Origin of the sequence: Sphaerospermopsis sp. LEGE 08334 (assembly GCF_015207205.1) — a bacterium.
Classification (GTDB): Bacteria; Cyanobacteriota; Cyanobacteriia; order Cyanobacteriales; family Nostocaceae; genus Sphaerospermopsis.
This window is the reverse complement of record NZ_JADEXH010000005.1, coordinates 1-55,976: the sequence shown is the minus strand read 5'-3', so window position 1 is coordinate 55,976 and position 55,976 is coordinate 1. Positions and strand designations below refer to the sequence as shown.

The 55,976-nt window shown below is 36.8% G+C and carries 69 protein-coding genes and 1 tRNA gene (1 of these 70 running past the window's edge); 47 read left to right on the top strand and 23 right to left on the bottom strand.

Features of this window, described 5'->3' with window-relative positions; translation table 11 throughout:
- The 8 genes from IQ237_RS04200 to proC all read left to right on the top strand — a co-directional run.
- Positions 1-959 carry the 3' portion of an NAD(P)-dependent oxidoreductase gene (locus IQ237_RS04200; RefSeq protein ID WP_194052676.1) on the top strand. Its footprint begins 52 nt before the window's first position, so the window shows 959 of its 1,011 coding nt (coding positions 53-1,011); its start codon lies beyond the left edge, outside the window; its stop codon occupies positions 957-959.
- A gap of 228 nt (positions 960-1,187) precedes the next feature.
- The gene (locus tag IQ237_RS04195) at positions 1,188-2,024 is read left to right on the top strand and encodes a class I SAM-dependent methyltransferase (RefSeq protein ID WP_194052674.1); all 837 of its coding nucleotides are present in this window, start codon (positions 1,188-1,190) and stop codon (positions 2,022-2,024) included.
- Between the two features lie 55 nt (positions 2,025-2,079).
- A complete protein-coding gene (locus IQ237_RS04190) occupies positions 2,080-3,090 on the top strand; it encodes an NAD(P)-dependent oxidoreductase (protein ID WP_194052672.1) in 1,011 nt (336 codons plus the stop codon).
- A 15-nt stretch (positions 3,091-3,105) separates the two neighbouring features.
- Positions 3,106-3,864, top strand: coding sequence for a bifunctional 2-polyprenyl-6-hydroxyphenol methylase/3-demethylubiquinol 3-O-methyltransferase UbiG (locus tag IQ237_RS04185; RefSeq protein ID WP_194052671.1), 759 nt, complete (start codon positions 3,106-3,108; stop codon positions 3,862-3,864).
- A gap of 490 nt (positions 3,865-4,354) precedes the next feature.
- Entirely contained in the window at positions 4,355-4,633 is a 279-nt protein-coding gene (pipX, locus tag IQ237_RS04180; RefSeq protein WP_096565540.1) for a transcriptional coactivator PipX, read from the top strand.
- Positions 4,630-5,334, top strand: coding sequence for a YggS family pyridoxal phosphate-dependent enzyme (locus IQ237_RS04175; protein WP_194052670.1), 705 nt, complete (start codon positions 4,630-4,632; stop codon positions 5,332-5,334). The genes pipX and IQ237_RS04175 overlap by 4 nt, the downstream gene beginning before the upstream one ends.
- A 310-nt stretch (positions 5,335-5,644) precedes the next feature.
- On the top strand, positions 5,645-6,241 hold the full coding sequence (locus IQ237_RS04170) for a cell division protein SepF (RefSeq protein ID WP_194052668.1): 597 nt from the start codon (positions 5,645-5,647) through the stop codon (positions 6,239-6,241).
- A 67-nt stretch (positions 6,242-6,308) separates the two neighbouring features.
- A complete protein-coding gene (proC, locus tag IQ237_RS04165) occupies positions 6,309-7,124 on the top strand; it encodes a pyrroline-5-carboxylate reductase (RefSeq protein ID WP_194052666.1) in 816 nt (271 codons plus the stop codon).
- Positions 7,125-7,194: 70 nt separating this feature from the next.
- On the opposite strand, the gene IQ237_RS04160 is transcribed toward proC, so the two are convergent.
- The 5 genes from IQ237_RS04160 to IQ237_RS04140 all read right to left on the bottom strand — a co-directional run bounded on the left by IQ237_RS04160 (position 7,195) and on the right by IQ237_RS04140 (position 10,170).
- A complete protein-coding gene (locus IQ237_RS04160) occupies positions 7,195-7,458 on the bottom strand; it encodes a type II toxin-antitoxin system RelE/ParE family toxin (RefSeq protein WP_194052664.1) in 264 nt (87 codons plus the stop codon).
- Entirely contained in the window at positions 7,451-7,729 is a 279-nt protein-coding gene (locus IQ237_RS04155) for a hypothetical protein (protein WP_194052661.1), read from the bottom strand. The genes IQ237_RS04160 and IQ237_RS04155 overlap by 8 nt, the downstream gene beginning before the upstream one ends.
- Positions 7,730-7,809: 80 nt before the next feature.
- Complete coding sequence (locus IQ237_RS04150) at positions 7,810-8,469, bottom strand: Shedu anti-phage system protein SduA domain-containing protein (protein ID WP_194052659.1); 660 nt, start codon at positions 8,467-8,469, stop codon at positions 7,810-7,812.
- Positions 8,469-8,717 (bottom strand): hypothetical protein, encoded by a 249-nt coding sequence (locus IQ237_RS04145; RefSeq protein WP_194052657.1) that lies wholly within the window; start codon positions 8,715-8,717, stop codon positions 8,469-8,471. The genes IQ237_RS04150 and IQ237_RS04145 overlap by 1 nt, the downstream gene beginning before the upstream one ends.
- 43 nt (positions 8,718-8,760) lie before the next feature.
- Positions 8,761-10,170: a pentapeptide repeat-containing protein gene (locus tag IQ237_RS04140; protein ID WP_194052655.1), complete on the bottom strand. Its 1,410-nt coding sequence runs from the start codon at positions 10,168-10,170 to the stop codon at positions 8,761-8,763.
- A 150-nt stretch (positions 10,171-10,320) separates the two neighbouring features.
- Here IQ237_RS04140 and IQ237_RS04135 point away from each other — a divergent pair, with 150 nt between their 5' ends.
- From IQ237_RS04135 to IQ237_RS04125, 3 genes are read left to right on the top strand one after another with little or no spacing between them, the layout of a single operon-like run.
- Complete coding sequence (locus IQ237_RS04135; RefSeq protein WP_194052645.1) at positions 10,321-10,512, top strand: type II toxin-antitoxin system HicA family toxin; 192 nt, start codon at positions 10,321-10,323, stop codon at positions 10,510-10,512.
- Positions 10,512-10,727 (top strand): type II toxin-antitoxin system HicB family antitoxin, encoded by a 216-nt coding sequence (locus IQ237_RS04130; protein WP_187039334.1) that lies wholly within the window; start codon positions 10,512-10,514, stop codon positions 10,725-10,727. The genes IQ237_RS04135 and IQ237_RS04130 overlap by 1 nt, the downstream gene beginning before the upstream one ends.
- A gap of 24 nt (positions 10,728-10,751) precedes the next feature.
- A complete protein-coding gene (locus IQ237_RS04125; protein ID WP_194052643.1) occupies positions 10,752-11,372 on the top strand; it encodes a type I restriction endonuclease subunit R in 621 nt (206 codons plus the stop codon).
- A gap of 36 nt (positions 11,373-11,408) precedes the next feature.
- Here IQ237_RS04125 and IQ237_RS04120 read toward each other — a convergent pair whose 3' ends face one another.
- Entirely contained in the window at positions 11,409-11,759 is a 351-nt protein-coding gene (locus IQ237_RS04120) for a DUF5615 family PIN-like protein (protein WP_194052641.1), read from the bottom strand.
- On the bottom strand, positions 11,753-12,091 hold the full coding sequence (locus IQ237_RS04115; protein WP_194052639.1) for a DUF433 domain-containing protein: 339 nt from the start codon (positions 12,089-12,091) through the stop codon (positions 11,753-11,755). Before IQ237_RS04115 ends, IQ237_RS04120 begins: the two co-directional genes overlap by 7 nt.
- A gap of 146 nt (positions 12,092-12,237) precedes the next feature.
- Here IQ237_RS04115 and IQ237_RS04110 point away from each other — a divergent pair, with 146 nt between their 5' ends.
- The gene (locus IQ237_RS04110) at positions 12,238-14,910 is read left to right on the top strand and encodes an RNA helicase (RefSeq protein WP_194052637.1); all 2,673 of its coding nucleotides are present in this window, start codon (positions 12,238-12,240) and stop codon (positions 14,908-14,910) included.
- Between the two features lie 491 nt (positions 14,911-15,401).
- Positions 15,402-15,662, top strand: coding sequence for a hypothetical protein (locus IQ237_RS04105; RefSeq protein WP_194052635.1), 261 nt, complete (start codon positions 15,402-15,404; stop codon positions 15,660-15,662).
- A gap of 378 nt (positions 15,663-16,040) precedes the next feature.
- Here the strand turns inward: IQ237_RS04105 and IQ237_RS04100 are convergent, their stop codons facing one another.
- Entirely contained in the window at positions 16,041-18,176 is a 2,136-nt protein-coding gene (locus IQ237_RS04100; protein WP_194052633.1) for a serine/threonine-protein kinase, read from the bottom strand.
- A 157-nt stretch (positions 18,177-18,333) separates the two neighbouring features.
- Positions 18,334-20,052, bottom strand: coding sequence for a serine/threonine-protein kinase (locus IQ237_RS04095; protein WP_194052624.1), 1,719 nt, complete (start codon positions 20,050-20,052; stop codon positions 18,334-18,336).
- A 175-nt stretch (positions 20,053-20,227) separates the two neighbouring features.
- Here IQ237_RS04095 and IQ237_RS04090 point away from each other — a divergent pair, with 175 nt between their 5' ends.
- Positions 20,228-21,724: a phenylacetate--CoA ligase family protein gene (locus tag IQ237_RS04090; protein ID WP_194052621.1), complete on the top strand. Its 1,497-nt coding sequence runs from the start codon at positions 20,228-20,230 to the stop codon at positions 21,722-21,724.
- Between the two features lie 167 nt (positions 21,725-21,891).
- On the top strand, positions 21,892-22,980 hold the full coding sequence (locus IQ237_RS04085; RefSeq protein ID WP_194052619.1) for a nitronate monooxygenase family protein: 1,089 nt from the start codon (positions 21,892-21,894) through the stop codon (positions 22,978-22,980).
- A gap of 97 nt (positions 22,981-23,077) precedes the next feature.
- On the opposite strand, the gene IQ237_RS04080 is transcribed toward IQ237_RS04085, so the two are convergent.
- Positions 23,078-23,809, bottom strand: coding sequence for a diacylglycerol/polyprenol kinase family protein (locus IQ237_RS04080; protein WP_194052617.1), 732 nt, complete (start codon positions 23,807-23,809; stop codon positions 23,078-23,080).
- A 95-nt stretch (positions 23,810-23,904) separates the two neighbouring features.
- On the opposite strand from IQ237_RS04080, the gene yidD reads away from it, so the two are divergent.
- Both yidD and IQ237_RS04070 read left to right on the top strand, forming a co-directional pair.
- On the top strand, positions 23,905-24,150 hold the full coding sequence (gene yidD, locus IQ237_RS04075; RefSeq protein ID WP_194052615.1) for a membrane protein insertion efficiency factor YidD: 246 nt from the start codon (positions 23,905-23,907) through the stop codon (positions 24,148-24,150).
- Between the two features lie 202 nt (positions 24,151-24,352).
- Positions 24,353-25,048 (top strand): M15 family metallopeptidase, encoded by a 696-nt coding sequence (locus tag IQ237_RS04070; protein ID WP_194052613.1) that lies wholly within the window; start codon positions 24,353-24,355, stop codon positions 25,046-25,048.
- A gap of 105 nt (positions 25,049-25,153) precedes the next feature.
- Here IQ237_RS04070 and glgA read toward each other — a convergent pair whose 3' ends face one another.
- Positions 25,154-26,635 carry a glycogen synthase GlgA gene (glgA, locus tag IQ237_RS04065; protein ID WP_194052605.1) on the bottom strand — a complete coding sequence of 494 codons (1,482 nt, stop codon included), beginning with the start codon at positions 26,633-26,635 and terminating at the stop codon, positions 25,154-25,156.
- A 754-nt stretch (positions 26,636-27,389) separates the two neighbouring features.
- Between glgA and IQ237_RS04060 the strand changes: the two genes are divergently transcribed.
- On the top strand, positions 27,390-27,644 hold the full coding sequence (locus tag IQ237_RS04060) for a hypothetical protein (protein ID WP_194052603.1): 255 nt from the start codon (positions 27,390-27,392) through the stop codon (positions 27,642-27,644).
- A 155-nt stretch (positions 27,645-27,799) separates the two neighbouring features.
- Positions 27,800-28,051: a hypothetical protein gene (locus IQ237_RS04055; RefSeq protein ID WP_194052600.1), complete on the top strand. Its 252-nt coding sequence runs from the start codon at positions 27,800-27,802 to the stop codon at positions 28,049-28,051.
- Positions 28,052-28,103: 52 nt separating this feature from the next.
- Here IQ237_RS04055 and IQ237_RS04050 read toward each other — a convergent pair whose 3' ends face one another.
- Positions 28,104-29,486 carry a cytochrome P450 gene (locus IQ237_RS04050; protein WP_194052598.1) on the bottom strand — a complete coding sequence of 461 codons (1,383 nt, stop codon included), beginning with the start codon at positions 29,484-29,486 and terminating at the stop codon, positions 28,104-28,106.
- Positions 29,487-30,052: 566 nt separating this feature from the next.
- On the opposite strand from IQ237_RS04050, the gene IQ237_RS04045 reads away from it, so the two are divergent.
- The 3 genes from IQ237_RS04045 to IQ237_RS04035 all read left to right on the top strand — a co-directional run bounded on the left by IQ237_RS04045 (position 30,053) and on the right by IQ237_RS04035 (position 34,345).
- Positions 30,053-32,263: a phosphoketolase gene (locus IQ237_RS04045; protein WP_194052596.1), complete on the top strand. Its 2,211-nt coding sequence runs from the start codon at positions 30,053-30,055 to the stop codon at positions 32,261-32,263.
- 196 nt (positions 32,264-32,459) lie between these two features.
- On the top strand, positions 32,460-33,650 hold the full coding sequence (locus tag IQ237_RS04040) for an ATP-binding protein (protein WP_194052594.1): 1,191 nt from the start codon (positions 32,460-32,462) through the stop codon (positions 33,648-33,650).
- Entirely contained in the window at positions 33,647-34,345 is a 699-nt protein-coding gene (locus tag IQ237_RS04035; protein WP_194052592.1) for a DUF4276 family protein, read from the top strand. Before IQ237_RS04040 ends, IQ237_RS04035 begins: the two co-directional genes overlap by 4 nt.
- A 138-nt stretch (positions 34,346-34,483) precedes the next feature.
- On the opposite strand, the gene IQ237_RS04030 is transcribed toward IQ237_RS04035, so the two are convergent.
- Positions 34,484-34,636, bottom strand: a complete 153-nt coding sequence (locus IQ237_RS04030; RefSeq protein ID WP_194052590.1) for a hypothetical protein — start codon at positions 34,634-34,636, stop codon at positions 34,484-34,486.
- Positions 34,637-34,709: 73 nt separating this feature from the next.
- Between IQ237_RS04030 and IQ237_RS04025 the strand changes: the two genes are divergently transcribed.
- From IQ237_RS04025 to IQ237_RS03985, 9 genes are all read left to right on the top strand, one after another.
- The gene (locus tag IQ237_RS04025) at positions 34,710-35,024 is read left to right on the top strand and encodes a ribbon-helix-helix domain-containing protein (RefSeq protein ID WP_194052850.1); all 315 of its coding nucleotides are present in this window, start codon (positions 34,710-34,712) and stop codon (positions 35,022-35,024) included.
- Positions 35,025-35,386: 362 nt separating this feature from the next.
- Positions 35,387-35,596 (top strand): hypothetical protein, encoded by a 210-nt coding sequence (locus IQ237_RS04020; RefSeq protein ID WP_194052588.1) that lies wholly within the window; start codon positions 35,387-35,389, stop codon positions 35,594-35,596.
- Positions 35,597-35,600: 4 nt separating this feature from the next.
- On the top strand, positions 35,601-35,843 hold the full coding sequence (locus tag IQ237_RS04015) for a type II toxin-antitoxin system ParD family antitoxin (protein ID WP_194052586.1): 243 nt from the start codon (positions 35,601-35,603) through the stop codon (positions 35,841-35,843).
- Between the two features lie 60 nt (positions 35,844-35,903).
- A complete protein-coding gene (locus IQ237_RS04010) occupies positions 35,904-36,224 on the top strand; it encodes a DUF4258 domain-containing protein (RefSeq protein ID WP_309225639.1) in 321 nt (106 codons plus the stop codon).
- Position 36,225: 1 nt separating this feature from the next.
- Positions 36,226-36,435 (top strand): YgiT-type zinc finger protein, encoded by a 210-nt coding sequence (locus IQ237_RS04005; protein ID WP_096565597.1) that lies wholly within the window; start codon positions 36,226-36,228, stop codon positions 36,433-36,435.
- A gap of 141 nt (positions 36,436-36,576) precedes the next feature.
- On the top strand, positions 36,577-36,819 hold the full coding sequence (locus tag IQ237_RS04000; RefSeq protein WP_194052584.1) for a hypothetical protein: 243 nt from the start codon (positions 36,577-36,579) through the stop codon (positions 36,817-36,819).
- On the top strand, positions 36,816-37,226 hold the full coding sequence (locus IQ237_RS03995) for a PIN domain-containing protein (protein ID WP_194052582.1): 411 nt from the start codon (positions 36,816-36,818) through the stop codon (positions 37,224-37,226). Before IQ237_RS04000 ends, IQ237_RS03995 begins: the two co-directional genes overlap by 4 nt.
- 206 nt (positions 37,227-37,432) lie before the next feature.
- Positions 37,433-37,570, top strand: a complete 138-nt coding sequence (locus IQ237_RS03990; protein WP_193944497.1) for a hypothetical protein — start codon at positions 37,433-37,435, stop codon at positions 37,568-37,570.
- Between the two features lie 125 nt (positions 37,571-37,695).
- Positions 37,696-38,724 (top strand): GUN4 domain-containing protein, encoded by a 1,029-nt coding sequence (locus IQ237_RS03985; RefSeq protein WP_194052580.1) that lies wholly within the window; start codon positions 37,696-37,698, stop codon positions 38,722-38,724.
- A gap of 83 nt (positions 38,725-38,807) precedes the next feature.
- Here IQ237_RS03985 and IQ237_RS26090 read toward each other — a convergent pair whose 3' ends face one another.
- Positions 38,808-39,851, bottom strand: a complete 1,044-nt coding sequence (locus IQ237_RS26090; RefSeq protein ID WP_228019646.1) for a DUF2281 domain-containing protein — start codon at positions 39,849-39,851, stop codon at positions 38,808-38,810.
- A gap of 211 nt (positions 39,852-40,062) precedes the next feature.
- Here IQ237_RS26090 and IQ237_RS03975 point away from each other — a divergent pair, with 211 nt between their 5' ends.
- The 7 genes from IQ237_RS03975 to IQ237_RS03945 all read left to right on the top strand — a co-directional run bounded on the left by IQ237_RS03975 (position 40,063) and on the right by IQ237_RS03945 (position 42,041).
- A complete protein-coding gene (locus IQ237_RS03975) occupies positions 40,063-40,323 on the top strand; it encodes a type II toxin-antitoxin system ParD family antitoxin (RefSeq protein ID WP_194052577.1) in 261 nt (86 codons plus the stop codon).
- Positions 40,324-40,336: 13 nt separating this feature from the next.
- The gene (locus IQ237_RS03970) at positions 40,337-40,555 is read left to right on the top strand and encodes a hypothetical protein (protein WP_194052575.1); all 219 of its coding nucleotides are present in this window, start codon (positions 40,337-40,339) and stop codon (positions 40,553-40,555) included.
- Positions 40,552-40,812 carry a type II toxin-antitoxin system RelE/ParE family toxin gene (locus IQ237_RS03965; protein WP_194052573.1) on the top strand — a complete coding sequence of 87 codons (261 nt, stop codon included), beginning with the start codon at positions 40,552-40,554 and terminating at the stop codon, positions 40,810-40,812. Before IQ237_RS03970 ends, IQ237_RS03965 begins: the two co-directional genes overlap by 4 nt.
- Positions 40,813-40,826: 14 nt before the next feature.
- A complete protein-coding gene (locus IQ237_RS03960; protein ID WP_194052571.1) occupies positions 40,827-41,045 on the top strand; it encodes a type II toxin-antitoxin system HicB family antitoxin in 219 nt (72 codons plus the stop codon).
- On the top strand, positions 41,046-41,264 hold the full coding sequence (locus tag IQ237_RS03955) for a type II toxin-antitoxin system HicA family toxin (RefSeq protein ID WP_194052569.1): 219 nt from the start codon (positions 41,046-41,048) through the stop codon (positions 41,262-41,264).
- A 124-nt stretch (positions 41,265-41,388) separates the two neighbouring features.
- Complete coding sequence (locus tag IQ237_RS03950; protein ID WP_194052567.1) at positions 41,389-41,643, top strand: hypothetical protein; 255 nt, start codon at positions 41,389-41,391, stop codon at positions 41,641-41,643.
- A complete protein-coding gene (locus IQ237_RS03945) occupies positions 41,640-42,041 on the top strand; it encodes a type II toxin-antitoxin system VapC family toxin (protein WP_194052565.1) in 402 nt (133 codons plus the stop codon). Before IQ237_RS03950 ends, IQ237_RS03945 begins: the two co-directional genes overlap by 4 nt.
- On the opposite strand, the gene IQ237_RS26985 is transcribed toward IQ237_RS03945, so the two are convergent.
- Positions 41,977-42,213 (bottom strand): PIN domain-containing protein, encoded by a 237-nt coding sequence (locus tag IQ237_RS26985; RefSeq protein ID WP_194052564.1) that lies wholly within the window; start codon positions 42,211-42,213, stop codon positions 41,977-41,979. The genes IQ237_RS03945 and IQ237_RS26985 overlap by 65 nt on opposite strands.
- Before the next feature lie 479 nt (positions 42,214-42,692).
- Between IQ237_RS26985 and IQ237_RS03935 the strand changes: the two genes are divergently transcribed.
- The 5 genes from IQ237_RS03935 (at position 42,693) to IQ237_RS03920 (ending at position 44,994) form a co-directional block, all read left to right on the top strand.
- Positions 42,693-43,286 (top strand): Uma2 family endonuclease, encoded by a 594-nt coding sequence (locus IQ237_RS03935; RefSeq protein ID WP_194052554.1) that lies wholly within the window; start codon positions 42,693-42,695, stop codon positions 43,284-43,286.
- Positions 43,287-43,528: 242 nt separating this feature from the next.
- The gene (locus IQ237_RS26620; RefSeq protein ID WP_255512618.1) at positions 43,529-43,660 is read left to right on the top strand and encodes a hypothetical protein; all 132 of its coding nucleotides are present in this window, start codon (positions 43,529-43,531) and stop codon (positions 43,658-43,660) included.
- A gap of 153 nt (positions 43,661-43,813) precedes the next feature.
- Entirely contained in the window at positions 43,814-43,957 is a 144-nt protein-coding gene (locus IQ237_RS03930; RefSeq protein WP_194052552.1) for a hypothetical protein, read from the top strand.
- Between the two features lie 13 nt (positions 43,958-43,970).
- Positions 43,971-44,276: a PIN domain-containing protein gene (locus IQ237_RS03925; RefSeq protein ID WP_194052550.1), complete on the top strand. Its 306-nt coding sequence runs from the start codon at positions 43,971-43,973 to the stop codon at positions 44,274-44,276.
- Positions 44,277-44,400: 124 nt separating this feature from the next.
- On the top strand, positions 44,401-44,994 hold the full coding sequence (locus tag IQ237_RS03920; protein WP_194052541.1) for a Uma2 family endonuclease: 594 nt from the start codon (positions 44,401-44,403) through the stop codon (positions 44,992-44,994).
- A gap of 38 nt (positions 44,995-45,032) precedes the next feature.
- Here the strand turns inward: IQ237_RS03920 and IQ237_RS03915 are convergent, their stop codons facing one another.
- Positions 45,033-45,206: a type II toxin-antitoxin system RelE/ParE family toxin gene (locus IQ237_RS03915; RefSeq protein WP_309225652.1), complete on the bottom strand. Its 174-nt coding sequence runs from the start codon at positions 45,204-45,206 to the stop codon at positions 45,033-45,035.
- Positions 45,207-45,403: 197 nt separating this feature from the next.
- Positions 45,404-45,655 (bottom strand): hypothetical protein, encoded by a 252-nt coding sequence (locus IQ237_RS03910; protein ID WP_228019643.1) that lies wholly within the window; start codon positions 45,653-45,655, stop codon positions 45,404-45,406.
- Between the two features lie 248 nt (positions 45,656-45,903).
- Between IQ237_RS03910 and IQ237_RS03905 the strand changes: the two genes are divergently transcribed.
- Positions 45,904-47,028, top strand: a complete 1,125-nt coding sequence (locus IQ237_RS03905) for a saccharopine dehydrogenase family protein (protein WP_194052539.1) — start codon at positions 45,904-45,906, stop codon at positions 47,026-47,028.
- 226 nt (positions 47,029-47,254) lie between these two features.
- Positions 47,255-48,619, top strand: a complete 1,365-nt coding sequence (locus tag IQ237_RS03900) for a cytochrome P450 (protein WP_194052537.1) — start codon at positions 47,255-47,257, stop codon at positions 48,617-48,619.
- Between the two features lie 75 nt (positions 48,620-48,694).
- Here IQ237_RS03900 and IQ237_RS03895 read toward each other — a convergent pair whose 3' ends face one another.
- The 6 genes from IQ237_RS03895 to IQ237_RS03870 form a co-directional block, all read right to left on the bottom strand.
- Positions 48,695-49,693, bottom strand: coding sequence for a metal ABC transporter solute-binding protein, Zn/Mn family (locus tag IQ237_RS03895; protein ID WP_194052535.1), 999 nt, complete (start codon positions 49,691-49,693; stop codon positions 48,695-48,697).
- Between the two features lie 277 nt (positions 49,694-49,970).
- A complete protein-coding gene (locus tag IQ237_RS03890; RefSeq protein WP_194052527.1) occupies positions 49,971-50,258 on the bottom strand; it encodes a hypothetical protein in 288 nt (95 codons plus the stop codon).
- Positions 50,259-50,308: 50 nt separating this feature from the next.
- Positions 50,309-51,346 carry a WD40 repeat domain-containing protein gene (locus tag IQ237_RS03885; protein WP_194052525.1) on the bottom strand — a complete coding sequence of 346 codons (1,038 nt, stop codon included), beginning with the start codon at positions 51,344-51,346 and terminating at the stop codon, positions 50,309-50,311.
- 202 nt (positions 51,347-51,548) lie between these two features.
- Positions 51,549-52,520 carry a GTP-binding protein gene (locus IQ237_RS03880; protein ID WP_194052523.1) on the bottom strand — a complete coding sequence of 324 codons (972 nt, stop codon included), beginning with the start codon at positions 52,518-52,520 and terminating at the stop codon, positions 51,549-51,551.
- Between the two features lie 164 nt (positions 52,521-52,684).
- On the bottom strand, positions 52,685-53,575 hold the full coding sequence (locus tag IQ237_RS03875) for an alpha/beta fold hydrolase (RefSeq protein WP_194052521.1): 891 nt from the start codon (positions 53,573-53,575) through the stop codon (positions 52,685-52,687).
- An 84-nt stretch (positions 53,576-53,659) separates the two neighbouring features.
- Positions 53,660-54,088, bottom strand: coding sequence for a SufE family protein (locus IQ237_RS03870; RefSeq protein ID WP_194052519.1), 429 nt, complete (start codon positions 54,086-54,088; stop codon positions 53,660-53,662).
- Between the two features lie 484 nt (positions 54,089-54,572).
- On the opposite strand from IQ237_RS03870, the gene psaK reads away from it, so the two are divergent.
- Both psaK and IQ237_RS03860 read left to right on the top strand, forming a co-directional pair.
- Positions 54,573-54,833, top strand: coding sequence for a photosystem I reaction center subunit PsaK (psaK, locus tag IQ237_RS03865; RefSeq protein ID WP_194052517.1), 261 nt, complete (start codon positions 54,573-54,575; stop codon positions 54,831-54,833).
- A 123-nt stretch (positions 54,834-54,956) separates the two neighbouring features.
- Positions 54,957-55,029, top strand: a tRNA-Ala gene (locus tag IQ237_RS03860).
- Positions 55,030-55,976: the final 947 nt, after the last annotated feature.

Sequence of the window (55,976 nt, the reverse complement as noted above, 5' to 3'; positions counted from 1 at the left end):
GTTTACGTGCTGCTGAATTAGCTTTAGAACGGGGCATGAAAGTTCGTGGTTTACAAACTTCTGTGAACAAGAAAAATACCAATAATTTGGATGTTGATTTATTGTTTGGTAACATCACTGATTTTGCCATTGCCCAAAAAGCTTGTCAAGGAGTAGATATTGTGTTTCATACCGAACAATTGGCAGCAGAAACAGGCAATATCAAGAAATTTCGGGAAATAAATGTTGGTGGTACAATGAAGATGGCAAAAGCCGCCAAAGATGCTGGTGTGAAAATTTTTGTGCATCTTTCCAGCGTCCTAGTTTATGGCTTTAACTATCCTCATCAAGTGACAGAATCAGAATTGCTTTGTGGAGAAAATAACCCCTATTGTCAAACGAAAATAGAAGCAGAATCTGCACTTTTACAATTGAATGCACCACCAGATTTTAATATTATTATTATCCGCGCTGGTGATGTTTACGGTCCCGGTTGTATTCCTTGGGTAGTACGTCCACTTTTATTGATGCGTCAAAATTTATTTGCTTATGCCAATGATGGTAAAGGTGTAAGTAATCATCTCTATATAGATAACCTCATTGATGCTATCTTTTTGGCAATTGAAAAAGAACCATCGGGAGAAATATCTGGAGAAATATTTAATATCACAGATGGACAAGAAACTTCTTGGAAAGAGTATTTTACAAAATTAGCTGCAATAGAAAATTTACCAGCTTTTATTTCTCTACCCAAAGATGAAATGAAATTATTGTTGCAAGTGCGTTACCAAGGTCAAAAACTGTTGCGAAAAAAAGCCGATATTCTGCCAGAATCACTAGATTTTATCACTCGTCCTTATGCCTATTCCATCACCAAAGCAAAAACTATGCTGGGTTATCAACCAAAAATTGATTTGACTGAAGGAATGCATCGTACTCATGAATGGTTGAAAAAAACTGATATCCAAAAATTGATTTAGGGAGCATCCCAACTTTGAAAAAAATCAACACAGCCACACCAAAAACTCTCTGAAACTCTCTTACCTTTGCGTTCTTTGCGCCCTTTGCGGTTCAATCATATCAGGATATTAGTGCATATTATTTCCATAGATAAAAATAAATTTACACATTTGGGATGCTGCCTTAATTTCCAGCTAAATTCACTTGAAACCTGTTCATTTTAATCACCTATTACTTGGGAGTTCAAGATGTTGAGTAATTTCACTTCTCTGCCTGAAAATTTGTTAAATAACTTTATATCTCGTCCTAATCACTATCCCTTGAGAAGATTGTTTTGGAAAGGATGGTATAACCTTTTCGCAGCTAATTATAGCAACATAAAAATTACTTTTATCAACTATGGTTATGCAGATGTAGAACCGAATACCAAACAACTAGAATTGAACCCATCTGAAGAAGAAGAACGTTATTGTCTTCAACTTTATCATCATGTTGCCAATGCTATTTCACTGCAAGGATTGGATGTTATTGAAGTAGGATGTGGACGTGGTGGTGGTTCTTCATATATTACCCGTCATTTACAACCAAAAACAATGACCGGGGTTGATTTTTCCAAAAGCAATATAGCATTCTGTCAAAAAGCACATTCTGTTCCCCAACTAAATTTTCAACTCGGAGATGCAGAATCTCTACCATTTAATGATTGTTCCTTTGATGTAGTCGTTAATGTTGAATCATCACATTGTTACGGTTCGCCTGAACGTTTTTTCGCTGAAGCTTTTAGAATTATGCGCCCAAATGGTTACTTTTTATTTACTGATTTTCGCCCCAAACAAGACATTGAAAAAACAACGATAGCATTAAAAAATACTGGGTTTAAAATTTTAAAATCGGAAATAATAACCCCTAATATTCTCAAAGCTATGGATTTAGAAAATGAAAGAAAGCTAAAAATAATTAACCAGTATATTCCTAAATACTTACACATAGTCGCCAACTGGTTTGCTGGATGCCAAGGAACTCCCATGTATGAAGCATTTAAAAATGGAGATCAAGAATACCTTTGTTATGTTTTGCAAAAGTAACTTCTCTTTCCCAAAAAAATGCTCAATTTAAAAATTAACGAAACGTTTACTGATAATGAACCTCTGTGGAAAAACACTTCTTATTTCTGGAATCGGTGGGTTTATAGGCTTACGTACCACCGAAATAGCCCTAGCAAAAGGTTTGAAAGTTCGTGGGCTGCAACATTCCCAAATAAAAGCTAAAAAAGCTGAAAAATTAGGCGCTGATGTCATTATTGGCAGTGTAACTGATCCTGCAACTGTGCAAAAAGCTTGCCAAGGAGTTGATATTGTTTTACATACAGCAGCCATTGTCAAAGAACATGGATCACTCCAGCATTTTCGTGAGGTAAATGTGGGCGGAACTGTTAACATAGCCAAAGCTGCTCACAATGCAGGTGTGAAAACCTTTATTCATCTTTCCAGTGTTCTTGTTTACGGTTTTAATTATCCTGATCGTGTCACCGAAGCTGATCCAATTTTTGCCGAAAATCATCCCTATTGTCAGACAAAAATAGAAAGCGAAAACGCACTTTTGCAACTTAATTTCCCCCCAGATTTTAACATTATCATTCTCAGACCAGGAGATGTTTACGGACCAGGAAGCTATCCCTGGGTAGTTCGACCACTACAATTGATGCGCCAAAAAATATTTAGGTTAGCCAACAATGGGCAGGGAGTAATTAACCATTTATATATAGACAATCTCATTGATGCTATATTTCTAGCCATAGAAAAAGAAGCATCTGGAGAGATATTTAATATCACTGACGGACAAGAAACTTCTTGGAAAGAATATTTTACACGGTTGGCGGAAATTGCAGATTTACCTGCACCTCTTTCTCTGCCTAAAAATGAACTCAAACTTCTGTTGCAACTGCGCCATCAAGGGCTAAAACTAATTGGCAAGAAACCTGATATTTTACCGGAAGCCTTAGATTTTATCACTCGTCCCCATGCTTATTCCATTGCTAAAGCACAAAGTGTATTAAATTATCAACCAAAAATTGACCTAGACGAAGGAATGCGACGCACACAGAAATGGCTGCAAACATTGGACTTGAAAGCATTAGATCAAATGGGTTAAAATAGGTTAAAAATTATGAAATATAAACACAATCTCCCCAGTCAATCGGTAACAACTTTAGATAGTCTTCCCTTCACTTGGGAACGTCTAATTCCCAAACAGATACCCAGCGATCCCGCAAGTCAAAAACTTTTTGAAATTCATTTGCGACGCTACGAAACTGCGGCAACTTATGTACAAGGTAAACGAGTTTTGGATATCGCCTGTGGTACAGGATACGGTAGTCAGATGCTTCGTCTTGCAGGGGCGATCGCAGTAGTCGGGGTAGATATCTGCCCAGAAACCATACAATACGCCAGAAACCACTATCAAGAAAACAATGTAGAATTTGTCTGTGCTGATGCTCTGACCTTTGAGTGGTTACAGCAATTCGACGTGATTGTTTCTTTCGAGACGATAGAACACCTACCCTATCCTGCAAAATTTCTAAATCGTCTTCGCAGTTTGATAATTCCCGGAGGTGACTTACTGCTGTCAGCACCACTTGGTGAAACCCGACATATAGATCCTTATCACCTCCATGCTTTTAGTCAAGAAAATATATTTACACTACTTGAAAACGCGAATTTTTCTGTAGACAGATACCGTTGTGATGATTGGTGTCTAACTCGTGGGGATCTTCTACTGTGGCGACAGCTTTATCCAGCAGCCAGACCAACCCTACGGGAACAGTTTTTCACTCTCAGAGGCTGGCAACTTCTCAGCGATTTTTTCTTCCGGGGTGTGATTAATATACCTGAACTCATGGTTGCTGCCAAATTAATTACCACCTAAAAAGATCAGGGGCAGTAGGGGCAATCCCCCCGTGGTTGCCCCAGGAGGCTTACGCAAAACCGAATGAAAGTAGGGGTAATTCATGAATTACCCCTACGTCAGAATCAGGTTTTGAGTCCAATTTTGCATAAGTCCTATATTTAAGAAAATCGTAACTAGCTACTAACCCCACCCCAACCAGAACAATAACATCGGCTGAGATTTGCGCCATAAAGCGAGAATTATGGCAGGATGGAAACAAGCCCATGCAACGAGAAGTCCAAAAGCTGGTTTTCACTCTGAGGAACTTCATAGGAGGCAGGAGGCAGGAGGCAGTTAACAGCGAACAGTTAACAGTCAATGGCGATAACTGATAATTGATAACTGATAACTGATCCACAGTTTCGCATTGTCAGCCAAAAAAAATTCTGGCCGAAGACTGCTTATTATCGTCGGAATGATTGTGTGAGACTGCGAAAAAAGAATATATACTCCCAACCTTGACTATTAAATGAATCCAGACTACTCAGAAACTTACATCAATCATCCAACGTGGGGTTTACTATATAGGATCTGTATGGTTGATGATAACCAGGATCTGTTTACTACACTATATGCCCAACGCTTATTTTTTTTGGTAACAAATGACGTTAAAGGTATTAAATTTCAGTCTATTGGCCGGACTGAAGCCAGAATGATGCTGGAAAATCGTTTGCGTACTTTGCGTCGCAGTGGCAAGCCACAGGAGTACGATCAGCTTCAAAGTGTTTTCCAACGAACATTCCAATGACAAGTTCAATTAGTGAACGTATTGCTACCATTCGTGCTGAACTTCCGCCTTCAGTACGGTTGATCGCTGTTAGTAAGCAAATACCAACCGAACTGATGCGGGAAGCATACAGCGCGGGCATTCGTGATTTTGGTGAAAGTCGCATCCAAGAAGCTGCCAGTAAACAACAGGAGTTACAGGATCTGCCAGATATTACTTGGCACTTCATTGGACATTTACAAAGTAACAAAGCTAAAAAAGCTTTGGAATTATTTAATTGGATTCACTCTGTAGATAATCTACATCTAGCCCAGCGTCTAGATACCCTGGCGCAACAGCTAGGAGTGAGTCCCCTGGTTTGCCTACAAGTCAAAATTCTCGCTGATCCTCACAAGTCTGGTTGGATAATCCCAGAACTATTAGCAGACTTGGCAGCACTTGATCAATGCAAAAATTTGCAAATTCAAGGTTTGATGACAATTCCGCCTCTGGGTTTGAATGAGGAGGAAATTTTGAATGTGTTTAAACATACCCATAAACTCGCCCAAGAAATTGCCTCACAACAATGGGGTAATATCACAATGCAGCATCTATCTATGGGTATGTCTGGGGATTATCAATTGGCAATCCAAGCAGGTGCAACAATGGTCAGATTAGGGACTATTTTGTTTGGGCATCGCTCCCAAATTTCCCACATCTCACCAAATAAGACTGTATTTTAAACAACTCAGCACTGACAATTGCGTCAGTGCCTATTGGGGAAAACCAAGTAGCTAGATTTATATACTTGACAAATGTAAATACTAAGACAAAACTAGAGGAAAAGAACTTTTCATAACTCCATCTTTAGGATATAATTTTAACTCATTGTTATGTCCATATAAAGTTCTTTCTAGAACAGTCTTTTCTTTATGAAAACCTGTACTAGAAAATACAAATAGCAATAAAATTGCTCAAAGCAGCAGCACTTACTAGGGCTACCACAATTTAAATCTGGATCAATTAAGGTAATTTCCACTGGGAGCGTAGACAATGAACAATATATTTTCCAAACTTCGAGATTTTGTGGGCTTGAACGAGCAGGTAGAATACGAGTATTACGAGGAAGAACCAGATACCGACAGCTACCAAAATCTGTATCAGCAAGAAAATTCTCAACCTGCTCCACAAGAAACCCCTGCTCCTAATCGACGTTGGCGTGAAAACTCCTCTACAATGGGAGATGAAGTAGCAGCAGCAGCAGGATCAAAGCCTATGAGTAATGTGATTGGTATGCCAGGCGCAATTAATGGAATTTCTGAAGTTTTAGTTCTCGAACCCCGCACTTTTGAAGAAATGCCCCAGGCAATTCAAGCATTACGTGAGCGTAAGTCTGTAGTATTAAACTTGACTATTATGGACCCGGATCAAGCTCAACGGGCAGTTGATTTTGTTGCCGGTGGTACGTATGCTCTAGATGGACATCAAGAACGAATTGGTGAAAGTATCTTTTTGTTTACACCCAGTTGTGTGCAAGTCAGCACTCAAGGCGGATTTTTACATGAAGTACCCCAACCACCAGTACGTCCCGTTCGTCCTACAGGTACTACTCCCACTTGGGGCAGCGAACCTAACCGCATGGCACAATAATGAAGTTAAAGTTAGTCGTTTGTCAGGTTCAAGACAAATGACTAATAACTCATGACTAAATAACTAAATGATTATTAAATTTGGTTTAATTGGTGGCGGGGTAATGGGAGAAGCTCTATTATCCCGCCTTATTGCAAGGGGCATTTATCAAGGTGCGGAAGTTATTGTCAGTGAACCCCAGGAGACTCGTAGGAGTTTTTTACAGCAGCAATATGGGGTGACTGTGACAACTGATAATAGTTTGGTGTTGTCTCAGGCTCAAGAGGCGGTAGTGTTGGCGGTGAAGCCACAAATATTAAGTGCGATCGCCCAAGAATTAGCAGATATTTTACCTATAAAAAATACACCTTTAATTATTTCTATTTTGGCAGGTGTGCCTTTAAAACAGCTAGAAGCGGCTTTTCCCCAACTGCCAGTTATTCGCGCTATGCCCAATACACCGGCTACAGTGGGTGCAGGAATGACGGCTATTTGTACGGGTGCTTATGCTCAACCCAGTCATCAAGCAACCGCTAAGGAAATTTTTGCGGCAGTGGGGGAAGTGGTGGAAGTTCCAGAAACGCTGATGGATGCAGTGACAGGTTTATCTGGTAGTGGTCCTGCCTATGTGGCGTTGATGATTGAAGCTTTATCTGATGGGGGTGTGGCTGCGGGTTTACCCAGAGCCGTGGCTAAACAATTAGCTTTACATACGGTATTGGGAACGGCCAGACTGATAGAAGAAAGTAAACTTCATCCCGCAGAGTTGAAGGATCGAGTTACCAGTCCTGGGGGAACGACTATTGCGGGAGTGAGCGAGTTGGAGAAGGCTGGTTTTCGTTCTGCTTTAATTGAAGCGGTGAAAGCTGCTGCTCATCGTTCTCAGGAGTTGGGTAAAGGGTGATTGGTGATTGGTGATTGGTGATTGGGAAATGGCTAAAATAATAGGTTTTATTAGACTCACCAAATCACATTCACTGTTCGTAGACTTCGCCGCGATGAGCGATCGCCACAACAAATACCTGCACCACTTCATCCTCTATCGAATAGATGACCCTGTAATCCCCAATTCTATAGCGATAAAACCCTGCGTAATCTCCCTTCAGGGCTTTGATGTTCGGATGCGATCGGGGATTTTGTTCTAGTTGCTGCAAACATCTGGCAATTTTCTTGGCTAGGGCTTTGTCAGCATTGACATAAACCTTTTGGGCATCGGGATGGAGAAGAACTTCATACATCAGATCGAAGGTTTCTCCAGTTTGTGTAATGGGTTTTAGGGGTGGTTTGATTTTGCTTAACTCGCTCTAGCAAACCAGGAATTGCCAAAAGTTCTTGTGTTGCAGCTTCGCTTTCAGCATTTGCTAAGTAAGCAGCAAAATCCGCCAACACCTGTAATCTTTCCGGTGATAGTTGCTTGAGTAATTCATTAAGGTGGTTCTGTAACTCTGTTGTAGATTCTAAAACCTCCGATGAACTATCCAAATGTGGAGAATCATTTGTAGTATTCATGAATTGCTTCCCAATTTTAAGGTTTTGTGTCCATTGTAAAACAAGCAGTCCTAGCATCAGGTAATGGGAGAAATGCGCTGTCATTCTAGCTGGTCACTCGCTTTAAGTGTAGATAGCTTTTCTATTGACTCCTGAAGCAATTGATCAAAAGTAATGCAGTGAAGAGGCTTACTATTGATGATAGTTTTGCTTGACCTCCAGCGAAATCTTTGCATTAAGCCAGATTGCTGGAGAAATTTATCTCTCCCAATCACAAGCAAGCCAGTATAACTGATTTCACGATGACCAAAATACTCTTCAAATTTGTAGGTTCTCTCATAATCATCCATGCGGTAGTACCAGTCAATCACTTGACTCACACCATGTTCATACCTCGATGACCATTCATAACTGGTATTACCTGAGTCGGAATTTTGTAATTTAGGCTTAAAAATACTATTTTCTGTTGCATCCTCAAATTCAACAAATACAAACTTCTTTTTCTGTCGGTCAGAAATTACAAAATCTGCTCTAAACTCGTTACTAAATAAACTGACTTCCGGCTTATAAAAAGCTGGTTCTAGTCCAAAATGCCAATATCCAAGTAAAAGAATTAAGTTAGGACGATTTGAGAAAAACCTTTGTAGTCCGTTTTTTCCAGTTTCTCTAATTTCTAAGTTAGTTTTGAGAAAATGTTGCAGTTCTTGGATCTGTTGATCACATTCGTTAATATCAAATTTATAAGGAATCAATGTGATCACTAATTGTCTTCCTTTTTGCGGTCAATAATATCAATTATTAAAAACCCTTGTTCAGTTTGTTTAAAAAGTAGCCTTACTGTGGGGTCTACTCTGACTACCCATGTATCTGTATTCTCAAGTCTGTCAGACTTTAAGTGCTGTGAGTTTTTGACATCTAGCTGCTGTATTACTTGAGAAACTTTATTTTTTTGACTTGATGGCATGGTTTCATAAGCCATTAAAGCCTTTTCTCTAAATTGTACGGTCATATTCATATCTCCATTGACAAATTCATTATATCAAGTTTATGACTTATTCTAACAGTTGCTTATCTATCCAATTACATTGTTCACAATGATATCTTAGCGCGTCCTGTTGTTTAGTAGCATCTTCACCAGTTAAACAACTTGCTATTTTTATTCCTCTAATATCTTGATAGTCTTTCGCTATTTGTTCCGATATTAATACTTCTCTGGTTGTTGGATGAATAGCTATGAGGTGTGCATCGAAAAGTCTATGCAAATCTACTCTCAAAAGTAAGCCATTAGCTACATCATGAGATTCAATCTTGCTATAAGGAATAATATGTGATGCTTCAATAATTTGTTCAATGTGACAACCACTAATTAAACATCTATAACCATAAGTTTCTTTTAGTTCTTCTTTAAATTCCTGTTGTCCTTCTCGTGGTGGTGGAGATTTTACTGTTTTAACTTTTTTCTTGGTTAATAATTCTATCCATTCGGAATTATGATATTTTTTAGTTTTAATATCATCTTCATGGATCATTTGTGCAAATTTGGGATTAAATCCTTCAGGGAATTTAGTTTCATCATTATAATATGCTCCTTTTAACTTAGCACCTGTAAGTTTGGTTTTAGTATTGGTTAAATCAGTGTTTCTAAAATCAACTTTTGAAAAGTTAGCATCCCTAATTCTACATCTAGTCAAGTTTGATCCCATCAAGTTTGCCCCTGTTAGATCTGCTTTTCTCAAATCTGCTTCTGTTAAATCTGCTCCTCTCAAATTTGCCCCTGTTAAATTTGCTCCTCTCAAATCAGCTCTTCCCAAATTCGCATTTTCTAAATTTGCTTCTGTTAAGATTGCTTTTTTTAGTCTTGTTATAAGAATTTTATTTTGATATATGTTTGAAGCATTATTAACCCTATCTTCGTGCAACTTTGCATTAGAAAGGTCAGCTTTAGTTAAGTTAGCACCATCTAAATTAGCACCTATTAAATCAATTCCAGAGAGATTTACAACTACTACTTCTTCGTTAAGAATTTGCGAAATTAAATAATATTTTTTATGAATCTTGGTTTTCTCATCAATAATAACATTTTTGAAAATAGCCCCATCTAAACAAGTATTGGTTAAATCTGCACCAGATAAATTAGCACCACTAAGGTTTGCATGATATAAATTTGTATCTCTAAGGTCTGTATCAACTAAATTTGCACCACTAAGATTTACATAACTCAAATCTACATCAATTAAAGTTGCACCACTAAAATTTGTACCACTTAGGTTTGCATGATATAAGTTGGAATGAGTTAAAATAATTTCTGCCAGGTTTTCATTGCTAAAGTTTGGGGGAGCATTATCAGTCCAAATAACCCTATCACATATATTATGAAGTTCAATATTTCTGTTATATAATCTATGATGACTAAAATTTCTTTTACCTTCTTTGTAGAATTTTAAAAGTTCTCTATCTTCCATTTTTACCTGACTATAAATCATACAACTACTTAAACTAACTTAATAAATAACTAAAATTTTTGATTCCGTAGATTGAATATAGTATACTTGATATAGTAGTGTTTTTACCAAAAATTTATCAAATCACTAATCACGCTATGATAGTAAACAATGAAAGTTAAAGAAGTTCTCAAAATCCTAGAAGCAGATGGTTGGTATATAGATCGGATTAGAGGTAGTCACCGTATCCTCAAAAATGAAAATAAATCAGGTATTGTAGTTGTACCTGGAAAACCAAGTGATGACATTCCCATAGGTACACTTTCATCAATTTGGAAGCAAGCAAAATTAGGAGAAATATAATGATTGAGTACACAGTAATTTATGAACGTGGTGAGACAAACTGGGGTGCTTATGTTCCTGACTTACCCGGTTGTGTCAGTATTGGGGATACTTTAGCAGAAGTACAGGAAAATATTAAAGAAGCAATAGAATTGTATCTAGAAGTATTGAAAGAAGATGGACAACCCATACCCGAACCATCCACAGAAGTTGGTAAAGTTGCAGTGACAATATAATCACAGCTACTAAAAAAATCTACTATGCAAAGACTAGCCATTACTGAAACCATCACCACCATTGCTGAAGCAGAAAAAAGATTTGGTTTAACTCGCAGTCAATCTCAGGATTTTTTTACAGAATGGGATGATCAACTACCTGAGATTAATTCTAATGGCCGCACTAACCTAGAAATTCTCTGGCAGCGTTATATTTATCATCGTTCCGGTGGGCATTTATTAGAAAGTACAGTAATGCTATTACTTGTCTCTCCATTGCTGACAGTTGCAGGTTTGTATGACCCACCTTTTCCCATCAAAGCTGAAGAATCTGTACAAATTATAATAACCGATAGCGAAGAAACTCTACAAGGTCAAATAGATATTTTAGTATTGAAAGATCGCCTTTGGATAATTGTTTTAGAGTCCAAAAAAACCATGTTATCAGTTTGGTCAGCATTGCCCGAAACTCTTGCTTACTTGATGGCCAGTCCAAATACTGATTTACCTACTTTTGGAATGCTAACTAATGGTGATGATATTGTCTTTGTCAAAGTCCAAAATCAGCAGTATGCCATCTCACGGGTGTTTGCACCTCTAACTACTCAAAGTGAATTAGAGTTTGTGTGTCGAGTGCTACGCAAAATTGCAAAAACATTAATTTAAATTGGATAAATTTCCACAGGATACGATCGCTTTACACTAGAACGGAAGATACTGGATCTGCCCTTCTAATTCACCTTCTAAACAGCAATCTATAATTAGTAAAATATCTTCTATCACCTGTCCAATTTGTGCATTTGTCCCTACCTCAATCACTCCTGGCATTGATAAACCCTGTGCAACTCGTTCATAAGCAAACTGTGTAATTGTAGCAACATCATGAGTAAGTAAAATCCTCCCTTCTTGGGCAGCCCATGCCAAAATAATTGGATCATCCTCACCTAACAATCCCACGTCTTGAACTCGGACAATATCAATATTCGATCTTCGGCGTAACAGTCCCCTAACGATAGTATTATCAAAATTCTCGTCAGCAAGCAGTTTCAACATACGTCCTGTTCTGCTTTACGCGCAAGTAATCTATCACGCAACTCTTGTGGATCAAACCTTGCTTCATTCATCTTCCGCACTTCTTGGGCTTGTTGCTGACGTTGCTGTAAATATGCTTCAACTTCTTGCTGATGGTTAAGATAGAAGGCAATAGTGGCGTACACATCAGCCAGCTTGAGCGATGGATAGCGGTAAACTATTTCTTCTGCGGTTGCTCCGTGTTTAAAGACAGAAACTACAGTGTCAAGAGTTACACGAGTCTTCCCTACCCGAACCACACTATCAGCAGAAATTTTCAGTGGTGCTGGTTCAGCGACAATTACCAGGGTCATTATGATAGATTAATAATATTATTTGCTTTTATAGTAACCCAAGTTGCTATTTACAAAACCACCAATAACCAATTACCCCAATTATCCATCACCTCTTCCCCAATCAGGTTATGATAGTAGATAGTCTGGATGCAAAAGATGATTGAGTGAACTATACTGCCCCGTCTTCAGAAATTAATTTAGGGTCGATTTTTCCCTTTGAGTTGGATCAATTCCAACTAGACGCGATCGCCTCTCTCAATGCTGGCCGCTCAGTGGTTGTCTGTGCGCCCACAGGATCGGGTAAAACTTTGGTTGGGGAATACGCTATTTATCGCGCCCTATCCCGTGGTAAACGTGTATTTTACACCACACCTCTGAAAGCTCTATCGAATCAAAAATTACGCGACTTTCGGGAAAAATTCGGATTCGATCAGGTGGGACTATTAACCGGGGATGCTTCCATTAACAGGGATGCACCGATTATAGTCATGACTACCGAAATTTTCCGTAATATGCTTTATGGCACACCCATAGGTCAAATCGGGATCTCTTTAACAGGCGTTGAGGCTGTAGTCCTCGATGAGTGCCACTACATGAACGATCGCCAACGGGGTACAGTCTGGGAAGAATCTATTATTTACTGTCCCCGTGAAGTCCAACTGGTCGCCCTTTCCGCTACAGTTGCTAATAGTGACCAACTCACGGACTGGTTAAATCGTGTTCATGGACCCACAGACCTAATTTATTCTGATTTTCGTCCAGTTCCCTTAGAATTTCACTTTTGCAACCCCAAAGGTTTATTTCCTTTATTAAATGAAAGCAATACTAAAATTAATCAACGTTTAATTAGACGTGGTAAAAAGGGTATAGGAGAAAGAGGTAGAGGTAATCGCCCAGAACCACCAACAATAGTTTATACCCTCAGTCAATTAGCCCAGCGCGATATGTTACCCGCAATTTTCTTTATTTTCAGCCGCAGAGGTTGTGATAAAGCCGTTGCTGAGGTGGGAGATTTATGGTTAGTAAATAATGAAGAATCCCAAATATTACGTAGACAGATTGATGATTTTTTAGCCCGCAACCCAGAAGCAGGACGTTCTGGACAAATTGCACCTCTTTACAGAGGTATTGCAGCCCATCATGCGGGAATTTTACCAGCTTGGAAAGTTTTGGTTGAAGAACTTTTTCAACAAGGTTTAATTAAAGTTGTCTTTGCTACGGAAACACTGGCGGCGGGTATTAATATGCCAGCACGGACAACAGTTATTTCTACCCTTTCTAAACGCACTGATAACGGACACCGTTTATTAAAAGCTTCAGAATTTTTGCAAATGTCTGGGCGTGCTGGTCGTCGGGGCATGGATTTACAAGGTCACGTTGTGACATTACAAACTCCCTTTGAAGGTGCAAAAGAAGCAGCTTATTTAGCCACATCTCCCCCAGATCCTTTGGTGAGTCAGTTTACTCCCAGCTACGGTATGGTGCTGAACCTCTTGCAAACCCATACTTTAGAACAAGCGAAGGAACTGATAGAACGCAGTTTTGGCCAGTATATGGCGACTTTGTATTTAAAACCAGAGTATGATGAAATTGCAGCCATCAAAGCAGAACTAGCAAAAGTTGAAGCAGAATTAGCCGCAGTAGATGAAAATGAAATTGCGCTTTATGAAAAATTGCGCCAACGGTTAAAAGTAGAACGGCATATATTTAAAACTCTACAGGAACAAGCACGGGAAGACAGACAAGAGCAACTTTCCATGATGTTAGATTTTGCTGTAACAGGGACGCTGTTAAGTTTGAAAGATAAAAACATGACAGCGACATTACCGTTAACAGCTATATTATATGGTAAAGCTCCTGAAATTGGACCTACGTCTTATTTGGTTTGTTTAGGACAAGATAACCGCTGGTATGTAGCGACAACAGCAGATGTGATTGATTTATATGCAGAGATGCCCAGGGTAGAAGTACCAGAGGATATTTTACCACCTGATGAACTAGGTTTAAAACGAGGTCAGTCAGTGCGGGGGAATGCAGCAACAGAGGCGATCGCCCAAAGTATACCCGATCCCAGCGAATATATGTACATGACACCGGAAGTAGCTGCTCAACTGAGTCGGGTGAATGCGGTACAATCACAAATAGAAAATCATGCCTTGCATAAATCAGGGAATATTGCCAACATATTTAAACAACGAGCGCGTTGTGTAGAATTAGAAGCGGAACTAGAAGAGTTAGAAGAACAAGTACAACAACACTCACAGCAACATTGGGAAGAATTTCTGAATTTAATTCAGATATTACAGCATTTTGGCGGGTTAGATAATTTAGCACCCACAGAACTGGGACAAATGGCCGCAGCCATTCGGGGTGAAAATGAGTTATGGTTAGGATTGGCGATCGCCAGTGGTGAGCTAGATAATTTAGATCCGCACCATTTAGCAGCAGCAGCAGCATCTTTAGTCACAGAAACACCACGCCCTGATAGTAGAGTACGCTTTAACCTCAGTAACGAAACAGCAGACGCTTTAGCCAAACTCCGGGGTATTCGTCGCAAGCTGTTTCAAATTCAACACCGTCATAACGTAGCTTTACCTATTTGGTTAGAATTTGAACTCATTGCAGTGGTTGAACAATGGGCGCTAGGAATGGACTGGTTACAACTTTGTGCTAATACAACTTTAGATGAAGGTGATGTAGTTAGGTTGCTGCGTCGTACCCTAGACTTATTATCACAAATTCCTCACGTTCCCTTTGTTCCTGATAGTTTACGACAAAATGCCCAAAGAGCAATGCAATTAATTGATCGTTTTCCAGTCAATGAAGCAATGGAATAAATAAAGCAAACCGAGTTCATTAGAAATCTCCGAAAAAGAATGTAGAGACGTTGCATACAACGTCTCTAAAAGGGTTCTGGAAACCGCATATTTAATTTCTGGAGATGTCTATTGATCATCCCATAAAACCAGCAAATAACAAAGGTAAAAGTATCAAAGCTGATCCTATTAAAACCAAAGTTGCTGGATCAATTTTAATGTGATTTTTTTGTGGATCTGGTATTTTTGACATTCTCTAAAATTGGTAGTTTAGCTAATTTTAAATCATGAATAACTGTAAACTGTAACCTGTAACCTGTCACCTATTCTCTCTTTTACCAGGAAATTTAGTACCCATTTCCGTTAGCGCAGAAAAGATGAGATAGGTAATGAGTAAAGCGAAACCTGCAAAAAAAGCGAGTAAATCGTTGTTCATAATATACCTGATTTTACCTACAAAACTATTATAATAGTTGAAGATACCAAAAAAAGTAAAAAAATGGGAGTAAACAATGGGGCGCATTAATCCTTACACCCTACAAATGCAAATTACCAGAATGTTTGCAGAAGGACAATCATTCTTTGCTTTAACAAAAGTGCAAGATTGGTTAAAAGAACATAATCAAAACCCCTTAGAATATGAGATTTTTTTTCATAAAAAACCTGCTCCTCCTGGTTCTAAAGAAGTGATGGTAATAGAAATAGAACTGAAACGTAAAGACGGACAACCTGTGGACTCTTGGTTGAAAGAACAAGTAAATTTACACGCTTAACTAATTTAAAAAATGGAAAATTGACAATGGAAAATTGACAATTACCTCTTTGTCAGAGAAAATTTTTTCTTTTTTTCTCCTGACACGGAGAGGTTTTAAACATTGAGTTAAACAATTATCAATTATCAATTATCAATTATCAATTATCAATTATCAATTCTTAATAATCACTATCAGCAACACAAATTCCTTTACATTTAATCCCATTTGTAGCAGTGCGTTTACAATGGGGACATAGCACTTTTTCAGTTTCGATATCTTGATTTATTTCTATATTGTTACTTGAGTGTAACTTGTCTTTTTCGGTCTGAATTTTTTCACTCATAAGCATCAAGGAATTTTTTGCGGTTTACAAACTTGTATCTACCCATTTACTGGTTACGGTGTTTCCGTGGGTGTGGGTTCTGGTGTTTCTGTGGGTTCTGGAGTAGGTGTTTCTGTAGGTGTTTCTGTAGGTGTGGGTTCTGGTTCTGGGGGATTTTCTGCTGTCACCGTTAACTGATAATCTGTAGATTTAGAAGCTGTGGAAACTACGACAAATTCATAAAATCCAGTTTCTGGTAATGTTTTGGATACAGTCCGCACTGTAGAATCTTCTAAAAATGTGACTTTACCAGAGGGAGAATAAATAGATAATAACACCTGAGAACTAGCATCTAGTTTAACTTCCATTGTTTGATCTTTTGCTAGTCCAGCGATGAAAACTTTACCTCCTCCTGGTTGTAGATTACCACTAACTGTTTTACCTGTAGTCCCAGGATCAAATACTATTCTTGCAAAGGCACTATTAGAAAGGATAGCATTGAGTTTATCACTAACAAAGGCGTGCCAAACTTGTCCTATAGGTTGCTCTATAAAATTTTGACCTTTGTATTCAGGAAATACTCGGAAAAAGGTTGCATCACCTAAGTCATACAAAGCACGACTGCTGACGTTTCTGCGGTTAACTTCTACTTTCCAGCGATCGCGTTCTGCCGATGTATAAGTTCCCATTTGTCTACGCGCTCTACTACTTAAAAGAGACAGTTTATCTAGGGTTCGGGAAGCTATGCGATCCCATTCTTTCCGTAAATCTTCGTCTTCTGGTGTATTGTTGAGATTACGTCCTTGAAGATTGGGGTTTTTCTCCCAAAAAAGTTGATTGATTAAGCTCACATAAAAGCTATTATCTATACTCAACTGTTGACGGCGATCGCTTAATCTTTGTTTGCGTTCTCTTTCTTCCGGTGAAAAATTATTTCCAGGGTTAGTAGGGGTTTCTGTAGGTGTAGGACTTAATGTAACATCCGGGTTACTTCCATCTTGGTTGTTTCCACGGTTACTAATACCCCACCACAATAAACCAATACTACTACATAAAGCTATCGTAACAATAAATACGTTAGTTGCCGTCCAAATACTTGTATTTTGGGGTGTGGGAGTAGCAACTGGTGGAGGTGCGGGAGTTTTGGGAGGAGAAACTGCAACAGTTCCTGCTGTGGTTGGGGAAGTTGTGGGTTTTGGGGGTTGAGTAGCTGCATATACTGTAGGTGCGACAGGAGGAGAGTTATTAACCGCTTTTCCATTAAGTGCGTCTAAAATTTGACGTGCTGAATGATAGCGATCGCTTGGTCTGGGAGATAGCATTTTATCTAAAATGTCCCCCAATAAAGGACTGAGGCTAATTTCTCGCCGCCATAGCCATTGTAAATTTTGTGTATCTATTAAATCCTGTGGTAGTTTCCCTGTCAGTAAAACCAACACTGTCACAGCTAAAGCATATAAATCACTGTGAGGATACACTAAACCGGTTTGCATTTGTTCAGGAGGTGCAAAACCGATTTTTCCTAACAAAGTTCCACTACTTCCAGATGTAATTTCACCAGATTGATAATATTGAGAAGCAACAGTTTGCGCGACTTGTTTTACTCCCCCAAAATCAATTAAAACTGGTAATTGATCCACACTTCTCAAGATTAAATTATCAGGAGAAATATCACGATGAATCACACCTACATTATGGATATATTCTAAAACTGGTAAAAGTTGTTCTAATAATTGACGAACTTCAATTTCTGTAAATTTTAAACCCTGTTGTTTGCGAGTATTTAATAAAGAATTATAAGTTGCACCAGCCACATAATCCTGCACTAAAAAGAGAGATTCTTTTCGTTGTAAATTAATGCGTAAAAGTTCCCGAAAACGGGGAATTTGGGGATGTTGTAACTGATAAAGAACACTAGCTTCTCGTTGAAATAACTCCTCCGCTTTTTGCACAATGTAAGGAGTTTGCACCTGGGGAGAAAATTCCTTTAAAACACAAGCTTCTCGAAACCGGTTACTATCTTCAGCGAGGTAAGTTTTCCCAAACCCACCTTGTCCGAGTTGACGTACAATTACATAGCGATCGCCTAAAGTTTGTCCTGCTTTAATCCCACTATTGACAGGAGTTTCTATTATCTTCTCACCACACTGAAGACAAAACTTACTACCGGCTGGGTTTTGATGTCCTTGAGAACAATAAAGATTAGTCATTAGTTATTAGATATTAGTTATTAGATATTAGATATTAGTCATTAGTCATTAGTAATATTCATCCTGACTCCTGACTCCTGACTCCTGACTCCTGACTCCTGACTCCTGACTCCTGACTCCTGACTCCTGACTCCTGACTCCTGACTCCTGACTCCTGTCACTTATTACCTACTTTATCAGAGGCGATCGCATACCAAAGCTGCATAAAAGTCTGCTGATTGAGTTTCCCACGTTCTTGACCAGGAAACAAGGGATCAAATTTTTGATATGTCTCCTCTCTTAACTCCTGAAATGAACTATATTTACCTAATCTACCAGCTTTAGCTAGTCTATCCCACCTTTGGGAATCTTCTACACTATAATTACCTATTTTCCTCCGTGCTGTCTGACTCAAGTTTGCTTGTTCAATTTTCTTTAACAACTCATCTGCTGTACTGTTCCACTGTTCCCGTAAAACCCGATCTTCTGCTTTATCTGTTAATACTCTTCCCTGTAACCCTGGCCTAATACCATAAAATCTTTCATCTACTGTCTTAGTAAATACCGCTTGGGAGATTTCTAACTCTTGCAAACGACTATAAACTTCTTGAATACTGCGGTTTTTATTTCCCAAACTCGTAGGATTATTAATACCTGGTATACCAGGAACTTCCACTTTAGGTACACTAATTGATGTGACACTTCTTACCATAAAATTTCCCAGCGCCCAAACTCCCCCACCAACTAAACCTACTCCCATAGTTATAGTAAAGGTGACAGCAAAAGGACGCAACCATATAGGCATCGGTATATTTTGCAATGCTATATGAGTAGTTCTATATACTTTTTTTCCTGGTGCTGCTACCATTGTTTGTAACCTGCTCAGGTGAGTGTTTGTTTTATTAACAGAAGGTTGCATAGTATTTATACTAGTGCTTAAAGTATTAATAGCTGTAGAAACAGAACTAGAAACAGATGTTAGTGGTGGTAAGTCTTTGATAACTTGATCTGCGGTTTGATAGCGATCGCTCGGTTTATATGCCAACATCTTTTTTAAGACTGCTGTTAATTTCGGACTTACCTTAATTTCCTTTCCCCAATACCAAGTCCCGTTATAACTATCATAAAGCAAATGCGGTTCTTTACCAGTCACTAACACCAAAGTAGTCACCGCTAACGAGTATAAATCACTGCTTTTAAATACCTTTCCCTGAAGTAATTGTTCTTCCGGTGCATAACCTTTTTTACCCAACAGAGTACCATTTCCCACCAACTTAGTCTGCCAAAAACCCTGATAAGCTGGTAATTGTTTGACACCTCCAAAATCAATCAACACAGGTAAACCATCTTTTTGGCGTAAAATCAAATTATCCGGCGAAATATCCCGATGTACGATATCTAAAAAATGAATATAACTCAAAATCGGGAGAATCTTGTGTAAAAGGTTAATTACCTCCTCCTCAGAAAAAGATTTTCCCTGTTTTTGCAACTGTTCAAATAACTGATAATAATTAGCACCTTCTACATAATCTTGGACTAAAAAGAAAAAATCTTTATTACCAATTTTAACCTGTATAGATTCATGAAAATTGGGAATTTGCGGATGTTTTATTTTTTTAAGTACACTTGCTTCTCGTTCAAACAACTCTTTAGCTTTTTGTAAATCTTCCTTTTTAGTGACTTGAGGTGCAAACTCCTTTAAAACGCACCTTTCACGGGCTTTTTGTCTATCAATCGCCAAATAACTCCGCCCAAAGCCACCTTGCCCCAGTATACGCGCAATTTCATAACGATTATTGATCACCTGTCCTACAGTCAGAGGCAAAGATTCTCCGCACTGAGTACAAAAACTGTTACCGTTATTATTTGCGTGTTGCTTACTGCAATATACAGACATGGTAGGGAACATAGATCAATATACTGATACAGTTCTACAATATCAAAAAGGTAATTTACGAACTATTTTGGTAATGGGTAATTGGTAATTGGGAAAATACAAATAATTTCTCCCCATTTCCCCTACCTCTTCGCTGTCACCTGTCACCTGTCACCTGTCACCTGTCACCTAACTTATGAACCCAAAAACCCAAAAAGCGATTCAAGAACTAGAAAAATTTGTTTCTACTCCCCTAGCAGAAACACTGGAACAACATCAAAAAACTACACCGCAAGAAATAGCAATCAACCTATTTAAAACCGTAGCTGCTACCGTACCCGCTTACAAAGCATTTTTAGCAACATATCACATCAACCCCCAAACAATTCAAACTTTAGCAGACTTCCAAAAATTACCGGTTATTTGTAAAGAAAATTATATTTCTCTTTACACTCTACCAGAACTATGTAAAGATGGAATCTTAGGAAGCTGTGATATGATCGCAGCTTCCTCTGGCTCAACGGGAAAACCCACATTTTGGCCGCGTTTCTTAACGGATGAACTACAAATAGCCACCCGGTTTGAGCAGATTTTTCATGATAGTTTTGATGCAGATAATAAAAGCACCTTAGCAATAGTTTGTTTTACCTTGGGAACATGGGTTGGGGGAATGTTCACTACTAATTGTTGTCGGTATTTAGCAACTAAAGGTTATCCTATTACAGTCATTACACCTGGAAATAATAAAACCGAAATATTGCGAGTTGTGCAAGAATTAGGCAGTAATTTTGAACAAGTTGTATTATTAGGATATCCGCCATTTTTAAAAGATGTCATTGATACGGGAATTGCCAATAATTTACAGTGGAAACGATATAAAATTAAATTAGTAATGGCAGGAGAAGTATTTAGTGAAGAATGGCGGAGTTTAGTTGGTGAAAGGATAGGATCAGAAAATCCTTGTTATGATTTTGCGTCAATGTATGGAACAGCAGACGCAGGAGTTTTAGGAAACGAAACACCTTTAAGTATTTGTATTAGAAGATTTTTAGCAGCAAACCCAAAAGCAGCAAAAGCATTATTTAATGAATCTCGTTTACCGACATTAGTACAGTATGATCCCTGTAGTCGGTTTTTTGAAGTTGAAGACGGTAGACTTATATTTTCTGGTAATAATGGCATTCCTTTAATTAGATATAATATCTTGGATAATGGGGGTTTAATTAGTTATTCAGAAATGTTGAAATTTTTAGGTGAATGGGGTTTTGATCCGGTTGCTGAGTTAGGTGAAAATAGAGGAATACATCAATTACCATTTGTTTATGTTTTCGGACGTTCTAATTTTACAGTTTCCTATTTTGGGGCAAATATTTACCCTGAAAATGTAACTGTGGGTTTAGAACAACCGATAATTAGAGAATGGGTAACGGGTAAATTTGTGTTACAGGTGAAAGAAGATCAAGATCAAAATCGCTTTTTATCTGTGGTTGTGGAGTTAGCACCAAAGGTAGAAGGTAGTGAGGAGAAAATAACACAGATCACTAATTCTATTCTTACTCAATTATTGCGTTTAAATAGCGAGTTTGCAAATTATGTTCCGGTGGAATATCAAACACCGCAAGTAGAATTAAAACCTACAGGTGATGCTGAATATTTTCCTGTGGGTGTGAAACATAGATATACTCGCAATTGATAATTGATAATTGACAATTGATAATTGATAATTGATAATTAATAATTAATAATTAATTCCCATGCAGAGTATGGGAACGATTAAAATATTGATTAACAATCATATCATCATCCATAGAAATTGTCACTGATAATGATAAGATTACCTAGAGGTTATTTAGTTAATTAATGAATAATTCTGGTATAAAGTCTATCCTTCATCCGTTGCGAATTGGTGAACACATTGCCCGCTATCCAATTATTCAAGGTGCAATGTCTGTGGGTGTATCTGGTGCTAAACTAGCTGGTGCAGTGGCTAACGCTGGTGGAGTGGGTGTCATTGCTTCAATGGGAATAGGGTTAAATTCTCCGTATTTTCACAAACGCCAAAGAGGCAGTTTTTTTACAGCGAATCAGTTAGCATTAAAAGATGAAATCAGCAAAGCGCGGATTATTAGCCCAGAAGGAATTATTGGTGTTAATGTTTTAGTTGCTACTAGAGATTATTTGACATTAGCTCAAACTGCGGCAGCAGCAGGGGCAAATTTAATTATTACTGGTGCGGGATTACCTTTGACTTTACCAGAATTTACGGTAGACTATCCTGATGTGGCATTAGTGCCGAGTGTTGCTAATGTACAATCTGCAAAGTTAATTTGTGAAACTTGGAAAACTCAGTATAATTGTTTACCTGATGCTTTGATTTTGGAAAATTGTCAAAAGGTGGGAGGGCATTTTTCACAGTGTGAACAGGCGAATTTTCCTGGGTTTTCGATCAAGTGGGTAATTTCCGAATTGCAGGAGTATTTAGGACAACAAGAAAAGAGCATACCATTAATTATTACTGGGGGAATAGGCGATCGCACAGAAATTGATCGAATATTAGGGATGGGAGCAGATGGTGTACAAATTGGTACACGGTTTATCACCACAGAAGAATGTGATGCAGATTTGCGCTATAAAGAATATCATCTGGGAGCGAGTCCAGAGGATCTGGTTACAGTACCAAGTCCGGTAGGAAAACCCAGTCGTGCTTTAAAAAATGCTTTTGCGGAAAAAGCAATTGCTGATTCATCATTGTTAGAACGTAGATGTATAGCAAATTGTTTAGAATCGTGTTTATGTAGAGATAGTAAAAAAACCTATTGTTTGCTACAAGCACTTTCTAAAGCTGCTTGTGGAGACATAGAAAATGGTTTAATTTTTTCTGGTGCTAATTTGGGATCAGGCGATCGCATTATATCAGTTTCCGAATTAATGGCAGAATTAACCTGTTGATAAAAGATGGGGAAATAGGGAAAACATTATTTACTTATTTCCTATTCCCTATGACTTTACCAGAGGCGATCGCATTTAATAAACATTTAATAAACATTTAATAAAAATTCACCCAATCTATACCATTAAAAACTAATATTTGAATTAAACCATAAGCCAAAGCTGCACTACCGATAGGAACAGTTAAATTATCAATACCCAGAAAAGAAAAAGCTTCTAAAAATGTAGCTATTATAGCGACAATTATTGATATCAGCCATATTTGCCAATAATTTCCTTGAGTTGGTAGTAAAATCAACATAGTTATCAAAAAACTCACAAAAGTCATAGTTAAAGAACCTTCCCAACTTTTGTTTGCACCAAAAAGTTTATATTTATGTTTACCAAATCTTTGCCCAACTAAAGCTGCTAGTCCATCTCCCCAAGCCATAATTAAAATACCTAATGCAGCATATTGGGGTTGATGTAAATACCAAAAACAAGCAACTAAAATCCCAATACTGACTGCATAAAAAAATGTACCTAAACTTTGACGACCAACGCTATTAATTCCCGGTAAAATAGGCAAAAAATAGGATAAAAGAGTAATAATACTGGCGAAAATTGCAGATGTAATACCGACGGCAGCGGGGATATCTAGCCACCAAGCTAGTAAAATTACATTACCTGTGCCAATATGGACTATTTTACGGATAATTTCGGGTTCACTGTTGGTAAAGCGACTGACTAACCAAGCGATGAGGATGACAAGTAATACCCAAGTAGCAGCAACGGAAATTTGTTGCCACAATGGGAGAATAGATTCTAAACCAAGAAATGTAATCAACAATGTAATCAACTATGTAATCAACAATGACGCAACTGATAATTTTGGGACTTTGATTCTTGTTATTTAAACCTAATACTACTTTAGGCGATTTGGGCATGAAAATAATATTGATTGGGCTAATTAAAGGTTATCGCTTATTCATCTCTCCTCTGTTTCCTCCAACTTGTCGCTTTCAACCAACTTGTTCAATGTATGCTATCCAAGCTATTGAGCGTTTTGGGGTGTTCCGTGGTGGTTGGATGTCTATTTGCAGAATTTTACGTTGTCATCCCTTCCACCCTGGTGGTTATGATCCTGTTCCAGAGGTGCAGCAAAAGTCTTGTTGCGAACATCGGGAGTAACAGGTACAGGACTGGTTTGAGAAAATTGGGTACTGGAAAACTCATTCAAAACTTGCTATTTTACAGGACTTACGCAAAATACCTCTCAAACCCTCTTTCCTTCGTGTACTACCCTTCGGGAACACCTCCGGTGAACGTGCCTTCGTGGTTCGTTTTTTCGTTGCTTATGCGTCAATCCTATTTTACACACTGAGTTGATAATATGCGTCCATATCACCAAATTTCCATTATTGAATGTGGTGAACCTTTAGTAAAAATTCCCTTAGAACGGTTTGCGGTGGAAACTCCCCATCCTTATGAAAAGTTAGGTGCTGACTATGGGGGATATTCTGCTTATTTTTTGCGTGCCAGTGTGGTCGAAAATTTAATTGAGGCACAAAATTATTTACAATTGTTACATCCTGGTTGGTATATTCAAATATTTGATGCTTATCGCCCGGTAGCTGTGCAGCAATTTATGGTAGATTATAGTTTTGCCCAAGCTGTGCAAGCCAGGGGATTGATTGAGAGTGATTTATCAACTCAACAACGGGAAGAAATTTGGCAGCAAGTATATGAAATTTGGGCAGTACCAAGTTTAGATATGAATACTCCTCCTCCCCATAGTACCGGTGCTGCGGTGGATATTACTTTGGTAAATGAAAATGGGGAAGTTGTGAATATGGGTTCACCGATTGATGAAATGTCTGAGCGATCGCACCCTGATTATTATGCCCATTCTGATGCCCATCGTCATCAAGAATATCATCACCATCGAGAATTGTTACTAAATGTGATGTTAAAGGCAGGTTTTCAACGTAATCCTAGAGAATGGTGGCATTTTTCCTTTGGTGATCAAATGTGGGCTTGGTTGTGTAATCAACCAACAGCACGTTATGGGCGTTTCCATAATGAATAATTAACAATGAAATCATTATCAATTGTCAATTATCAATTATCAATTTATGATGGTATTCCCAGTCAGAGACTGGGAACGAGAGGGAAAGAGAGGGAAATTAAAGATTTACCATTTATGTCTGATCCATTCGTAAATCTCTAAATATTTCGCACCGGGAATATTCCAAGAATTATCATACAACATACCCTGAATAGCTAATTTTTTAAACTCTTCGGGTTGCTGATACCATAAATCTATAGCCCGTCCCATTGCTGATTCTAATGCTAGGTTATCCATGTCATAAAATACATAACCATTGCGTTTTTCTGGTGGTAAATTTTGATCATAATCTCTGTCAAAAACAGTATTTACTAAACCTCCAACACCCCGAACAATGGGTACAGTTCCGTATTTTAAACCAATCATTTGGGTTAAACCACAGGGTTCATAATTACTGGGAACAACTATCATATCTGCACCAGCATAAATGAGGTGAGATAATTCTTCATTAAATCCCAGTTCTAAATGCACATCTGGGTTATTATTTAAAAATTGTTTTTCATGGTAAAAATGAGCGTTAATTGCTGATTCTGTAGCCGAACCTAACAATACAAATTGCGCTCCTATATTCAAAGCATAGTACATGGCATGGTGAACCAGATGGACACCTTTTTGATTATCTAAACGACCGATGTAAGCAATGATGGGTTTTTTCTTATCATGACCTAACATCAATCTTTCTCTTAATGCTTTTTTGTTATAAGCCTTTTGTTCAAAATCATCCCAGTTGTAATTATTGGGGATGTATCTGTCAACTTCAGGATTCCAAAAATCGTAATCAATACCGTTGAGAACTCCACTAAATTTGTCTTTTTGCAAATATAATGTATGTCCTAAACCACAACCCACATCACTGGTTTGGGCTTCTATGGCATGATTTGGTGATACTGTTGTCACTGCGTTAGCATAATTAATTCCTGCTTTCATAAAATTGATAGCAAAAGGATTAAAATTATCCCGCAGTTTGTCGTATTGAAAATAATATTCTGGGCAGTTTAAATTAGTTGCTTCTAGAGTTTCAACTCCTCCCATGCCTTGATGTTTAAAGTTGTGAATGGTGTAACAAACTCTTTGATATTCCATGCCATGATATTTATAAATTTCATACAACATGACAGGAATTAAACCGGTTTGCCAGTCGTGACAATGAATGATATCTGGTCTTTTATTACTTTGCAGTAAAAATTCTAAAGCTGCTTTACTAAAGAAAGCAAATCTCATGTTATCGTCATTGCAACCATAGTAACAACCTCTATTAAAGAAATTATCTTGACTGTGGGGTTGAATGAAGAAACAAACCCGACCATGTACCCACCCGCAGTATACAGAACAGTGAACTGCGCCACCATACCAGGGTACCCACAGGTTGAGGTAGGCATCGTGAAGACCCCAGATATGGTCATAACGCATACAATCATACATTGGGAGAATAAGTTCAACAGTGTTTCCCCGTCCTTCTAACTCCCTGCTAAGTCCATAAACAACATCCCCCAAACCCCCAGCTTTTATTACAGGAGCGCATTCTGAGGCAATTTGTACTATGTACATTCCTAGCCCTCGCCTTACAAAACTTTATGTTTACTATATAGCAATTTATGAAAAATGTACTCATTGACAACTAGGTATTGGGATGATAGATGAGGATTGAATTTTTGGGTGTGGGGTGTAGGAATTTTCATCTTCACTCTTGCCTCTTGCCTGTCCTCACAGATAACATAACTATTCAAACGGACTTGATATTACTCCTGACTGCTGATAGCGTAGCGTAAGCCATATTTTGCTGTAAATTAAGATATCAGCAAGGGAATCTATCCTCAGAATTATTATCCAAGCATTAAGTTTCCAGACAAAATCCTGGGATTTATGTCTGAAAAGAGTATGCTTCAAACCTGAAGATATCGAAATTTTGTATTACAGCAGTTTTCACCTAGTTAGACCACAGTAGAGACGTTGCGTGCAAATTCTCTACAAGGGTTTTAAAGATTGTTTTGTGGTTCATTTACCTGAAAATCGCTGTAATGTAATTTGGTAATCTCAATCTATCAAGGTAAAAATTTCAGACAAAATTGTGTGCTTTAGGTTCTGACATAATATCTAAAAATATTTTTAATATGTGAATTTTCCATTATTGGAATTTAGTAATTTTAAAATATACGAATTACATTTTTAGACAAAATAATCGGATTTATGTCCTATGATCATGTGCATAAAGCTTTATATCTATCAGAACTTTGGATTATTTTAAATCTAGTTATGCAAAAACATTTAAAAGGAATTAACTCCTAATTTAGAGGATAAAACAATGAAGAAAATAGTAATTGCGGACTTAAAATATAATGCAGAAAGCCTTTTTCGTGAGCTATCTGTGGTTGAAACAAAGACTGTATCTGGTGGTAGTGGTGGGAGCGTCAATAATTATTTTATATCGGGTAATACTGGAAACGTGGAGAATACAGGGACTGGTGATGTTAAAGGTGTAGATAGTGGCATCAGGGATAATAAGGTCGCTACTGTAGACTATTCCAGGTCAATATACGTTGTCATAAATTCTTGGTAATTAATTATTTGTATTCTGGCACTGACATTAAGTAATTTTTAGTTGGTTGAGGGTAAAATATTTTTTTAGGGCATTTGTTTTTACAGATTTTACTCCTCATAAATTTTCATACCTGCTCATTTCTGGATTGGTAAATTAAGACAATGGCTGCAATTATGAATACTGAATTACATTCTGTTCAAGTCAATGAGCTTTTTCAGAAACTGACTTTAGAAGAAATGGAGTCAACGTCAGGAGGTAATACTGTTATTCCTTTATGGAGTAGTGGTTTAGCGGCTTTCTCCCTCAATATGTTTTGTGATGAGTTAAATAGTTTATTCAGTGAATATTACATACCTCCGATTTTTTACGACAACAAGCTTTTTACGGTTGATTTTTCGGAAATAGATGTCTATTTGGTAGTTTAATCATTTGCGGGGGTTAAAAATTGGTTTGTACCGACTCTTAACCCCTTAAACATTAAACGGCTATTGTCTCTAAAGTTCGAGATTGTTGCTGACGATGACCGTGGTAAATCATTTGAATAGGTTTATCTTGACCTGTCACCAAACCACGGCGTTTTGCTTTCACTTCACGAGTATCTGCTAGTTCCATTTCCCAACCTTGGAGTATTTTAGCTAGTGCTAATTTCATTTCAAATTGGGCAAATGCTAGACCAATACAACGTCTTGCACCACCGCCAAAAGGGATAAATTGATAGGGTGAAAATTGCTTTTCTATAAAGCGTTCTGGGTTAAATTGTTTGGAGTTAGGATAAATATCTTCTCGATGGTGAGTGAGATAAATTGAACCCATAACAACTGTACCTGGTTCTAGTTGATAACCATCTACAGAAATAGGAGTTTTTACCCGACGGGGAAAAGTCAACATTCCCACGGGATAAATCCGCAAAGTTTCATTACAAACGGCGGTGAGATAAGGTAATTTAAAAATAGTATTAGAATCGGGATTTTCGCCTAAAGTATCCAGTTCAGCTAATAATTTTTGGCGGACTTCTGGTAGTTTATGAATCCAATATAAAGCCCAGGCTATGGCTGTAGCCGTGGTTTCATGACCTGCTACTAACAAAGTCATTAATTCATCTCGTAATTCTATATCAGTCATTGGTTGACCGTCTTCATCTCTTGCAGACATCAGCAAACTGAGGATATCTGTACGTGATGGGTCGGGATTTTCTCTGCGTTCCTGAATTTCTGCATACAGGAGTTGGTCAGCTTTATTTTGACGACGTTCCTGTATTTCCCAAAGTGTGGAAAGACCAATCATCTTTTGTAAAGCCGGAAAATATAATAAAGTCACTATCCAAACTTCACTACCTGCTTCGAGAATTTCACATAGTAAGTGTTGTAATTTCTCAGCCCGTTCACCTTCATAAAGTCCAAAGACAGCTTGCATCATCACCCCCAGGGTAATTTCTTGGGTAACTGTTCGCACATTAAAAGGTTGATTGATTTGCTGTTTACCGATGACTTTTTCGGTGATATTATTAATTACATCGGCATAAGTTCGCATTCTTTCCCCGTGTAAGGGAGGCATGATTAACTGCCGTTGTCGCTGATGTTCTTTACCACTTTGGGAAATAACAGAATTTTTACCTAATAAACCTTCAAATAGTTGATTTAAATCGCCTGGTGCTTCTAATTCTTTGGTATCATTGCTTAAAACCTGCTGCATTGCTTCTGGACTATGAATAAATACCAGAGGAGGTAAATTTTTATCCAGCTTGAGAGTAAAAATATCACCGTAGGTTTTGGCGCATTCTTCCATGTAGGACATGGGGCTAAATACCCAGCGTAGCATTTGCAGGGTAGCTGGAGTGTTGGGTCCTTTGGGTAGAAGCATAAAAGTTTTTTGGTAGATGTTAGTTTTTTACTAAATATCTTATAGCAAAATTCAGAAGTCAGGAGTTCAAGGAGATATTTTGCGTAAGCTTCCACACCCGCCATGAAATGAATTTCATGGCTAATAAATCAAGTAAACTAAAGTTTACTGAAGAATTTTCTGGTTATTTAGTCATCTTTAGATGACTTTGGTTATTACCAAGGAAATTCATTTCCTTGCGGTCTATTAGTTTGTTATGCTGCTTTCATAATCTCTGCTTATGTTTTGCATTGTAAAACTGCAATAAACCTTTACAACCGTGAAGATGTAAAATTTTGGTTACATTACAGTAGTTTTCAGATAGCAGGTGACAGGTGACAGGTGACAGGTGACAGTGCTAAAAGCCGTTCATTCTCTAGGTTTTAGTTTTAGTTAATGTCCTAACGTCCGCGTCTACTGTTATATATTCAGACTACAATTTTATCTCTTATTTGCGCCTTTGCGTCTTTGCGTGAGATAAATGTATTGCATGAAAACCTGTAAACCAGCATCTAAAGTTTCTGAAGAATTTATTTAAGGTACTCAGCATGACAACTACAACAAAGGCATCTTCCGCAGTTCCCAATTTTTGTGAAGGTATTCAATATTTTGGGGAAGCATTGCCAGATTTTGAAACTTATGGTGCAACGCCAGTGATAGAATCGGGCAAAGGTGCGATCGCCTCACCCACAGATCCCAGTGCAGCTTATCAAACCCTACTCGCTGCCGATGCTCTCCGCTACCTCACCCTACAAATTACTGGTAGTAAGGCTTCTGGACATCCCGGCGGTTTTGCCAGCCAAGCGGAAGCTTATGCAGCTTTGGTCATGCTGGGACATAAAAACATTATCACCGAAGTTGGACACCACGCCCCCGGTTTTTATAGTGCCATGTTTTTGGATCGTTCTTTAGAAGACATGGGCATTTCTACAGTACAACAATTACGCGATCGCTTTCGGGAAAAACACGGTTTAATCGGACATTTATCTGGTTACATTCCTGGTATTCTCGCCCCTGCGGGTCCTTTGGGACAAGGGCAACATTTCGCTATGTCTGCTGCACTCCTGCACCGTGACAAACTCTTCCCCTTCACCGTGGGAGATGGGGGACTGGGTGAACCCTACATCATGAGTGCAATGGCGCACTTTAACACCGCTTACCCCAAAGTCACCAATTTCCTACCTATCCTAGTGTGGAACGGTTACAGCCAAGAGCATCATAGCATGGTATCTTTAAAAACCACCGATGAAATGATAGCCTATTGGAAAGGTAACGGTTTTGCCGAAGTTATCATCGTTGATGCCAAGGAATTTGACGACCAAAACCAACCGGGAGATTACGTAGATAGCACCATTTTCTCCTTCCAAAAACGGTTAGAATTTACCAAAGCGGTATTAGTAGGCGTTGATAAAGCTGCCCGTTCCGCTATGAGTGGCACATTAACGGTATTTATCATTAAACAACTCAAAGGCGCGGGTGTTCACGCTTTAGGGGCAAAATCTCACAACCTCTATCCTCAAGATACTTTAACCGCCCCTCACATTGTCACAGCTTTACAAAAACGCGCTTTATCTGTAGAAGCATGGCAAACAGTCCGCACAAATGCGGAACGTGCCGGAGGTGGACCCGCAGCGAAAACAGTAGTTACAGAATTTGAATTACCTTTAGCAGAAATTGGCGAATTACCATTAGAAGAATATGCAGTTGGGGGAGAACCAAAAGTTTCGACAACCGCAATGGGAAGGTTAGTAGGAATAATCGGAAATAAAGATAAAAATTTCCTCGTCACTAACGCCGATGGTAACGCTGCTTCAGGAATTGGTAATATTAATGAAGCCTTAAAAATCATTCACCCCACAGCAGATGAAACCTATCATCAGGCTCCAGGAGGTCAAGTTTACGAACCTTTGAGCGAAGATGCTTGTGCAGGTTTAGCAGTTGGTTTATCCTTAATGGGTGCGAGAAGTTTGTGGTGTTCATACGAATCTTTTGCCATCAATGGTTTACCAATTTGGCAAACAGTCACCCAAGCAATGGCAGAATTAAGAAGAAAAACACCCTCAACTATTACCTTATTTACTGCGGGTGCTTTAGAACAAGGTCGCAACGGTTGGACACACCAAAGACCAGAAATTGAAGCTTATTTTGCTTCGATGATGAGAAATGGTAATGTATTTCCTGTTTTTCCCCCCGATGCTAACAGTATTCAAGTCTGTTATGACTGGGCTTTAGGTACAAAAAATAAAGGAATTGTCATCACTGCAAGTAAGTCACCTTTACCCATTAGAACAACTTTAGAACAAACAAAACAAGGGTTAGAAAAAGGCGCGATTTTATTACATGAAGTTGCGGGAGGAAAGCAGGTTGTTTTTGCTGTAATTGGTGATATGACCTTAATTCCGGTATTTGAAGCGGCGGCATTTTTAGAGACAGAAGGTATTGGAGTGAAGATAATTTCTGTTATTAACCCCCGGCGTTTATATCGTGCTAATGATACAGCTTGGGATACTTGTTCTGAACCTGATGGTGGGTTTTTGAGTGATGCAGAATTTGATAGTTTGTTTGCTGGTGATGCGTTAATTGGTGTGACTGGTGGTGCTGGTGCGATGTTAGAACCTATTATGTTACGCAGTACCAGTAAGCGGGATATTTTCGCTTGGAAGCGTGGGGAAACTACCGCAAGTGCGGGTGAGTTGATGGCGTTTAATGGGTTGACTGCGGAAGCGTTGACGAAGCGGGCTATTGAGTTGGTGCATTAATTAAGGGTTAATATAGTAGTATACCTCATTCAAATAGTTGATTGAATGAGGGTACTTATAACTCTTGACGTATAAATCTAAGATAGTGTTTGTACAAGTTTTGTAGTCTCTACTGATGTATAGTTTAAATAACAGATTTATAATTCTCAACTGCGGCAAATGCTAAATACATCATCATTAACGGAATGAACATTATATGAAATTAGATTCAGTTCACTATTGTGAAGATAAAGGGATGCCTAGTGAATGGCGTGTAGATGGTTGCCAATTAGGTGATGTAAACTTGATTGTTGGTAAAAATGCTTCTGGTAAATCTAAAATTCTTAGAGCGATAAACTTAATATCTGATTTGCTGTCTGGTGACCAAAGTCTTAAGTCTGACAGAATTTTAAGAGAATGGATTTTAACATTCAATTCTCATAGTCCAGACGATAAGCAAGTCTATGTACTAACAGTAGATAATGGCACAGTTGTAGAAGAGATGTTAACTATTGGTAGTAAGATATATCTGAACAGAAACAAATCAGGAGAAGGTAAAATTTGGGCTAAGAAATTAAACGTAGATATTGATTTTCAAACTCCTATTGATGAAATTGCTGCTTTAAAACGTAGGGACACTATTCAACATCCTTTTTTTGAAAATATTTATATTTGGGCAAGTACGTTAAGATACTATCAATTTGGTACAGATTTAGGAAGAAGTGTTTTTGCATTAGTTAAGTCTATAAAAAAACAATCACTCAGAAAAGAAATAGATTTTAAAGACACGGAACAAGTAATTGGCATATTTAAACTAGGAGAGGAAGAATTAGGAACACCTTTTATTGAAGCTATAAAATCTGATATGTCATCTGTTGATTATCAAATAGATGATGTTGGTACAAAAACACCAGCTATTTTTTTGGAAAACGAAACAGAGGAATTTATAGATAGAAAACCAGAATGTCTTTATGTTAAAGAAAATGACTTAAGACAGAAAACAGAACAATATTCAATGTCTCAAGGTATGTTTAGAGCCTTATCTCTAATTATTCAAGTTAATTATTCTCTTCTATCTGGAAAATACAGTTGCATTTTAATAGATGATATAGGTGAAGGACTTGATTTTGAGAGATCGTCTTCAATGATTAAATTACTCATTAATAAGGCTAAATCTGGATTAGTTCAACTAATAATGACTTCTAATGATCGCTTTATAATGAATGGTGTTCCTTTAGAATTTTGGTCTGTGATTGAACGTCAAACAGGATTGGCAAAGCTACATAATATAAATAATTCAAAACAAATATTTGATGATTTCAAATTCACTGGACTCAATAATTTTGACTTTTTTGCGAGTCAGTTCTATGTAGAAGGTTTTCGGAATGAGGAGTCTATAAATCAGTGAAAAAATTAGCTATTTTTGTGGAGGGACAGACAGAGCAGATTTTTGTAGAAAAATTACTAAAGGAAATTGCTGGTAGAAATAATATCGCCATAGAAGTACGTTCCTTAAATGGTAAGCAAGGAAGTAGAATTACTACCGTGATCATGATTGATCCTGTAATTTATACAACCAAGTTTTATGTCTTAGTTTATAACTCCGGTAGTGATAGTAATGTGGTTTCAGACATGAGAGACAGGTATAGTTCATTGAATGCTTCTGGCTACGAAAGAATAATAGGTCTAAGAGACGTTTATCCTATACCTCTATCAGATAAGACAAAACTAGAGAATGGTTTGCGTTATTCTTTGCCAAAAGGTGCTATACCCATTGACATAGTTCTTGCCGTCATGGAAATCGAAGCCTGGTTTCTAGCAGAATGGAGTCATTTTATTAAAATAGATATGCGCCTTACTCCAGAAAATATTCAAGCTAATTTTGGATTTAACCCTAGAGTTGATGATATGGAGACAAGACATCATCCTGCTGATGATTTACACCAAATTTATAAGCTTGTAGGTAGAGCATATAAAAAAAGCAGGAATCAAGTTAATACGATTGTTTTAAATCTAGATTATGATTTTATGTATGTAGAACTTGTTAATAAAGTTGTGAGTTTTGGAGAATTTATTCAATTAATAAATCTATTTATCAGTTAATAATAAATTTTTATCAGTAAACTCGAACCAGAGTAATCTACTAATTATCTCAATATACAAGGTTAGGTTGATGCAAAGAAACCCAATATCACCCAAATTACCCATCACCAAATAACATTAATCAAAAAGTCATAAACATTAAAACCTACCTTCCGCACCCCCCGGTGTCACAATCGGTTTTTTCGTAATTTCATTACGACCAAATGTTGTATTTTGTACCAAAGATAATGAATATTGGTAGGCGATCGCCAATTCTAAATCTCCAAATGACCAATTTTCGTTGTGTGACAATTGAGGGTGCGGAATGTGGGTTAAAAATATCAAAATCAGCTATACTACTAATAGTTTGACTCTAGGTTAAGATATGGCTAAATTCTCAATTTCATTACCAGATGACTTACTCAATTACATTGACCAAAAAGTTGATAACCGTAGTGCATTAATTGAAAGTCTCTTGAAAGAATGGCAAGAAAAACAACAAAATGAAGCACTACCGGCCGCTTGCGCTGTAGTTGATGAATTGCAATTAGGTTGGGAACGTGAAATGACTACACAAATCATCATAGAAAACTTTTCTGAACTTGATCCCTGGACTCAAAGTTTAATAGGTGTAATTAGTTTGGAATCAGAAAATACAGAAGCAAGTTATATTGATTATTTAGAGAAGAAATATATTTGAAAAAAGTATTATTTGACAGTGATGTTTTAAGAAGTCCGTAGGTGGGGTTGACGTAAGGAAACCCAACAATAATGATATAAAAATCAAGTCTCTTCCTCTCTTCCTCTCCTCCTTCGTGTACTTCGTGTCTTCGTGGTTCATTAAATAGTAGTAAGTTAGCTTAACCCAACATCACCCAAACCACCCAACCATCACCAATAGTGTTTTCTCCTAATAACAGAAAATGACAAAAATCGCCATGATAGAGAAAACAACATTCAGAAAACCACCTCATGAAAATTTACAAAGACTATAGCTAATAGCAATAGGCTATAATAAAATCATAAACAAATGAATTAATTTAGGAGTTGAAATAATTAATAATGCGGCAAATCATCCAAGCAACCTGTACCAACGGTGAACTTATTTTAAGTGAAAAACTAAGTTCCGAATTAGAAGGTAAAACCATACAAATTATGATTCTTGAAACCAGCGAATCTGCACAAACAAGAGATTTTCAAGAATCAAAAATACAGAAATTCCTAGCGAGAGTTAATAACTACTCATTCCCACTTTCCCCAGACTACAAATGACACCATGCGATCTTACGTAGAAGAACTGTTAGCGCAAGGTGGTTACAGCAGCGTCAGCGAATACTTTCGGGAATTAGTGCGACAAGACCAAAAACAAAGAGCAAAAGAACAACTACAAACCATGCTTTTAGAAGGTTTAAACTCTGGAGAAGCAACAGAAATGACAGCACAAGACTGGGAAGATATCCGTCAAACAGTGCGGGAAAGAATTAATCACAAGACTAACAAACATCAAGGTGCAAATTAGCAGTGATGTTTACAATATAGTTTAAAATTACACTCTAGGAAAAATTATCTACAACTTAATGTGTCATTTGATAATATTCATGAGCAAGTCAGAGAAGCAGCAGCTAAACGCCTATTATTTCTTCCTCACACTATCCGACAAATATCACGTCCAGAACGCATGATCACAACCAAAGAAATTCAGTCAATAGTGATGACAGGAGAAGTCATAGAAGATTATCCTGAAGATATAAGAGGTCATAGTTGTTTAATATTAGGTTTTGGAGACAATAACCGAGCAATTCATGTAGTTTGTTCACCAAAAGACGAATATCTAGCAATTATCACCGCTTACATTCCTGAAGCAACACAATGGTCATCTGATTTGAAAAGGAGAATTTAAAATGGAATGCTTATATTGTAAAGGTAAAATGCACCGAGGAACAGCCCCTTTTACCATTGATAGAAAAGGCTATCATATCTCTTGGGATGCTATTCCTGCATGGGTTTGTGAGCAGTGCGGTGAATCACTTTTTGAAGCTCGTGAAGTTGAATTAATTCAAGAAGCACTTACAGTTTTAGACCGAGAAACAGAAGTTTTAGTAAGTTCATAATTAAGTTAGTGAGTAGGTTGGGTTGATGCAATAAAACCCAATATCACCCAAACCACCTAACCATTACCAAATATATGGAACACAAATCACTATTATGTAAGCATCTGTTAGAATAGGAATAATAAAATTAACAACAAAATCATGATTGAATTACAACAATTGCAAGAACAGGTATTAAAATTACCAATCAGAGAACGTTGGCATCTTGTACAAACTGTACTAGCATCAATTCAACAAGAAACCCTATCTTCTACTACTCAACCCACCATAGAAAACTTATCTGAACTTGATCCCTGGACTCAAAGTTTAATAGGTGTAATTAGCTTAGAATCAGAAAATACAGAAGAAAGTTATATTGATTATTTAGAGGAGAAATATAGTTGAAAAAAGTATTATTTGACAGCGATGTTTTGCTTGATATTTTAGCACAACGTCAACCGTTTGTTGTTTTCTCAACACAGGCATTAAATACAGTTATTAGAAAACAAGTCCAAGGCTTTGTTTCAGGACACGCTATCACAAATATATTCTATATTTTACGTCGCCAAATTGGTAGCGATGCAGCCAAAAAATTAATAGAAACTTTATTACAAAATCTGCAAATTGCCAGCGTTACAGATAGTGTAATTCACCAAGCTTTACAAAGTCCAATTAAAGATTTTGAAGATGCGGTGACAAGTGCAGCAGCAACAACAGCAGGTGCAGAAATAATTGTCACAAGAAATAAGGTTGATTTTGTAGGGTCTTTAGTGCCAGCATTGTCACCAGAAGAATTTCTGAAAATGCTTTGATTGGGTGTAATATGTATAGTGTGAGCCTTGGGTACTCCTTGGAGCATAAAATTGGATGCGGTCTACAAAACGTGAATAACGAGAAATAGGCTTGCTCACAATTTAGAGTTCCCGACCCCAAGGTAAGAATTTTTTGAAACTGAATAACCGCTTTTTAAGTCATGCGTTAATTGGTGGGTGGTGCTGGTGCGATGTTATAACCGATTATGTTACGCAGTACCAGTAAGCGAGACATTTTCGCTTGGAAGCGTGGGGAGACTACCGCTAGTGCGGGTGAGTTGATGGCGTTTAATGGGTTGACTGCGGAAGCGTTGACTAAGCGGGCTATTGAGTTGGTGCATTAATATCATATCTTGTAGGGTGTGTTAGCGACAGCATAACGCACCTTACTAGCTGGGTTATTATGAGTCATGAGAAGGCTTTTAAAATAGGTTAGATATTCTCATATTTTAACAACTGGAGAGATGAAATGCCGATAATCAATAGAGATGAATGGCCAGATAGCGTATTTTTCAGTCCAAGTAATTTCTTAGAGTTAGGAACTAGAAACACGGGGGAAAAAATTATTCAAATCGGTACAGATGGTGATTGTCCTATAGTTGCATTCGCTAAAACAGATAATCCAATTGATGAAGATTTAGAGCCTATCGAACTTTGGTCATTACTAAAATTTTCCTATGTTCCAGATGAATACGTTTTTTATGACAAGCCAAAAAAAATTACACAGCAAAAAAAAATTACACAAAATTTAAAAACTATTAAAAAATATGAATTACCTGATAGTGGTGAATTTGAACTTGATTATATACCGATTGATTCTCAAATTATTGCTGTACAAATGCAAAAGGATAAACCCTGTTTGTGGATGCTGATTGACTCTCAAAAAGAAAATTATGATATCTATAAAAAAAGGACATTTTGTTGGTTTCGTACAGGAGAACCTATAGGTTATACAGATTTAATTCATATCGCTACTGTACAGTCTAATGGTGGTAATCATGTATCTCATTTATTTGAATTGAAAAATTATGTAGACTACAACAAGTTAGAGGATTTATTAGCAGCCAAGAAATGGCGGGAAGCTGACTTAGAAACATTTGAAATTTTGAAATCTTTATGCGGTTATGAATATTACGATTCTACATGGTTAAATTCTGAAGAAATCGTTAATATACCATGCTCACATCTACATACTATTAATAATCTTTGGATTAAATACAGTAAGGGTCGTTTTGGGTATAGTGTTCAGCTAAATATTTTGAAAAAACTGGGATTTCAAAAAAATGGAAACTATGAGCAAATCTCAGAATGTTTAGAAAATTTTATGGGCAAAATAAAATGGAATACGGCTCATGCTGCTTTAAATTTTACACTCAAAGCTCCTATTGGTCATCTTCCTGCCATTCTGGCTTGGGGTATGGCAACCAGTCCAACATTAGATAAAGCTAAAGAAGCTTACTTTTGTCTTTGTTCTCGATGTGAAGAATGTAATCTTTAAATATGGTTGTCAAGTTTTCTGATAATTGTAGGACAGTCTTAATAAAGTTCAGCTAACTGAATTATTCTGTCCCACAAATTATTTTATTTGTATTGAGAAGCTAGAGAAAGCAAAGTAGATTGAATTTCATTTGAAATATCGTCAGATAATTTGGCAACACCACCACCCACAGCGTATTTATTTTTGCTTTTGATAGTAGTCTGATTTTGCCAGCCCAATATATCCCATCCATTTTCCAGCATTTGTTGAATCTGAGCTAAATCATCCTTTACCACTGTTATATGATCTTTTCCATCAAAGTCTAAAAAGGTCATAGTAGTAATGGGAGCTATCCGAATTTTACCTTGTAAATGCTGATAGTTAGTATCTAACAGTTTTTCCATCTCAGTCATCACATTAGCCTGATTTGCACCTGAAGTTCCTGTTTTATATCCACCTTCTGCGTAGGTTTTTCTAATAGTTTTAGTCTGGTCATAATTGGCAGAATATATGATAGCAACACCAAAAGAACCTTTTTTCAGCAATGTATCGGCTTCCTGCAATATTTTTTCTGCTTGGCTTTTTGCAGAAATATGATTACCATCTTGACTATACGGGAGGTAAAAATCAATAAACTTGCCTTTTTTACTCATTGAGTTTTGAATTTTTGCTAATAAAAATTCTACAAAATCCAACACTTCTTGTTGCTTATCAGCAGGTAACATTTTTACCTTATCTATGATGATTTCTTCCATGCTCATTTTTATGCTATTTAGATAAATGTTTTGTACAAATTTTTTAATTTCAACAATATGAGGTTTATACTCATCTTGCCATCTATTATACCATTCTTCGTTTCTGTATTGTACTGGAATTTCTGAATCTACATATTTAAGAAATAACTTTCTGTAAAGTTTGTAATATTTACTGTCCTCTGTCTCGTATACTAAACCCCATTTACAAAGTTCCCGTTGAAGAAAAAACATTGCTGCTAAACCGTCTAACTCTCCTACCTCTTCACCCAAAAAAAGTTTGTCAAATGCTAATTTTGGATCAAAACCTGTTTCTTGTCGGTATTTGTACCCATCAAATCTTAAAGCGCAACAAGTTGTTATTTCGTGTTCTTTAAATTGGCTATTAGCGTTCATGTTTATTTTCTATGTAATCTGATTTTAAAGTATAACATTCCAAAAGCGTATATTTGCGGAAATTAGTAAGTTGGTTGGGTTGGTGCAAGAAAACCCAACATCACCCAAACCACCCAACCATCACCAACTATCAAGAATAGTTTTTTCTACCAATGGCAGAAAATGACAAAAACTGCCATAATATAGAAAAGAACATTCAAAAAGTCACCTTATGAAAAGCATAAATATTTCCTTACCTGACACCATGCGAGCTTACGTAGAAGAACTCGTAGCGCAAGGTGGTTACAGCAGCGTCAGCGAATACTTTCGGGAATTAGTGCGACAAGACCAAAAACAAAGAGCAAAAGAACAACTACAAACCATGCTTTTAGAAGGTTTAAACTCTGGAGAAGCAACAGAAATGACAGCACAAGACTGGGAAGATATTCGTCAAGCAGTGCGGGATAAACTAAAATTGAGAAATAACCCTTAACTCAGTCACCACCATGCAAGTTAACGAACTCACTATTGAGCAACTTAAAGACCTCATTCGAGAAACAGTTAGAGAAACCATAGAAGAACTGCTAACAGACCCAGATACAAACCAAACTATCAAAGATAATTTTAAACAAGAATTATTAGCAATTCGGAAGCGCAGAGAAACAGGAGTAAGAGGTATTTCCACCGCAGAAGTTATGCAAAAACTAGGATTAGAAAACAGATGAATTACCTAGTTGAGTATGAACCGGAAGCACTAGCTGACTTAGCAAAATTGACAAAATCAGTTTGTCAAAGAATAATTAATAAAATTAACTGGTTAGCTGAAAATTTCGACCAAATTACACCCCAACCCTTGACTGCTGACTTATCCGGTTTTTTTAAACTGAGAGTTGGAGATTATCGAGTTATTTATGAATTTGATGCCGAAAAAAGAATTATCTTTATTGATAGAGTTGGACACAGAAGAGAAATTTATAATTGAGCGGCTATACTACTATGAAATTTCAAGTAATATTCACCTATGATTCAGAATACGAAGGTTACATTGCTGAAGTACCAGAACTTCCTGGTTGCATCAGTCAAGGTAAAACCTTAGATGAAGCAATTACAAATATCAAAGATGCTATAAAAGGCTATCTTCATGTATTAGAAAAACATGGTAAACCCTATGTACCAAAAGAATCTCAATCTTTTGTAGGAGAAGTATTAGTATAAATGGGACGTTTATCAAATATCTCCGGTAAACAAGCAGTCAAAATCTTTGAAAACTTTGGCTATGTTGTAGACCATCAAACCGGAAGTCATATCATACTTTGGCACGAATCAAAACCTATTTTATCAGTTCCCAATCATAAAGAACTAGCACCGGGTTTATTGAGAAGTTTAATTAGACAAGCAGGAATTACCGTAGATGAATTTTTAGAATACAAGTAGCTAAAAAGTTGGGTTGACTAAAGGAAACCCAACATCACCCAAACCACCCGTGTTTAATAGGTGTAATTAGCTTAGAATCAGAAAATACAATATAATTAACATAATCCACAAAAAGGTAGTAATTATGGATATCAAAATTGCAGAAATATCTCAAGAAATTAACAGCTTACCCGAAGAAGCACAAATCTTACTCATTGATTTTATTCAACTACTTAAAAAACGTTATCCACAACCAGAAAATATAACCACATCACAACCACATGCATTAAACACATTCATAGAAAAATATGGTGTTTGGGAAGATGAACGCACAGCAGAAGAAATAGTTAAAGAAATTTATGAAAGTCGTACTATTTCCCACTCTGATATTAGCTTATGATTTACTTATTAGATACAGATATCTGCATTTACTGGTTAAAAAATATTACTTCTGTCACCAATAAAATTCAAACAATAGGATGGGAAAATATTTGTATTTGTAATATTACCGTCGCTGAATTATATTTTGGTGCTTACAATTCTCAAAAAGTGACAGAAAATTTAACTCGTGCAGAAAACTTTATTCAAAATATTGACGTGATAGCTTTAGACAATAATGCAGTCAAAAAATTTGGGGAATTAAAAGCCGAACTTAGAAAAATAGGACAACCAGTAGCAGATTTTGATTTATTAATTGCTAGTGTTGCAATTACCAAAAAATATACTTTAGTCACTAACAACACTCGTCATTATAGCCGAATTTATGAACTAAAATTAGAGAATTGGATATCACCTTAAAAAGCATAAGGATATTTCTTAACAAAAAACAAGCCTCATAAATTACCGCTTCACAAGTTAATAAAGGAGGTTCAATATTATCCCATTGTGCTGTTATCCAACCATGAAACTGATCACGACGATTAATAATAGCCACAAAAGGACTCGTATCTAATAAAACACATTCTCTCATCATGCACCGTAACCATTCATATAATCTTTATTAGTAGATAAATCATCAGGTCCTTCCACACAACAAACATATTCTTGAGCCATAGCTAAACCGGAAATACCTGATTTTTTTGTTTGATTAGATAACCCTTATTTTTGGATTTTTGCTAATAAAAATTATACAAAATCTAAGGCTTCTTGTTGTTTATCAGGAGGTAATATTTTTACCTTATGATAATAATTTCTTCAACGGTCATTTGATTTATCCTTGATAATCAATTAATATTTAAAATTATTATACATCAGTAGGTTAGCTTGAAGCAAGGAAAACCAACCATCACCAACTATAATCAATAGTTTTTTTTCAATGGCAGAAAATGACAAAAACCGCCATAATATAGAAAACAACATTCAGGAAATAACCTCATGAAAAGTATCAATATTTCCTTACCTGACACCATGAGTTATAATAAAACTTAAAGTCATAAACATAAACTTACTATGACTATCCAAACCTTAGACAAAACTACCACAATTTCCGAACAGCGATTTCTTCTACCTGGCCATTACACCTGGGAGGAATTGGAAACAATAGAAACCTTAACCGCAGACGCAGCAGGTTTGCGGATAACTTATCTTGATGGGTGCATCGAATTTATGACACTTGGTGAACAACACGAAAATATCAAAAAAATTATCGCTATTTTGATAGAAGCATATCTTTTTGAAAAAGGGATCAACTTTATCCCTTTAGGTAGTGCTACCCGTCGCGCAAAAGAAAAGAGTGCTTCCTTTGAACCTGATGAATCTTATTATATAGGAGAGAAAAAGGAAAATCCAGATTTAGCAATTGAAGTTAATATTACCAGTGGAAGTATTGATAAACTGGAAAAATATAAACGGTTTAATATTACTGAAGTCTGGTTTTGGGAAAATAATCAATTGTCTCTATATCATCTCAAAAATGGTAATTATGAGCAAATTAATCACAGTCAATTATTGCCAGATTTAGATATAGATTTGTTAGTAACTTGTGTTTTAATACCGTCCATTATTGATGGGAGAACAGAATTTATTAAAGGTATTAAAAAGTAGTTTGTAGGTTGGGTTGACGTAAGGAAACCCAACAATATTAATAACCCTAAATTACAACCCAAAAACCCTGTATCTGTTCACATCATCTCAACCAACCATCACCAACCATCATGTAAATAAGAGAAGATAATAGAACCATCACAGATACACTTGGAAATATTCACCTCACCTGAGAATTATCGTGCGTAGTTTATAATAGAATCATACCGAAAAATTTTATATAGGATTTAAGGTTATTCATAATGCTGCAAATTATCCAAGCAACCTGTACCAACGGTGAACTTATTTTGAATGAAAAACTAAGTTCCGAATTAGAAGGTAAAACCATACAAATTAGGTTCTACCGTACTTGTTATGCTAAATTACCAGTCTGAAAGAGGGAACTCTTAACAGGGAACAGGGAACAGGGTAAAGAGGCAATTTTTGTAAAAATATCCAATATCTGTAGCTTATGTCTTATGTATATTAAGCCTTCCGCAGTTTTTTGAGATTGATTTTGCATACTATGTACTGAAGAACAACAAATTATGATTCTTGAACCCAGCGAACCTGCACAACTAACAGATTCTCAAGAATCAAAAATACAGAAATTTCTAGCGAGAGTCAATAACTACTCATTCCCACTTTCCCCAGACTACAAATTTAATCGAGAAGAAATTTATGACAGATAATTGAGAGATAACCATGAAAAATAATATCTTTCTCGATACCAATTTGTGGATTTATCTCTATGCTAAAAATCCTCCTCAAAAATCTCAACAAGTTGCAGAAATAATTAAAAATAATTATTCATCTCTGCTAGTTAGCACTCAGGTATTAGGTGAATTATTTCACGTTTTAACCAGAAAAAAATTTACATTTACCGCAGACGCAATGACTATTATATCAGATATAGTCAATACTTTTTCAATTCAATCAATTAACACAACAGAAGTTATACAAGCATTAGAAATCAATGCAAAATATAACTATTCTTATTGGGATAGGTAGCTTGCGAGTTGGTTGATGAATTAGAATTAGGTTGGGAAAGTGAAATTTAAAAAATATTTCATAAATAACTAGGTTTCTTACTATGAGTTATAATCAAAATTAAAGTCATAAACATATATTTACTATGACTATCCAAACCTTAGACAAAACTGCCACAATTTCCGAACAGCGATTTCTTCTACCTGGTTATTACACCTGGAAGGAATTTGAAATCATAGAAACCTTAACCGCAGATGCAGGAAACTTGCGGATAACTTATCTTGATGGGTGCATCGAATTTATGACACTGGGTGAACAACACGAAATGATTAAAACCATTCTTGGTTTTTTACTAGAATTATACTTTTGTGAAAAAGGGATAAACTTTATCCCAGTCGGTAGTGCTACTCGTCGTGCAAAAGAAAAGAATGCTTCCTTTGAACCTGACGAATCTTATTATATCGGAGAAAAAAAATCCAATCCAGATTTAGCAATTGAGGTTAATATTACCAGTGGTAGTTTTGATAAACTAGAAAAATATAAAAGGTTTAATATTACCGAAGTCTGGTTTTGGGAAAATGATCAATTATTCCTATATCATCTGAAAAATGATAATTATGAACCAATTAATCAAAGTGAATTATTACCAGATTTAGATATAGATTTGTTAGTGAATTGTGTTTTAACACCTTCCATTATTGATGGGAGAACAGAATTTATTAAAGGTCTTAAAAAGTAGTTTGTAGGTTGGGTTGACGTAAGGAAACCCAACATCGTTTATTTGTTATAAACATCACAACGATGCTTACATTGAATAATTAAAACAATTAATTTCTCATCTTGAATTTCATAAACTAGACGATAATCTCCTATTCTAATTCGATATTCATTATCATATCCGTTTAACTTGACAACTCCATCAGGACGAGGTTCTTCTGCAAGTTGCGAAATTTTCTTACAGCAGTTTCGAGGTAAATGAGGTACAAGGTTAACAGGCAGGATGCCTGTTCCACAAGGGTTTTATGATTTGAGTTTGTACCTCATGGATATGAAATATGCTGTATATACACGCTCTTGTATATTACTAGGAAGATTATCTAATTGTTTCTGAATAGATTTAGTAATAATAATATCATAAGTCATAGTATCTATTTTCTCTGATTTAGATACTGTTGAAAAGTCATATATTCCCCATTCGCATATTCCTCACGGACTAATTGAATTTCTTTTTTAGTTTCTTCATCTTCTCGCCAACTTTCCTCTTCAGCATCAGCGATCGCTTCATCAATAATCCGCCAAAGTTGCTGCTTTTCTGATAAACTTAGTGCATTTAAAGAGTTAATTAGTAACTCCATCGTAATGAATAAATTTAATCCTGTTTCTGACATAGTTTTATTCATGGTTTTTGGATATTTTATATTTTAACATAACTTATAAAAATAAGTAAGCTGTGTAATATATAATTAAAAAAATAGCTATAAGTAAGCACAGGAAATACCCCTCATCAACAGTATGAATATTTCCTTGGAGTAGGGGTTTAGCATTGCTCAACCCTAACATTCTTATCATACTTACAACTGATGACAAAAGGTACAGAAATATGGTGGAATAAAAATAATATTGTCAGAATGTTGTCCAAAATTTAATCATGACAGATCGTGTATTGATACTAGGTGGAAGGGGACGCATTGGTAGCGCAGTTGCTAATGATATTCTCAGCCACACCCAGGCAAATATTACCATCACTGGACGTTCCCCAGAGACGGGAAAGGGTGTCAACTTGTCTTCGGGAGGAAGAGAGCAATTTTTGATTTTAGATTTGAGTGAGGTGGAAAAATTAAAAGAGGCGATCGCCAACTCTAACCTCGTCATCCACTGTGCAGGACCATTTCACTATCGAGACACCCAAGTTTTAGAAATCTGCATTGATCAAGGTGTCAATTATCTTGATGTCAGTGATCACCGTTCCTACACCCAAAAAGCTCTAAAATTACATGAAAAAGCGGTTAATGCTGGTGTCACCGCAATTATTAACACGGGGATTTTCCCCGGTATTTCTAACAGTTTAGTCCGTCAAGGAATCGAACAATTTGATATACCAGAAAAAATCCATTTAAGTTATTTAGTATCTGGTTCTGGTGGTGCTGGTGTCACCGTAATGCGAACCACTTTTTTAGGTTTACAACATTCTTTTGAAGCTTGGATCAATGGTGAATGGCATTTAATTGAACCCTATAGCGATAGAGAAGAACTGACTTTTCCCATACCCTATAAACGCAGTGGAGTTTATTGGTTTGATATGCCAGAAACTATTACATTACCCCATTCTTTTCCCACTGTCAAAACTGTAATTACTAAATTTGGCTCAGTTCCAGATTTTTATAATCATCTCACTTGGATAACCGCCCATATTTTTCCTAAATGGTTAATGCAGAAAACTGAAACCATTGAATTTTTATCTTATGTTAGTCATCGCATGACCGATTTTACTAATATCTTGACTGGAATTGGTGTAGCAGTACGCGCAGAAGTCACAGGAAAAAAAGATAGTAAAACAGCGACTTATGTTTCTACATTACTCCATGAAAATACAGCCATTGCTTCTGGTTTAGGTACTGGTAGTATTGCCAAATTATTATTAGAAGGTAAATTGAAACACCCCGGAGTTTTACCTGTAGAAGCAGCATTAACTACAGATTTATTTAAACAAATAATGGCAGAAAGAAAAATACAAATTGGTTCTCATTGGGTAACAATACATAGGAGAGAATAGGAAAGATCAGGTAACAGAGGAGATGACGGAGAGGGGGAGATAAATTAAGTCAAAAGTCAACATTAATAACTTCTGAATCTTGACTGCTGACTCCTGACATTAAAATTATTCAAACTCATCAATAGAAATAAGTAGAAATAACCTCAAGATAGATTTTTTATAAATATTTGGCATTTATGGTTATATTTGTTAATCTAGTAAGAAATCATTTTTAATCTTTTGTGTTATGCCAAGTTTCTCTAGTCCCACAACCCCCCAATTTATCCAACGCTTCCAATGGTTATTCAACCCTTGGGGATTTATGGAAAAAAATGCCAAAGATTATGGTGATTTTTTCCAAGCATATATTATTGGTAAAGAACCCATTGTGTTTATTAGTAACCCCCAAGCAATTCAGGAACTTTTTGCAGCTTCTCTAGAAAAATTAGATGCTAGAGGTTCACAACTTTTAAAATCTTTATTGGGGGAAAAATCTTTATTGTTGCTGAGTGGAACAGAACACCAACGCCAACGGCGATTATTAACACCTCCATTTTATGGCGATCGCATGAAAGCTTATGGTCAAATTATCACTGATATTACCAAAGAAGCCATCAGCAATTTGCAAATTGGTACACCATTTTCTGTCAGAGAATCAATCCAACAAATTTCTCTAAAAGTGATTTTACATACAGTATTTGGTATCTGTGAAGGAGAAAGATTTAGAGAATTAGAAAAGCTGCTTTGTTCACTTTTGAATTTCGGTGATACTCCCCTACGAGCAGCCGTTAATTTTTTCCCAGCACTACAAGTAGATTTGGGAGAATGGAGTCCCTGGGGTTATTTTTTACGACAAAGGGAAAAAATTGATCAATTATTATATGCAGAAATTCAAGAACGCAGAGATCATCCTGATCCCAATCGAACTGATATTCTTTCTTTGATGATGTCAGCGCGATACGAAAATGGTGAAGCAATGACTGATGTAGAATTGCGAGATGAATTAATGACTTTATTAATAGCAGGTCATGAAACCACAGCTTCCGCAATTACATGGGCATTATATTGGATTCACAATTTACCAGAAGTGCGAGAAAAGCTGCTGCATGAGTTAGATAGTGTGGATGAAAATACAGATAAAAACGAAATTTTCCGCCTACCTTATTTAACGGCAGTTTGTAACGAAACCCTCCGCATTTATCCTATTGCCATGATTACCTTACCGAGAATTGTCAAATCGCCAATAGAAATTATGGGTCATGAATTTCCCCCAGGTTCATGGTTAGTAGGCTGCATATATTCAACCCATCGCCGACCAGATTTATATCCCGAACCAGAGAAATTTAAACCAGAAAGATTTTTAGAAAAACAATTTGCACCTTATGAATATTTACCCTTTGGCGGTGGAAATCGTAAATGTTTAGGAATGTCATTTGCACTATTTGAAATAAAGCTGGTTTTAGCCACAATTTTGTCACAATTAGATTTTGAATTAGTAAATAACATTCCTGTTAAACCTGTGCGTCGGGGTGTCACCTCAGCCCCTTCTGGTGGTAAATGGTTAGTTGCAACTGGAAAAAGACAAAGGGTAAAATCTCCTTTAGGTGTTTAGTTATATTGGTAATTGGTAATTGGTAATTGGTAATTGGAAAAAATAAAATTGATTACCCAGTCACCAGTCCCCAGTTTACCTACCAATATTTGGCTCAAATTTCAAATAAGTACCTCCCAACCCTTCAACAATACTCCGCGTATTTGCATCTATCATTTTTTGATAGGTTTCTCCATCACTACCAGGTTTACCTAGTCCATCAATATAAAGTTGTCTATCAAAAAGTTTCACATTTGCTTTGCTGGTAATAGGTTGCAGTGACATAAGATTAATTGTTGTATCTGCAAAAACTGTTGGTGCTTTTGTTTTTTGAATATATTGGGCTAAATTTTTCACTTTTGTATCTGTTAAATTATCATCATTATTAATATCTGGTAAACTACCTTTATAGGGTAAATCATAAGCTTTGACATAATAAATCATTGCTTCATGGGTTGTTAGCAATTTGCGATTTTTATCAGGAATAGTGTCAAGTGTGGACTGAACCCAATTGTTTAGTTTGTTTAATTCCTTAGTTATTTCGCTAGTATTACTGCTATATTCTTGTTTATTTTTCGGTAATATTTTTACTAAATTACTATTAATTACTTCTATCATCTTGATAGTATTTTTCACATCATGCCAAATATGTGGTTCAGTGAAACTTTTACCATTTTTACGTAATCTTTCAGGTGTGGTGACAGCACGTTGAGCAACTGCTATTTTGGGTGCATTATTTTGAGCATTTTGAATAGTTTTAATTAAACTTAGTTCAAAATTATAACCATGATATAAAATAAGTTTCGCTTGTTCAATGGCTTGGATATCTTCTGGTGTCGGTTCATAAATACTTGGATTTAAACCAGGAGGAATTAAACAAGTCAAGTTTATTGTTTCTCCCGCAACTTGTTTAGTTAAATCACATAATACACTGGTAGTTGCCACTACTTGAGGAAGATTTTTGTTAATATTTTGCGTCTGATTATACTGAATATATCTGGTATTGAAATTGCGATTGTTGCAACCAGAAAATCCCAGAGAAATCACCAATAAGGCAATATTTAATAAATTCTTGTATATGATTTTTTTTGTCATAAATAACTGCTATTTCTAAATTAAATTTAAATCAAAAAATAGGGAGCATTCCAAATGTGTAAATTTATGTTGATCTAACGAAATAAAACGCTCCCATATCCTGATATGATTGAACCGCAAAGGGCGCAAAGGACACAAAGGTAAGAGATTTTAAGAGATTTTTTAGTGTAGCTGGGGTTATTTTTTCAAAGTTGGGATGCTGTCAAAAAAGCAAGTAATAAAGGCACAGAAATGAGTAATACTGTGCCAGAATTTTGTTTCATAATTGCTAACTTGATTAAAAGTCAGCACCAGGTAATTTACCTTGCAACTTATGAAAATTAGATTGAGTACAAGCACTACAACTGCAACCAATATTATTGAAAATTTGCTGGTTTTGTTGTTTGACAATGGGTTTTGTTAATTCGGGAATTGGTTGTACAGATGCCGCTACAATCTGATCAGAAGTAGCGACAGTCTTCCATCTAGTAGATGCTTGTGCTGGACTTACTACCAAAAACAAAGATGCTAAAAACAGATGACAAGCGAGAAAAATCAGTTTAGTTATGTTTTTAGTTATGTTCATAGTTCACCCTTAAAGGCTGCTGCTGATACAGCATAACCAATTATTCAACATTAGTCATTAGTTTTTGACCAAATGAGTAACTCTCCTTGTTCCCCACCTGCGGCTAAAAATTTACCTTGGGGGTGCCAAGCTAAAGTCGAAAAACCCCCACGTACACCTGTGAGAATTTGCGATACTTCACAATTTTCGTTCCATAAACATAACCACCCATCAGCACCAGCAGAAGCAAGCATTAAACTTTGGGGTGCATAGGCGATCGCATTAATTATATCCACATGATTGGTTAAAATTCGCGCTTCCCAACCTAAAGATTCATCCGCTGATTTTTCCCAAACTACCACACCTTCCACACTGGAAGCAGCTAAAAGCGGCGCACCTGTAGCAGTTGTCACATCAGACCAAGCTAATTGTCGAATTTTACCCGGAAAACCACGCATAACCCAAGGATCAGGATTTTCCCATTCTAAAACGGTGACGCTACGATCCATATTTCCTGACGCTAAATATTTACCATCACCAGACCAGGCTATTGCTACACTAACTGTACCCATAGCTACAATATAAGGTTCATCATCCCAATCTTGACTATTCCAAATTTTCACTCCTTGATAACCACCAATAGCTAAATATTTACCATCTTTTCGCCAATCAATTCCTAAAATTGATGAATTTTCAAAGTTAAGAGTGACAACAATTTCTTCTGTATCTGCATCCCAAACTTGCACATAACGCCCTAAACTAAAAGCTAATAGATTATTAGTATTATTCCAAGCCAATTTATCAACCCAAGCAGGGGCATTTTCTAAGGTTTTAATTAATTGATTTTCTCGCCAAATCTTTACTTTTCCATCTTGTCCACCCACGGCTAAATATTTACCATCTGCGGAAAAAGCTACACAGTCTATTGATTTACCTGTAGTTGTTTGTAAGTGAGTAAGTTCGCCATTTTCCCAGATGACAACTTCTCCCGCAGCAGATATTACAGCCAGTTTTTCACCTGATGTATTCCAAGCTAAAGATGTGATGTAATCTGTAAGATTTTCTGAAAAGTAGTTTGTGAATTGAGGTTTGTTAGTTGTGAAGTTCATATATTAGGTGATTGGTGATTTGTGATTGGTAAAATACAGTATTTTTACCCCCCTTAATCCCCCCTTATCAAGGGGGGAAATAAGAAAATTCAGTTCACTTTCCCTTAACAAGGGTGGAAGCAATAAAATCCAGTTCCCTCCCCTTAACAAGGGGAGGGTTAGGGAGGGGTACAAAAGTGCTAAACTCCTACATCCTGACTTCCTAAACAATACAAGCCAGAAAATCTTGTTTTAACTTGGCTTCATCTAAATTACGTCCAATAAAAACAAGTTCATTTTTTCTGGTTTCATTCTCTTTCCAAGGTCTATCTGCTTTACCATCAAAAATCATGTGTACACCTTGGAAAACAAAGCGGTTATCTTCACCAGCAATGTTTAAAATGCCTTTCATGCGGAAAATATCAGTTCCTTTGGTGCTAAGTAATTCTGACATCCAAGCATTTAATTTTTCCCCATCTATTGCACCTGATTCTACTAAAGCTATAGAATAAACACTTTCATCATGTTCATGGGCATCTTCACCTAAAAAGTTAGGATCAATTTCTAAAGCCCTTTCTAAATCAAAGGCATTTACCCCCAATAAAGCATCCATTGATAATTCAGAATTTCGGGTGCGGTAAATTTTCGCCATTGCATTCATTGAACGAATGCGTTTTTCTAATTCCTCTAAAATTTCTGGTGTGACTAAATCAGTTTTGTTTAATAAAATCACATCCGCAAAAGCAATTTGTTCTTGGGCTTCGTCTGCTTCCCAATGTTGCCAAATATGTTTGGCATCTACAACTGTAACTACTGCATCTAGTGATAGTTGACTCTGCATATCTTCATCAACAAAAAATGTTTGAATTACAGGTGCAGGATCGGCTAATCCGGTAGTTTCAATTACTAAATGATCAAATTTATCCCGGCGTTTCATCAAATTACCAATGATGCGGATTAAATCACCCCGAACTGTACAACAAATACAGCCATTGTTCATTTCAAATATTTCTTCATCGGCATCAATTACTAATTGATTATCAATGCCTACTTCCCCAAATTCATTAACGATAACTGCAACTTTTTTACCGTGTTCGTAGGTGAGAATATGGTTAAGGAGGGTGGTTTTTCCTGCGCCTAAATAGCCAGTTAAAACGGTTACGGGTACGGTATTTGCTATTTCTGAAGTCATCATAATTTCAAACAATGTAAAGCAATTTTGATAATTTGTTTGTCAGCTATCAGCAGTCAGCAGTCAGCTTTTTAACAGTGACGCAAAAAACCAGGATTTAATCATCTAGTGATTGATCAAATATTCTGACTCCTGACTCCTGACAGTCATTGAGAATCATTCTCTGTTTAACACATATTGGTTAAAAATGGCAGTATTGCATCAAAAACAATTGCTGGATATTCCTCATGGAGTCCCAAAGTACCAGGAATAATCACACTGGTAACTTCTTGTAATCCTGCTAAAGCGTCCATTTCTTGCCGCGATTTAGTCGGACTAGATGCGCCTATAACTGCCATGATGGGAACGTTTACCGACTCAACCAAGGATAAAAATTCTCCTTGACTGTGAATAGTATCAATGTTGCCAGTGACAAAGGCCGCAGATGCAAATCTGGCGTTTGGTTGTTGGGTGGTTTGCCATTTTTCGGCAATAAATTCGGGTGTAAGTTTAGTTGTATCGGTGAAAACGTGACGGCGATACATCCAACTTAAAAAGGATGGGGTAGTGTTTAGCTTGTAGAGTGCTTGACCGAAAATAGGCACTCTTATCATCCCCCGCACCATCGCAGCTATATTGGCATTTGCCCCCATTGTTGGCAAGGGTCCGCGCCAAGTCGGTGCTAACAAGACAATTTTAGAAATAGCTTCTGGTTGTTTAACTACCAGCTTTAAGACATAACCAGTAGCATGACCAGCCGCAACCACAATAATTGGAGTATTAAAAACAGATTTCACAAAATCTGCTAAAAATTGCTCATATATAGCGGGATTGTAATCTAAACTCAAGCGTGAACTTTCACCAAAACCCGGCCAGTCAATAGCAGTAACCTGAAAATGGGTAGAGAGTAACTTGGCAAGTTCTCCCACTTCTCCTCGTGTGGAAACGCTACTAAAAGCAGGAAGTAATAAAAGTGGTGAACCCTCTCCTCTGGTTTCATAAACCACCCGCAATGGCTGATTTTGCCAATTCCAAAGAAATTCTTGTACTTTTCCAGTAAATACACTAAAAGTAGTCATTAGTTATTAGTTATTAGTTATTAGTTATTAGTTATTGGGTATTGGGTTATAAATTTTCCCCAGTCACTAATCACCAGTCACCTGTCACCTGTCACATTCCAACGCTTTTTTCTGCATAGTTTTAAAAATGTTGTAAAAACCATTAGCGCGGGAAGGTGTGAGGCTGACATTTAACCCTGTGGCTTGAATAAAATCAGGAGTTAGTTGTACAATTTCAGTAGGTGATGATCCGTTTAATCCTTCTATTAAAAGTGCTACCAGTCCCTTAGTGAGTTGAGAATCAGAATCTCCCTGAAAAACCACCTTACCATCATTGAGTGAAGCTGTGACATATACCTGAGATACACAACCAGGGACTTTATTTTCGGGGATTTTATCAGCTTCGGGAAATTCTGGTAATTTTTGAGCATACCAGATTAATTGTTCATAACGTCTTTTTGGGTCAGAAGCACGTTGAAAACGTTGCACAATCTTGGCTAAAGCAGGTGGTAAAGAGTCAAGACTCAAGGACATAGTAAATTTCAAAAATAATCAGTCTTATTCTGAGTGTAAATGATCTGCGATCTTTAATCGCTGGTGACTGGTGATTGTTGACTGGGGAAGGGGCAGGGGGAAATTATTTGTATTTTCCCAATTACCAATTACCCAGTCCCCAATTATGAAGTAATTAGGGGTTGCTGAGAAAGTCTTGTCGTGATGACAGGTGCTACGCCACGGTGCTACGCCACGGTGACAGTTTCAAGAGTTGGATAGGAACGATTTTTCCTTTGAGTAGGAATTAAATGCAAGGTTTTTAAGTTTCCATCCCGTAAAAGCTTGCACTTTTTTAACTTCCAGCAGGCTAAGACCCTTTACCTGTAATCTTTTCATGTTTATTCAGCAAGCCCTAATTAGAAAAAATATTAAATAATGCTGCAAAATTGGTATCTTTGTTGAATTTTATTAGTAATTATGAAGATTATCAGCCCCTAATTCTGTAATCTGAGGAGAAAATCGGATGTTGACTTCTATTCTAATCGCTGCTGCAACTACACCCCTAGAATGGTCTCCTACCGTTGGCATCATTATGATTATCGCCAATATCATTGCGATCGCCTTTGGTAAATTTACAATTCAATATCCCAGTGCTGAACCCGCAGCACCCGCACCTCAATTCTTTGGTGGTTTTGGTTTACCTGCTATACTTGCTACTGCCGCTTTTGGTCATATTCTAGGCGCTGGTATTATCTTAGGACTGCATAACATCGGCAGAATCTAGGATTTACATCTAATCCCGTCTTTTGTGATTCATTATCCCGGCCGCATCTACAATGGTCGGGATTATTTACGAACACAGTTGACTAAATGGAAATAATCTGGCATAATTATTAATGCAACCTACGGGGTTATAGCTCAATTGGTAGAGCGCTTCAATGGCATTGAAGAGGTCAGCGGTTCGATTCCGCTTAACTCCACTGACTAAAAACCTTACTGTATTTAGTTTTCAAGGTACAGATGGTAGAAAGTCAAAAACTCTCTTGACTTAGTTTCTACCAATTTTCTACCAATTGTCTATACTTCCGTATGTAATTTGTTGTAGTAAGTACATTTGTATTCTATGTAGGCAAAATCTCTACCAATTTTCTACCAATTGTCTATACTTCCGTATGTAATTTGTTGTAGTAAGTACATTTGTATTCTATGTAGGCAAAATCTCTACCAATTTTCTACCAATAGTACAAAAATACTAATTTGTACAGCTATACTCACTACCTGAAACGATTGCCCTATCTAGGTTACAGCTATTTTCCTCTACAAGACACGATAGTTACTCTAGTGGTATGTTTCCACCTTTGAACGGTACAGGTCAAAATAACAGGGAATTAGATAATTTCTGTTGTCAATAAGTATTCACTATTGAGAAAACCCTTGTAAATAGTACGTTTGAACTAATAACTTAGCTGCATTTTTAGCTTATTTGGTAGGTTATAGGGAAAATTATTAAATAAAGTTATTAAATAACTTGAGTCATGACTAATTGACTGGTAACTCTGATTAAAACTGGTGACTATTCCCTGTAACCTGTTCCCTGTTACCTGACTTGGCTATGATACGCGGTTCACTCAGTAAGTCAAGGTCAAGCCATTCGGTACTCGTAACCTCGTAACCTTGACTAACCTCGTTATGAACCGCTAAATATTTTTTTTTGTCAGGCAACAGGGTGAGGTATGTGGGGAATTACTTTTGATGGATAGACATAATGGATGGTCACTGACTAGGGATATAAAACTTTCTATCCTTAACTGATGATTACTCAAGTTGTCCGGTGATCGCCTAGTAGATGTTAATGGCATACGACTAGGATATAAAAAACTTCTATCCTTAACTGGTGAATAAGAATAAATTTATTGAATAAAGTTAT

Bases quoted from the DNA above. Each gene is read 5' to 3' on its own strand.
- IQ237_RS04195 (WP_194052674.1), top strand. From the start codon at position 1,188: ATGTTGAGTAATTTCACTTCTCTGCCTGAAAATTTGTTAAATAACTTT.
- IQ237_RS04190 (WP_194052672.1), top strand. From the start codon at position 2,080: ATGAACCTCTGTGGAAAAACACTTCTTATTTCTGGAATCGGTGGGTTT.
- IQ237_RS04185 (WP_194052671.1), top strand. From the start codon at position 3,106: ATGAAATATAAACACAATCTCCCCAGTCAATCGGTAACAACTTTAGAT.
- pipX (WP_096565540.1), top strand. From the start codon at position 4,355: ATGAATCCAGACTACTCAGAAACTTACATCAATCATCCAACGTGGGGT.
- IQ237_RS04175 (WP_194052670.1), top strand. From the start codon at position 4,630: ATGACAAGTTCAATTAGTGAACGTATTGCTACCATTCGTGCTGAACTT.
- IQ237_RS04170 (WP_194052668.1), top strand. From the start codon at position 5,645: ATGAACAATATATTTTCCAAACTTCGAGATTTTGTGGGCTTGAACGAG.
- proC (WP_194052666.1), top strand. From the start codon at position 6,309: ATGATTATTAAATTTGGTTTAATTGGTGGCGGGGTAATGGGAGAAGCT.
- IQ237_RS04160 (WP_194052664.1), bottom strand. From the start codon at position 7,458: ATGTATGAAGTTCTTCTCCATCCCGATGCCCAAAAGGTTTATGTCAAT.
- IQ237_RS04155 (WP_194052661.1), bottom strand. From the start codon at position 7,729: ATGAATACTACAAATGATTCTCCACATTTGGATAGTTCATCGGAGGTT.
- IQ237_RS04145 (WP_194052657.1), bottom strand. From the start codon at position 8,717: ATGACCGTACAATTTAGAGAAAAGGCTTTAATGGCTTATGAAACCATG.
- IQ237_RS04140 (WP_194052655.1), bottom strand. From the start codon at position 10,170: ATGGAAGATAGAGAACTTTTAAAATTCTACAAAGAAGGTAAAAGAAAT.
- IQ237_RS04135 (WP_194052645.1), top strand. From the start codon at position 10,321: ATGAAAGTTAAAGAAGTTCTCAAAATCCTAGAAGCAGATGGTTGGTAT.
- IQ237_RS04130 (WP_187039334.1), top strand. From the start codon at position 10,512: ATGATTGAGTACACAGTAATTTATGAACGTGGTGAGACAAACTGGGGT.
- IQ237_RS04125 (WP_194052643.1), top strand. From the start codon at position 10,752: ATGCAAAGACTAGCCATTACTGAAACCATCACCACCATTGCTGAAGCA.
- IQ237_RS04120 (WP_194052641.1), bottom strand. From the start codon at position 11,759: ATGTTGAAACTGCTTGCTGACGAGAATTTTGATAATACTATCGTTAGG.
- IQ237_RS04115 (WP_194052639.1), bottom strand. From the start codon at position 12,091: ATGACCCTGGTAATTGTCGCTGAACCAGCACCACTGAAAATTTCTGCT.
- IQ237_RS04105 (WP_194052635.1), top strand. From the start codon at position 15,402: ATGGGGCGCATTAATCCTTACACCCTACAAATGCAAATTACCAGAATG.
- IQ237_RS04100 (WP_194052633.1), bottom strand. From the start codon at position 18,176: ATGACTAATCTTTATTGTTCTCAAGGACATCAAAACCCAGCCGGTAGT.
- IQ237_RS04095 (WP_194052624.1), bottom strand. From the start codon at position 20,052: ATGTCTGTATATTGCAGTAAGCAACACGCAAATAATAACGGTAACAGT.
- IQ237_RS04090 (WP_194052621.1), top strand. From the start codon at position 20,228: ATGAACCCAAAAACCCAAAAAGCGATTCAAGAACTAGAAAAATTTGTT.
- IQ237_RS04085 (WP_194052619.1), top strand. From the start codon at position 21,892: ATGAATAATTCTGGTATAAAGTCTATCCTTCATCCGTTGCGAATTGGT.
- yidD (WP_194052615.1), top strand. From the start codon at position 23,905: ATGAAAATAATATTGATTGGGCTAATTAAAGGTTATCGCTTATTCATC.
- IQ237_RS04070 (WP_194052613.1), top strand. From the start codon at position 24,353: ATGCGTCCATATCACCAAATTTCCATTATTGAATGTGGTGAACCTTTA.
- glgA (WP_194052605.1), bottom strand. From the start codon at position 26,635: ATGTACATAGTACAAATTGCCTCAGAATGCGCTCCTGTAATAAAAGCT.
- IQ237_RS04060 (WP_194052603.1), top strand. From the start codon at position 27,390: ATGAAGAAAATAGTAATTGCGGACTTAAAATATAATGCAGAAAGCCTT.
- IQ237_RS04055 (WP_194052600.1), top strand. From the start codon at position 27,800: ATGAATACTGAATTACATTCTGTTCAAGTCAATGAGCTTTTTCAGAAA.
- IQ237_RS04050 (WP_194052598.1), bottom strand. From the start codon at position 29,486: ATGCTTCTACCCAAAGGACCCAACACTCCAGCTACCCTGCAAATGCTA.
- IQ237_RS04045 (WP_194052596.1), top strand. From the start codon at position 30,053: ATGACAACTACAACAAAGGCATCTTCCGCAGTTCCCAATTTTTGTGAA.
- IQ237_RS04040 (WP_194052594.1), top strand. From the start codon at position 32,460: ATGAAATTAGATTCAGTTCACTATTGTGAAGATAAAGGGATGCCTAGT.
- IQ237_RS04025 (WP_194052850.1), top strand. From the start codon at position 34,710: ATGGCTAAATTCTCAATTTCATTACCAGATGACTTACTCAATTACATT.
- IQ237_RS04020 (WP_194052588.1), top strand. From the start codon at position 35,387: ATGCGGCAAATCATCCAAGCAACCTGTACCAACGGTGAACTTATTTTA.
- IQ237_RS04015 (WP_194052586.1), top strand. From the start codon at position 35,601: ATGCGATCTTACGTAGAAGAACTGTTAGCGCAAGGTGGTTACAGCAGC.
- IQ237_RS04005 (WP_096565597.1), top strand. From the start codon at position 36,226: ATGGAATGCTTATATTGTAAAGGTAAAATGCACCGAGGAACAGCCCCT.
- IQ237_RS04000 (WP_194052584.1), top strand. From the start codon at position 36,577: ATGATTGAATTACAACAATTGCAAGAACAGGTATTAAAATTACCAATC.
- IQ237_RS03990 (WP_193944497.1), top strand. From the start codon at position 37,433: ATGTTACGCAGTACCAGTAAGCGAGACATTTTCGCTTGGAAGCGTGGG.
- IQ237_RS03985 (WP_194052580.1), top strand. From the start codon at position 37,696: ATGCCGATAATCAATAGAGATGAATGGCCAGATAGCGTATTTTTCAGT.
- IQ237_RS26090 (WP_228019646.1), bottom strand. From the start codon at position 39,851: ATGAACGCTAATAGCCAATTTAAAGAACACGAAATAACAACTTGTTGC.
- IQ237_RS03975 (WP_194052577.1), top strand. From the start codon at position 40,063: ATGAAAAGCATAAATATTTCCTTACCTGACACCATGCGAGCTTACGTA.
- IQ237_RS03970 (WP_194052575.1), top strand. From the start codon at position 40,337: ATGCAAGTTAACGAACTCACTATTGAGCAACTTAAAGACCTCATTCGA.
- IQ237_RS03965 (WP_194052573.1), top strand. From the start codon at position 40,552: ATGAATTACCTAGTTGAGTATGAACCGGAAGCACTAGCTGACTTAGCA.
- IQ237_RS03960 (WP_194052571.1), top strand. From the start codon at position 40,827: ATGAAATTTCAAGTAATATTCACCTATGATTCAGAATACGAAGGTTAC.
- IQ237_RS03955 (WP_194052569.1), top strand. From the start codon at position 41,046: ATGGGACGTTTATCAAATATCTCCGGTAAACAAGCAGTCAAAATCTTT.
- IQ237_RS03950 (WP_194052567.1), top strand. From the start codon at position 41,389: ATGGATATCAAAATTGCAGAAATATCTCAAGAAATTAACAGCTTACCC.
- IQ237_RS03945 (WP_194052565.1), top strand. From the start codon at position 41,640: ATGATTTACTTATTAGATACAGATATCTGCATTTACTGGTTAAAAAAT.
- IQ237_RS26985 (WP_194052564.1), bottom strand. From the start codon at position 42,213: ATGAGAGAATGTGTTTTATTAGATACGAGTCCTTTTGTGGCTATTATT.
- IQ237_RS03935 (WP_194052554.1), top strand. From the start codon at position 42,693: ATGACTATCCAAACCTTAGACAAAACTACCACAATTTCCGAACAGCGA.
- IQ237_RS26620 (WP_255512618.1), top strand. From the start codon at position 43,529: ATGCTGCAAATTATCCAAGCAACCTGTACCAACGGTGAACTTATTTTG.
- IQ237_RS03930 (WP_194052552.1), top strand. From the start codon at position 43,814: ATGATTCTTGAACCCAGCGAACCTGCACAACTAACAGATTCTCAAGAA.
- IQ237_RS03925 (WP_194052550.1), top strand. From the start codon at position 43,971: ATGAAAAATAATATCTTTCTCGATACCAATTTGTGGATTTATCTCTAT.
- IQ237_RS03920 (WP_194052541.1), top strand. From the start codon at position 44,401: ATGACTATCCAAACCTTAGACAAAACTGCCACAATTTCCGAACAGCGA.
- IQ237_RS03910 (WP_228019643.1), bottom strand. From the start codon at position 45,655: ATGAATAAAACTATGTCAGAAACAGGATTAAATTTATTCATTACGATG.
- IQ237_RS03905 (WP_194052539.1), top strand. From the start codon at position 45,904: ATGACAGATCGTGTATTGATACTAGGTGGAAGGGGACGCATTGGTAGC.
- IQ237_RS03900 (WP_194052537.1), top strand. From the start codon at position 47,255: ATGCCAAGTTTCTCTAGTCCCACAACCCCCCAATTTATCCAACGCTTC.
- IQ237_RS03895 (WP_194052535.1), bottom strand. From the start codon at position 49,693: ATGACAAAAAAAATCATATACAAGAATTTATTAAATATTGCCTTATTG.
- IQ237_RS03890 (WP_194052527.1), bottom strand. From the start codon at position 50,258: ATGAACATAACTAAAAACATAACTAAACTGATTTTTCTCGCTTGTCAT.
- IQ237_RS03885 (WP_194052525.1), bottom strand. From the start codon at position 51,346: ATGAACTTCACAACTAACAAACCTCAATTCACAAACTACTTTTCAGAA.
- IQ237_RS03880 (WP_194052523.1), bottom strand. From the start codon at position 52,520: ATGATGACTTCAGAAATAGCAAATACCGTACCCGTAACCGTTTTAACT.
- IQ237_RS03875 (WP_194052521.1), bottom strand. From the start codon at position 53,575: ATGACTACTTTTAGTGTATTTACTGGAAAAGTACAAGAATTTCTTTGG.
- IQ237_RS03870 (WP_194052519.1), bottom strand. From the start codon at position 54,088: ATGTCCTTGAGTCTTGACTCTTTACCACCTGCTTTAGCCAAGATTGTG.
- psaK (WP_194052517.1), top strand. From the start codon at position 54,573: ATGTTGACTTCTATTCTAATCGCTGCTGCAACTACACCCCTAGAATGG.